General features: G+C 58.2%; 47 protein-coding genes and 1 tRNA gene. 10 read left to right on the forward strand and 38 right to left on the reverse strand.

All coding sequences use genetic code 11. From position 1 onward, the window contains the following. Window positions 1-464 precede the first annotated feature (464 nt). The 13 genes from VGC62_RS10565 to VGC62_RS10625 form a co-directional block, all read right to left on the reverse strand. Window positions 465-1,787: a tyrosine-type recombinase/integrase gene (locus tag VGC62_RS10565; protein ID WP_020302255.1), complete on the reverse strand. Its 1,323-nt coding sequence runs from the start codon at window positions 1,785-1,787 to the stop codon at window positions 465-467. Between the two features lie 161 nt (window positions 1,788-1,948). After that, window positions 1,949-2,024, reverse strand: a tRNA-Asn gene (locus tag VGC62_RS10570). 103 nt (window positions 2,025-2,127) lie between these two features. Continuing rightward, entirely contained in the window at window positions 2,128-2,811 is a 684-nt protein-coding gene (locus VGC62_RS10575) for a GNAT family N-acetyltransferase (RefSeq protein WP_331187025.1), read from the reverse strand. A gap of 233 nt (window positions 2,812-3,044) precedes the next feature. Further along, window positions 3,045-4,112 carry an alpha/beta hydrolase gene (locus VGC62_RS10580; protein ID WP_331187026.1) on the reverse strand — a complete coding sequence of 356 codons (1,068 nt, stop codon included), beginning with the start codon at window positions 4,110-4,112 and terminating at the stop codon, window positions 3,045-3,047. 196 nt (window positions 4,113-4,308) lie between these two features. After that, window positions 4,309-5,076: a DNA-binding domain-containing protein gene (locus VGC62_RS10585; protein WP_331187027.1), complete on the reverse strand. Its 768-nt coding sequence runs from the start codon at window positions 5,074-5,076 to the stop codon at window positions 4,309-4,311. Beyond that, window positions 5,073-5,924, reverse strand: a complete 852-nt coding sequence (locus VGC62_RS10590; protein ID WP_331187028.1) for a DUF692 domain-containing protein — start codon at window positions 5,922-5,924, stop codon at window positions 5,073-5,075. The genes VGC62_RS10585 and VGC62_RS10590 overlap by 4 nt, the downstream gene beginning before the upstream one ends. A gap of 104 nt (window positions 5,925-6,028) precedes the next feature. Further along, on the reverse strand, window positions 6,029-6,298 hold the full coding sequence (locus tag VGC62_RS10595) for a hypothetical protein (RefSeq protein ID WP_331187029.1): 270 nt from the start codon (window positions 6,296-6,298) through the stop codon (window positions 6,029-6,031). Between the two features lie 96 nt (window positions 6,299-6,394). Then, complete coding sequence (locus VGC62_RS10600) at window positions 6,395-6,865, reverse strand: DoxX family protein (RefSeq protein WP_331187030.1); 471 nt, start codon at window positions 6,863-6,865, stop codon at window positions 6,395-6,397. After that, window positions 6,865-7,140, reverse strand: a complete 276-nt coding sequence (locus tag VGC62_RS10605; RefSeq protein ID WP_331187031.1) for a DUF2282 domain-containing protein — start codon at window positions 7,138-7,140, stop codon at window positions 6,865-6,867. The genes VGC62_RS10600 and VGC62_RS10605 overlap by 1 nt, the downstream gene beginning before the upstream one ends. A gap of 687 nt (window positions 7,141-7,827) precedes the next feature. After that, window positions 7,828-8,517 (reverse strand): RibD family protein, encoded by a 690-nt coding sequence (locus tag VGC62_RS10610; RefSeq protein ID WP_331187032.1) that lies wholly within the window; start codon window positions 8,515-8,517, stop codon window positions 7,828-7,830. A 266-nt stretch (window positions 8,518-8,783) separates the two neighbouring features. After that, window positions 8,784-9,179, reverse strand: coding sequence for a hypothetical protein (locus VGC62_RS10615; protein WP_331187033.1), 396 nt, complete (start codon window positions 9,177-9,179; stop codon window positions 8,784-8,786). A gap of 373 nt (window positions 9,180-9,552) precedes the next feature. Continuing rightward, window positions 9,553-10,317 (reverse strand): trans-aconitate 2-methyltransferase, encoded by a 765-nt coding sequence (tam, locus tag VGC62_RS10620; RefSeq protein ID WP_331187034.1) that lies wholly within the window; start codon window positions 10,315-10,317, stop codon window positions 9,553-9,555. Between the two features lie 46 nt (window positions 10,318-10,363). Next, entirely contained in the window at window positions 10,364-11,068 is a 705-nt protein-coding gene (locus VGC62_RS10625; RefSeq protein WP_331187035.1) for a GntR family transcriptional regulator, read from the reverse strand. A 202-nt stretch (window positions 11,069-11,270) separates the two neighbouring features. Here VGC62_RS10625 and VGC62_RS10630 point away from each other — a divergent pair, with 202 nt between their 5' ends. The 3 genes from VGC62_RS10630 to VGC62_RS10640 all read left to right on the forward strand — a co-directional run bounded on the left by VGC62_RS10630 (window position 11,271) and on the right by VGC62_RS10640 (window position 15,322). Continuing rightward, window positions 11,271-13,016, forward strand: coding sequence for an IlvD/Edd family dehydratase (locus VGC62_RS10630; protein ID WP_331187036.1), 1,746 nt, complete (start codon window positions 11,271-11,273; stop codon window positions 13,014-13,016). Between the two features lie 110 nt (window positions 13,017-13,126). Continuing rightward, the gene (locus tag VGC62_RS10635; protein WP_331187037.1) at window positions 13,127-14,038 is read left to right on the forward strand and encodes an amidohydrolase family protein; all 912 of its coding nucleotides are present in this window, start codon (window positions 13,127-13,129) and stop codon (window positions 14,036-14,038) included. A 54-nt stretch (window positions 14,039-14,092) separates the two neighbouring features. Next, complete coding sequence (locus tag VGC62_RS10640; protein ID WP_331187038.1) at window positions 14,093-15,322, forward strand: MFS transporter; 1,230 nt, start codon at window positions 14,093-14,095, stop codon at window positions 15,320-15,322. 20 nt (window positions 15,323-15,342) lie between these two features. Here the strand turns inward: VGC62_RS10640 and VGC62_RS10645 are convergent, their stop codons facing one another. From VGC62_RS10645 to VGC62_RS10695, 11 genes are all read right to left on the reverse strand, one after another. After that, window positions 15,343-16,224: an NAD(P)-dependent oxidoreductase gene (locus tag VGC62_RS10645; RefSeq protein WP_331187039.1), complete on the reverse strand. Its 882-nt coding sequence runs from the start codon at window positions 16,222-16,224 to the stop codon at window positions 15,343-15,345. Between the two features lie 35 nt (window positions 16,225-16,259). Beyond that, window positions 16,260-17,603: an MmgE/PrpD family protein gene (locus VGC62_RS10650; protein ID WP_331187040.1), complete on the reverse strand. Its 1,344-nt coding sequence runs from the start codon at window positions 17,601-17,603 to the stop codon at window positions 16,260-16,262. Between the two features lie 198 nt (window positions 17,604-17,801). Further along, window positions 17,802-18,569 carry an SDR family NAD(P)-dependent oxidoreductase gene (locus VGC62_RS10655; protein ID WP_331187041.1) on the reverse strand — a complete coding sequence of 256 codons (768 nt, stop codon included), beginning with the start codon at window positions 18,567-18,569 and terminating at the stop codon, window positions 17,802-17,804. Then, entirely contained in the window at window positions 18,566-19,414 is an 849-nt protein-coding gene (locus VGC62_RS10660) for an N-acyl homoserine lactonase family protein (protein ID WP_331187042.1), read from the reverse strand. Before VGC62_RS10660 ends, VGC62_RS10655 begins: the two co-directional genes overlap by 4 nt. A 15-nt stretch (window positions 19,415-19,429) precedes the next feature. Then, a complete protein-coding gene (locus VGC62_RS10665; RefSeq protein WP_331187043.1) occupies window positions 19,430-20,206 on the reverse strand; it encodes a carboxymuconolactone decarboxylase family protein in 777 nt (258 codons plus the stop codon). Between the two features lie 293 nt (window positions 20,207-20,499). Further along, entirely contained in the window at window positions 20,500-20,889 is a 390-nt protein-coding gene (locus VGC62_RS10670; RefSeq protein ID WP_331187044.1) for a cupin domain-containing protein, read from the reverse strand. A gap of 12 nt (window positions 20,890-20,901) precedes the next feature. Then, entirely contained in the window at window positions 20,902-21,798 is an 897-nt protein-coding gene (locus tag VGC62_RS10675; RefSeq protein ID WP_331187045.1) for an NAD(P)-dependent oxidoreductase, read from the reverse strand. A gap of 34 nt (window positions 21,799-21,832) precedes the next feature. Further along, window positions 21,833-23,173, reverse strand: coding sequence for an MFS transporter (locus tag VGC62_RS10680; protein WP_331187046.1), 1,341 nt, complete (start codon window positions 23,171-23,173; stop codon window positions 21,833-21,835). A 51-nt stretch (window positions 23,174-23,224) separates the two neighbouring features. Further along, complete coding sequence (locus VGC62_RS10685) at window positions 23,225-23,620, reverse strand: carboxymuconolactone decarboxylase family protein (protein ID WP_331187047.1); 396 nt, start codon at window positions 23,618-23,620, stop codon at window positions 23,225-23,227. Between the two features lie 91 nt (window positions 23,621-23,711). Next, window positions 23,712-25,139, reverse strand: coding sequence for an aldehyde dehydrogenase family protein (locus VGC62_RS10690; RefSeq protein WP_331187048.1), 1,428 nt, complete (start codon window positions 25,137-25,139; stop codon window positions 23,712-23,714). Between the two features lie 54 nt (window positions 25,140-25,193). Beyond that, a complete protein-coding gene (locus VGC62_RS10695; protein ID WP_331187049.1) occupies window positions 25,194-26,084 on the reverse strand; it encodes an NAD(P)-dependent oxidoreductase in 891 nt (296 codons plus the stop codon). A gap of 163 nt (window positions 26,085-26,247) precedes the next feature. Between VGC62_RS10695 and VGC62_RS10700 the strand changes: the two genes are divergently transcribed. Next, entirely contained in the window at window positions 26,248-26,574 is a 327-nt protein-coding gene (locus VGC62_RS10700; RefSeq protein WP_331187050.1) for an NIPSNAP family protein, read from the forward strand. A gap of 261 nt (window positions 26,575-26,835) precedes the next feature. On the opposite strand, the gene VGC62_RS10705 is transcribed toward VGC62_RS10700, so the two are convergent. The 7 genes from VGC62_RS10705 to VGC62_RS10735 all read right to left on the reverse strand — a co-directional run bounded on the left by VGC62_RS10705 (window position 26,836) and on the right by VGC62_RS10735 (window position 33,604). Then, window positions 26,836-27,516 carry a GntR family transcriptional regulator gene (locus VGC62_RS10705; protein ID WP_331187051.1) on the reverse strand — a complete coding sequence of 227 codons (681 nt, stop codon included), beginning with the start codon at window positions 27,514-27,516 and terminating at the stop codon, window positions 26,836-26,838. A 245-nt stretch (window positions 27,517-27,761) separates the two neighbouring features. After that, the gene (locus tag VGC62_RS10710) at window positions 27,762-28,169 is read right to left on the reverse strand and encodes an SRPBCC family protein (RefSeq protein ID WP_331187052.1); all 408 of its coding nucleotides are present in this window, start codon (window positions 28,167-28,169) and stop codon (window positions 27,762-27,764) included. A 410-nt stretch (window positions 28,170-28,579) separates the two neighbouring features. Continuing rightward, a complete protein-coding gene (ycaC, locus tag VGC62_RS10715) occupies window positions 28,580-29,209 on the reverse strand; it encodes an isochorismate family cysteine hydrolase YcaC (RefSeq protein ID WP_331187053.1) in 630 nt (209 codons plus the stop codon). A 113-nt stretch (window positions 29,210-29,322) separates the two neighbouring features. After that, window positions 29,323-31,161: an amidohydrolase gene (locus VGC62_RS10720; protein WP_331187067.1), complete on the reverse strand. Its 1,839-nt coding sequence runs from the start codon at window positions 31,159-31,161 to the stop codon at window positions 29,323-29,325. Between the two features lie 139 nt (window positions 31,162-31,300). Beyond that, window positions 31,301-31,939 (reverse strand): antibiotic biosynthesis monooxygenase, encoded by a 639-nt coding sequence (locus VGC62_RS10725; RefSeq protein ID WP_331187054.1) that lies wholly within the window; start codon window positions 31,937-31,939, stop codon window positions 31,301-31,303. After that, window positions 31,932-32,348: a DoxX family protein gene (locus VGC62_RS10730; RefSeq protein WP_331187055.1), complete on the reverse strand. Its 417-nt coding sequence runs from the start codon at window positions 32,346-32,348 to the stop codon at window positions 31,932-31,934. Before VGC62_RS10730 ends, VGC62_RS10725 begins: the two co-directional genes overlap by 8 nt. Before the next feature lie 335 nt (window positions 32,349-32,683). Continuing rightward, entirely contained in the window at window positions 32,684-33,604 is a 921-nt protein-coding gene (locus VGC62_RS10735) for a LysR family transcriptional regulator (protein WP_331187056.1), read from the reverse strand. Between the two features lie 243 nt (window positions 33,605-33,847). Here VGC62_RS10735 and VGC62_RS10740 point away from each other — a divergent pair, with 243 nt between their 5' ends. Beyond that, complete coding sequence (locus tag VGC62_RS10740; RefSeq protein ID WP_331187057.1) at window positions 33,848-35,167, forward strand: OprD family porin; 1,320 nt, start codon at window positions 33,848-33,850, stop codon at window positions 35,165-35,167. A gap of 24 nt (window positions 35,168-35,191) precedes the next feature. Here the strand turns inward: VGC62_RS10740 and VGC62_RS10745 are convergent, their stop codons facing one another. Then, window positions 35,192-35,917 carry an AraC family transcriptional regulator gene (locus tag VGC62_RS10745; protein ID WP_331187058.1) on the reverse strand — a complete coding sequence of 242 codons (726 nt, stop codon included), beginning with the start codon at window positions 35,915-35,917 and terminating at the stop codon, window positions 35,192-35,194. Between the two features lie 241 nt (window positions 35,918-36,158). Between VGC62_RS10745 and VGC62_RS10750 the strand changes: the two genes are divergently transcribed. Beyond that, on the forward strand, window positions 36,159-36,809 hold the full coding sequence (locus VGC62_RS10750) for a phosphohydrolase (protein ID WP_331187068.1): 651 nt from the start codon (window positions 36,159-36,161) through the stop codon (window positions 36,807-36,809). 158 nt (window positions 36,810-36,967) lie between these two features. Here the strand turns inward: VGC62_RS10750 and VGC62_RS10755 are convergent, their stop codons facing one another. From VGC62_RS10755 to VGC62_RS10765, 3 genes are all read right to left on the reverse strand, one after another. Then, window positions 36,968-39,280, reverse strand: coding sequence for an ATP-binding protein (locus VGC62_RS10755; protein ID WP_331187059.1), 2,313 nt, complete (start codon window positions 39,278-39,280; stop codon window positions 36,968-36,970). A gap of 204 nt (window positions 39,281-39,484) precedes the next feature. Next, a complete protein-coding gene (locus VGC62_RS10760; RefSeq protein WP_331187060.1) occupies window positions 39,485-40,126 on the reverse strand; it encodes a response regulator transcription factor in 642 nt (213 codons plus the stop codon). Window positions 40,127-40,147: 21 nt separating this feature from the next. Beyond that, the gene (locus VGC62_RS10765; RefSeq protein ID WP_331187069.1) at window positions 40,148-41,692 is read right to left on the reverse strand and encodes an ATP-binding protein; all 1,545 of its coding nucleotides are present in this window, start codon (window positions 41,690-41,692) and stop codon (window positions 40,148-40,150) included. 463 nt (window positions 41,693-42,155) lie between these two features. Between VGC62_RS10765 and VGC62_RS10770 the strand changes: the two genes are divergently transcribed. Beyond that, on the forward strand, window positions 42,156-43,364 hold the full coding sequence (locus VGC62_RS10770; RefSeq protein WP_331187061.1) for an MFS transporter: 1,209 nt from the start codon (window positions 42,156-42,158) through the stop codon (window positions 43,362-43,364). A gap of 51 nt (window positions 43,365-43,415) precedes the next feature. Here the strand turns inward: VGC62_RS10770 and VGC62_RS10775 are convergent, their stop codons facing one another. From VGC62_RS10775 to VGC62_RS10785, 3 genes are all read right to left on the reverse strand, one after another. Continuing rightward, a complete protein-coding gene (locus VGC62_RS10775) occupies window positions 43,416-44,273 on the reverse strand; it encodes an AraC family transcriptional regulator (RefSeq protein WP_331187062.1) in 858 nt (285 codons plus the stop codon). 219 nt (window positions 44,274-44,492) lie between these two features. Further along, the gene (locus VGC62_RS10780; RefSeq protein ID WP_331187070.1) at window positions 44,493-45,560 is read right to left on the reverse strand and encodes a DUF1615 domain-containing protein; all 1,068 of its coding nucleotides are present in this window, start codon (window positions 45,558-45,560) and stop codon (window positions 44,493-44,495) included. A gap of 158 nt (window positions 45,561-45,718) precedes the next feature. Further along, window positions 45,719-46,714 carry a GlxA family transcriptional regulator gene (locus tag VGC62_RS10785; protein ID WP_331187063.1) on the reverse strand — a complete coding sequence of 332 codons (996 nt, stop codon included), beginning with the start codon at window positions 46,712-46,714 and terminating at the stop codon, window positions 45,719-45,721. Window positions 46,715-46,831: 117 nt separating this feature from the next. On the opposite strand from VGC62_RS10785, the gene VGC62_RS10790 reads away from it, so the two are divergent. From VGC62_RS10790 to VGC62_RS10800, 3 genes are all read left to right on the forward strand, one after another. Then, window positions 46,832-47,386 (forward strand): cysteine hydrolase family protein, encoded by a 555-nt coding sequence (locus tag VGC62_RS10790; protein WP_331187064.1) that lies wholly within the window; start codon window positions 46,832-46,834, stop codon window positions 47,384-47,386. 361 nt (window positions 47,387-47,747) lie between these two features. Next, a complete protein-coding gene (locus VGC62_RS10795; RefSeq protein ID WP_331187065.1) occupies window positions 47,748-48,392 on the forward strand; it encodes an HAD-IA family hydrolase in 645 nt (214 codons plus the stop codon). A gap of 169 nt (window positions 48,393-48,561) precedes the next feature. Further along, window positions 48,562-49,531 (forward strand): putative DNA modification/repair radical SAM protein (locus VGC62_RS10800; RefSeq protein WP_331187066.1); only part of this gene is annotated, 970 nt, incomplete at its 3' end.

Consider the following 49,531-nt stretch of genomic DNA (forward strand, 5'->3'; position numbering starts at 1 on the left):
AGAAAGAGACGGGCGCAGGTTGGCGCAATGAAATGGCCAAGCGAATAGGTTGCTGCAGGGCAGCTTTAAAAGGGTATGAGTTGCCGCAGTCGGCACACTGGTAAGAGTAGGCATCCATCACTCGGTGAGTGACCGTGCGAGCCGCTGGACGCTAATCGCACTTTGGGAGAACCACCAGGGTGTGGCGTAGCCTTAAAGGTTCTGGCTAGCTGGGTTGCTGTCAGCGACAGCGCTTTGCCCGACCTTTTCTACGCCTGTGGAGAATTAGGGTCAAGGCTCGAATTTTCGGGAGTTCTGCGGCTGTGGATGAAATTATCCACTAATGGAAATCAGTGGTTTTCCACAGACAATTGCGTGGGCTTTAGATTTTTTAAGTGAGGTCCATCCAAACAGGGCGGCTTTGCAGCCCTGTTTGGATGGACCCGCGTGGACAAACGGATCACTGAGATATGAGGACCGAGCGCTTACTCAGTTGCGCCACGTTTTGCTTTTAGGCGAGTGACATTGGCACCCGTCTGATTGGCGAATTCGCGTGGGCTGACATGCTTCTGCTGATTAGCCTCAAGGTAGCGACTCCACCAGTTCATGATCAGCCTGCGCTCCTCGATGAACTCGGCCTTGTGGATGTAAGCGGCGCGGACGTTGTTGCGTTCCTTGTGGCTCATCTGCCGCTCGATGGCTGTGTCCGTCCACAAGCCTGACTCGATCAGTGCGCTGCAGGCCATCGAACGAAACCCATGCCCACAGATCTCGGATTTGGTGTCGTACCCCATCTTCCGAAGCGCGCTGTTCACCGTGTTTTCGGACATTGGTTTCCAAGACTTGGTATCGCCTGCGAACACCAAGTCAAATTTGCCTGTGATTGCGTGGATCTGCTCGAGCAGGGCGATCGCTTGCGGCGATAAGGGTACAAGATGGATATCGCCTGCCATCTTCGTACCCCTTGTGGAAAAGGGTACGCCTTCCAACGCTGGTCGCGTGTCGGGTATTTCCCAGACGCCACGTTTGAGGTCGAACTCGCTCCAGCGGGCGAAGCGCAGCTCGCTGGAGCGTACAAACACGTGCAGCGACAGCAAGACCGTCAGCCGGGTAAGTGCGCGGCCTTTATAGGTGTCGATCCGTTCCTGCAATTCAGGCAAGCGCGATAAGGATAAGGCGGGGCGGTGGACGACCCGCGAGGCTTTGATCGAGCCTACGAGGTCGTAAGCAGGGTTTACGGTGATAAGCCGGAGGCGCTTTGCCTCGCGCATGATGCTCTGCAGGTAGTTTTGTACCCTTAAAGCAATATCTATCGTTCCGCGCTTCTTAATCGCGTCCAGGGGCCGCATAAGGTCGTGGGTATCAAGGTCGACAATGGCGCGGGCGCCGATCAGCGGGAAGAGATGAGTTTTGAGGCGACTCATCACTGTCTTGGAATAGTCCGGTGCCCACTTGGCTGACATTTCCGTGTGCCAGCCGAGGGCAACGCTTTCAAAGGTGCGGCCTTTGATTAGGGCTTGCGTCTTGGCTTGGTGCTTGGCTCCTATAGGGTCAATGCCATCCGCCAGCATTCGCTTGACCTCCAAGCGCTTGCGGCGCGCATCCGAGAGGCCAACGATGGGGTAGTTGCCGAATGAGGTCAGTCCTTCCCGGCCATCAGGTTTGACGTATCTGAGACGCCAGCCTTTGCGGCCATTGGGTTGGACTAGAAGGTAAAGGCCGTCGCCGTCGAAAAGCTTGTAGGCGCGGTCTGTGGGCTTGGCCGAACGGCAAGCGGCGTCGGAGAGTGGAGCAGTAGTGCGCGACATAAGGGTACTCCCTTTTATCGAACTGACCTTTATCCCAAACTCTACCCTTAAAATGGCTGGTATCCACCGGAATCCGACAGAACGCCAAAACGAAAAAACCCGCCAGAAGGCGGGTTTTCGGGGGTTTCAGAGATTTTGAAAGCCTTCTCTGGAACCTTGTCTGGCTCCACGACCTGGACTCGAACCAGGGACCCAGTGATTAACAGTCACTTGCTCTACCAACTGAGCTATCGCGGAATGCGCGCTATCTTACTGATTAAAAAAGGGAAGTCAAGCAAGCCTGGCAAAAAAACCAGGCTGATGATCGACGGTGCATCGCTTGCCTACATTTGCTACAGCGTCAAGCGCCCAGCCGGTCCTGCACGAATGCCTTGGCGTGACGAGTCATCTGATCGAGGTGGCGGTCCCGCTGTTTCTCGGCGTCGAGCATGGCTTTTTTACCGTGCTGTCCAAGCAGGTAGGTATGGATCTGCCTCACCTCCAACGAGTTGTAGATCGGCGTCACATCGAGCACGGCCAACAGGCCATTTGTGCTGTGATCACGGGTACTCATCAAGACTTGCGGCCCGCGCACGCCAATCACCTGAAAACCCATGGCCTCAAAATACGGCACCTTGGCGACGAAACACGCAAGCTCCGCATGCGGGTATCGCGCAACCATCGCGTCAAGCATCCCGCGCGCGACACCGCGACGTCGATGGCTGGCGAGCACGCCCATATAAGCAACCGCGCAAGCCTCAGGCTGCTCTTTTACCGGCAGATACAGCACGAAGCCGATGACCTGCAGAGGGTCGTGTTCATCCAGCGCTACGATCAATTCAACGGGCATGCCTTTCGCGCCGTTCATGGCCTCCAGATACAAGTGAATCTCGTAGCCCATGCCGTATTGATACAGCTTGTACAACGGATTGCTCGGCGCGATGGCGACCATGCTGATGTCGGTCACATAATCCACCACCATCTGCATAACCTGGCTGTTGATCGACTCGGGCGGTGAAGTTTCAAAATGGGTGATGCTGAACATCGGCTATCGGGCTCCAGGACTGAGACTGGCCCGAGCCTGACCGTCAGGCATCGAGCGGCGTCATCATAACGCCTCGCTGGAGTGATAGGCAGAACCACGTCTCTGTCGGCCGGATCGGCATCGGGCTTTCAGGACCGCCGGGGTGGCGATGTCACCCGCGTTGGCAAACTTTAATGGGAGTGCTCCCCGGCCGCGAACAGGCCGTTGCTGGCCGTTCCATGGGCGATCACTCGTCACGCGCCGCCACTGGCATAGCTGTCCGCGTCGACCACCGCGTCGACAAAAGCCTGCGGCGCTTCCTGCGGCAGATTACGGCCTGCGCCAGCGATAATCCGGTGGACGCGCTTGCCAGTGAACATCCCGGCGTAAGCGCTACCGTCCGAAGCCGGTGCCACCCCGTCCGAATCGCCGTCCAGGGTAATCGTCGGCACTGCAATGACCGGACTCTCTGCCAGCTGCCTTTCGATGTCATCGTATTGCGGCTCACCTGGTGCCAGGCTCAAGCGCCAGCGATAGTTGTGGATAACGATCGCCACATAATCCGGGTTCTCGAAGGAGTCAGCAGTGCGATCAAACGTGGCTTTACCGAAATTCCATTTGGGTGAGTTGAACTTCCACACGACGTTGGCCAGGTCTCGGCGATTAGCCTCCAGCCCGGCCCGACCACGCTCTGTCGCAAAATAAAACTGGTACCACCCCCCGTGTTCGGCCATCGGCGGCAGCGGCAGTTTGTTGCGTTCCAGGTTGTTGATCAGGTAGCCGTTCACTGACACCATCGCTTTGCAGCGTTCTGGCCATAGCGCGGCAATGATGTTGGCGGTACGCGCACCCCAGTCGTAACCGGCGAGAATCGCGTTATCGATTTTCAGCGCGTCCATCAACGCAATGATGTCCTGCGCCACCGCCGCTTGCTGGCCGCTGCGCACCGTACTGTCTGACAGGAAGCGCGTCGAACCATGACCACGAAGATGCGGCACGATCACGCGATAACCTTTCGCGGCCAACATCGGCGCGACATCGACGTAACTGTGAATGTCATATGGCCAGCCATGCAACAACAAGACCGCGGAACCATCAGCAGGCCCCAGTTCGGCGTAGCCGACATTAAGCAATCCCGCATCGATTTGCTTGAGCGGACCGAATGTGGTGTTAGTGCCGGGCTTGACTGCGGGAGCGTCGGGAGATGATGTGCTGGCGGATTTTGCATTTGCCAAACCGGTCACGCCCAATTCCACAGCGGCAACGGCAATCGTTGCGGTGACTAGAAAGCGGCGGCGATGCTGGTTGATGTGTTCGGACATGTGCCCACTCCAAGGGTCGGATGATCAGCGATATAAGGAACGTCAGATGCTCTGCCGCGAAACAACCCTTATAACCGCTATTTGACCGACACATAGAAGTCATCGGCTACACATGGACCGATGATCGCCCGGGGAGTTTATCGGTTGCGACCGATGTTCAACTGACAGCGGCATTGAACGCCGCTTTAGTGGCGGGCTACCTGGCTTCGCCTCGGCTGTCATCGACACCGACGATCAGCTCGCTACACAACCATGACGCCAACAGCGCCCCGGCTTTTTCGACACCTTCAGCTTCGCCCAGGCGCTCAACGAGCAGCTCACACAGCGCATTAAAACTGCCGTCGTGTTGCACCTGAAGCAGCGCTTGGTATTCCAGCGCATCCAGTTGTCGAAGCCGGGAGGTGAACTGTCGACGCCAGACCATCAATCCACCGGGCGTTTCGAGCATCTCGCTCTCCGGTGTGGGGGTTTTTTCCCACAGCGCCGACCAGATCGCCTCGGCGTTGGTGGTCAGCGGATGAGTCATCAGCGAAGGCGTCAACCGCAAGCAGGCGTTGTCCCAATCGACGTCAGCTAAAGCCTGAGCCGTAATGGGTTCAACATCGGCAGCCACAAATACCTGGGAAACCGCCAGCTCGATCCAGGCCAGCTCATGAATATCCGGATTATTCGCAAACATCACCTTTAGCGTCTCGCCGAACAGCGCAGGATAGGCATCCAGGGTCCAGGCATGAGGCGGATACTTGTCGATATGTGTGACGACCGCTTTTAGAAAAGCCTCATCGCCCAACCAAGCACGGACATGGGGGAAAGCCTCTTCGAGGCAACCCACCAGTTGCGCGCGGTAGTTGTTCTGGTACACAGGCAGGCCAATACTGGCGACGGCCCCCAAGCGCTGCGCTGCCTCATTGGAGGCATTGACCAACCAACTGCGGAAATCTCGCTGCATGTCCGCCAGGCTCATGCGACCTCCTGCGCACGCTTACGTGCATCGACGGCGCCGAGAATTCTGGCAGTCTCCAGTTCCTTGAGTAAGTCGACCAAGGGCGGGATGTCATCGTCGCGTTCAATCATCGTCGCCACCGGGCCGAGCAATGAAATCGCTTTGGCGTATAGGGTCCAGACATCCGCACAGACGGGCTTGTCATGGGTGTCGATCAACAGGTTTTCTCCTTGGCTGTGCCCGGCCAGATGAATCTGCCGTATACGATCAGCCGGGATACCGTCGAGAAAGGCCAACCCGTCGAAGCCGTGGTTCTGCGCGCTGACAAAGACATTATTGACGTCGAGTAGCAGGTGACAGCCTGTGCGCCTGGACATGGCGGCGATGAACTGCCACTCGGTCATGTCGGCCCCCTCAAACGTCAGGTAGCTGGAAGGGTTTTCGAACAGCATTGCCCGACCCAGCACGTCCTGAGCCATCGAAATATTGGCGCAGACGATGTCCAGTGCTTCATTGGTATACGGCACAGGCAACAGATCATGAGAGTTGAAGTCGTCAATCCGTGACCAGCTAAGGTGATCGGAAACGAACAGCGGGTCGATTTCATCAACCAGCGCTTTGAGACGGAGAAGGTAATCAGGATCGAGCCCATCAGCGGAACCGATGGACATCGACACGCCATGAAGTGCAACGGGGTGGCGTTCACGAATCTGTCGCAGGATATGCCGAGGCTGGCCACCTGCAACCATGAAATTTTCGGAGATGACTTCGACGAAATCAACCGGCACGTCGGTCTCAAGGAAGTCCTGATAGTGGTCCTTTCTCAAGCCAAGGCCGTAGCCCGAGAAGGCTGGAATGGAAAGGGTCATCGCGATCACTCAGCTAAAAGAAGTCAATGAAGGATTGAGGGAAGCTACGGGCATTTAACCTGAACAAAGTGGCCCGACCCTTTCGGGCCGGAGCCGCTACACAGTTACTTGATTTCGGTCAGGGATCCACCCTCTTTTAGGCACTCAGCTTCAGTCTTTTGTACGAACCCGATACCTTTACAACTGTTATGGCCTTTACACTCGTTCTTTGCGGTGGCACAAGCACTTGTACCCTTGCAGCTATTGATGCCGTAGCAGTGGACAGGCTGCTCCTTGTCAGCAGCGGTTGCTGTCACGGAAAACGAAGCCGATGCCATCGCGATGACAGCCGCAGCGCCAGCAATGCTCAAACGGGATTTAATAGGGGTCGTCATGGTGTTTCTCCAGAGTCAATTAACGTGAGTCTTCAAGGTTTCGGAATGGTCGGATGACCACTCCGCTGTCAGTAAGGATCGTGGAAATAATTCCATTTATGGCTGGGCGCCCTTAAGAGAGGGCGAACATTTACGCTTTATCAGGCGATCAAGTGACCATGTGCCACCGCCATAGGCAATTAACACCAGCAACAGTGCAGTCCAACTTAAGTGCGTTGACCAAGCCGCTGGATATACAAATATTTGTATGACCGCCGTCATGATGAGTAACCCAACGGCAGCTGGGCGAGTCAGTAAACCCATCACCAATAGAATCGGCAATACATGCTCCGCATAAGTTGCCAGCCGGGCTGCCAACTCAGGGGAGATCAGTGGCAAGGCATATTCATATCGAAATAACGCATAGGTTGATGGTTTGAGGGTCAGTAACTCGGTCACCTTGGTGCGCCCCGACATATAAAACACCGAGGCGATGCCAACGCGTGCAACCAGCAATACCAGCGCTGGCGGTAAAAACCGCCGGCTTATCCGGGCGCACAGTTGGTCGAGGCGAGAAACCGTCGACATTACGGCTGTTCCATCAACGTACCAAAGCCCTTAGGGGTCTTGATCTGGGTACAGCTGCCCTTTTCGACCAGCACCCAGGCATTTCCTTGATAGTCGGTTTTCGACGTGCCAGCGCAGGAGGTTCCGGCACCAGCGGCACAATCATTTTTACCAGCAAGGGAAACGCCGAAGCACTTTTCCATGGGTTTGCTCTCATCAGCCGCCTGGCTCACTCCAGCAACGGCAGTAAGTGAGAGCGCAAGTGTTGCAGCAAGCGTTACATATTTTTTATTCATATCCTTTCCTTGGTTGGATCCGCAGCAAAACAAGTATGAGTCGTCATTAAATAACGTTAATACCACTTCACAACTAGGCGAAAAACCTTAATACCCAAATAGCAGTACCAATCGCCAAGCAATGCTAGCCGCCGAACGCAATAAACTCCAGAGCCCATTCACATCCATAAGTAACGAAATATATTAAAAAAGATCACTAGCACAACCAGCCAAACACCGAACTGAAAATATATGTCACCAAGTAACCTGATCGGCGTTATGACGACATATCATTTAAAGAGCGCAACAATGCGCTCGCGTACCCCTTATTTTTACGATCCAAAAAAAACCTCTGCTCAGTTGATCCAGAGGGGTTGGTGTTGTAACGCGAATCCTATCAGCGACGATCAGTCCAGACGCGCTGCGCACTGCGGGGCTCTCAAATACCCAGGTGTGACAATTCACGACTAACACCACTCATCCTGGAGTGGCGCCGAGTCCCCTGCGTTGAATACAGGCAAACATCTGCTGCAAATCATTCAGATCATGGCTCAGGTTTGAGTTGAGCATTCTTCGCCTGTGTTTAACGTTTAACGCAGCATTGGCTGAGTAACGCCGAACGCGCCGCATCCTGTAGTAGTTTTCACACAACCTGTACAGGGGCGCGCTTAATTTCAAGGTGCATTGCACGGGACAAGAAACGCTGAGTTACTTGGCCGTCCGATAACGCAACCAGACCCCGCCGCCCACCTGGACCTCTGCCGAGTCAAGAGTCAGATAAGCCGGCTGTTTCCATACAGCGGGGGCGATTTCGAACGAGGCAGGATGCGCCCCCCGCCCGTCGATCAGCGGCAGGAGCAGCACACTGACCTCATCAACCAATCCTGCCTCCACGAACGACCCGCTAACGTGCGGACCTCCCTCGACGATCAGGCGCTTGGTGCCCAACTCACGGGCAAGGATATCAACTACAACATGCAGGTCGATCTCACTTTTGCCACCGAACAGGTAGGACACGCCGACCGATTGCAAGTACGCCAGATAATCATCCGATACTGCCTCTGTGACCACTTCAACCACATGGGAGTCCAGCGCTTGATTGCTCTTCCATCCCACTTTGCCATGTGGGTCGATGGAGATTGCGTACCTGTCGGCCTTTCGGTTGACGAAGTGGTGAGTGCGCGGTATCGGTGATGTAGCCAGACCGGCGGGGTAACCGTCGTCGTGGGCGACTTCCTGCATGGTGACGCGGCCACAAATCCAGGCATCGAAAGCGAATGTCTGAGCGAGCTTTTCGTACAGGTCGCCAGCCGCTTTCTTGAAGGGCCGGTCCCATCCGTCAGTAAGTGCATGACCGTCCATGGATGACAGCATGTGGCAGATCACATAAGGCTTCATTGATAACTCCGGGCAGTTTCCGTCAATAGGGTTCAGAGCCGACCCAAAACCCACGTCAATAGTTCACCCTGGATGCATGTCACATCCTGATTGATCACTCGTTCAGTAACTGCTCGACAAATTGCATAACGTCAGCGAACGCGGCGCACAGCCATGCGGGCACGGCCCAATATCTACTATCTTAGTGGGCAGCCTACTGTCGGACGAATGAAGAGAAAAAAGCTGGGTCATGCCGAGCGTCGTCGGCATGACTCAACGGGGGGCATCTACTTAGTGAGGCATTCGTAGCAAAGCTCACCGGCAAGCTCGCGAGCTTTCATGCGATCCCACTTATCGGCGGCGACACGGGAGGCACCCACTTTGTCAGAGCCATCGGATGCCAGACCACGCTCAACCCCGACTGCCGCCACCGCATTAGCGCCAACGTGATCTGCACCGTCAGAAGCCACGCGGTTTGCGCCTACATGGTCTGCGCCGTCTGTTGCAACCTTGTTGGCACCGACACGGTCCGCACCGTCAGAGGCAGTTCTGTTAGCCCCAACGTGGTCAGATCCAGATTCAGCCACAGGTTTGTTCTGGCTGACATCACTGTCCGCATTCGCAGCCGATATTCCTAGCGCCAGCAAGGAAAGCGCCAAGCCCCAAATCAATTGTCTCTTCATAACCGATTGCTCCAAGTCTCAATTTCGGTTGATGTGAGCGTAATGCCCAGATTGATGCCGTTTAGGCATATAAAAACCGGTCCTTGGAACAATTATTACCTTCCCGATGAGTCAATCAACTCAGTGGATGCTTAAAGCTTAATCGACATCAGCACTATAGACCCCGTCTGTCTGTTAAAGGTGCTGCGGCTGGCGCGTTATCATGTCCTTGAGTGCGCCAGCCATTGTACCGACGATGCAAGTGACCAGCAGGTTTTTTTAGTCTATATCCATCTGGTCTGATGCAACGATTTCAGGCTGAACGGCGCAATTTCCTTAAAGGAAAAAAGTCATATCCGTCCTGGCAGATCTCTGATCCTCGTTGAAGCCGATGTCAGCGACGGGCGATGACGAACAAGCGCGGAAATGGCAGCAGCACTGTACCGTTGTCGAGCGCCGGATATGCCTGGCTGATGACCTGCAGATAGCGCTCAAGAAACGCTTGTTTTTCAGCGTCATCGAGCGGTGCCAGATACGGCCGTAACGCTGAACCCTTGAACCATTCCACAACCGCCTGATGCCCACCCACCAATGGATGATGATAAGTGGTGCGCCAGACGTCCACCGAACTGCACAACGGTTGCACAAGCTCGTAATAAAATGTCGCGCTGTGGCGCGGCGGATGCCTGACCGAGCCGATTTTGCTGGCCCAAGGCCCTTGCGCGGCTACCTCGCGGGCCAAGCGGTGGGAGGGCTCTTCCATGTTGTCCGGGGTTTGTACAGCGAGGCTGCCACCGGCGTTGAGCTTGCTCAACAAACGCGGGTACAACCCGGCGTGGTCTGGCACCCATTGCAGCGAAGCGTTGGCCAGAACCACGTCGAATGTCGTATCAGGATTCCACGACTCAATGTCCGCTTGCTCAAAGTTCAGCGACGGCAACCGCTCACGTGCGCTTGCCAACATATCATCCGAGCTGTCCATTCCCGTGACGTTCGCGTCCGGGAAGCGTTCAGCCAACACCTGTGTGGAGTTACCGGGGCCACAACCGAGGTCGATGGCGGTCTGGACATTTTGCGTGGCGATGGCCGCTATCAAGTCACGTACCGGGCGCGTCCTTTCTTGTTCAAATGTCGAATACTGCTTGGCAGACCAAGTCATAGTTGCTCCTTGCGATTGTTGTCAGTGTGATTGTGTGGGGCAATGCTCACGCCACTATGTTTCTCTCGCTCAACGACTCAGCGCCCCCTGCCCTGCGGTGATACGCCGCGACATAGGCTTCAAGTGATGGCCGCAGATGGGCACTGCACAGATCGACCAGTTGTTTCGAATCCCCGGCCTTCAATGCGTCAATGATCTGCCAGTGTTCACGCCGAGCGCGCTCAAGCTGTTCGGGCAACACCAGTGAGGAGGATCGAACCGAGTGCGCGCGTTGAGCGTGGTCTTGTATGGCGGCGACCAACACCTGGTTGTCGGACAGCGCGAACAGCTGCTGATGAAAACGCATGTTGGAACGAAATACCTGTCGCAAATTGCCCAGGGAAATCATCGCGTCATGTTCGATCTGTGTCGCTTCCAGCGCCAGAAGACGTTCTTGTGGCACTGGAAAACGGATCAATTGCACACACTGGCATTCCAGCAGTTCGCGCACCGCGTACAGATCTTCGACTTCCTTGACCGTATACGCCCGCACCAAAGCCCCGATATTGCGCTTGCGCTCAACCAGCCCCATCCGCTCGAGTTCGGCCAGTACCTGGCGGACCACATGACGTTTGAGTTTGAAACGAGCGAGCAACTCATCCTCCACCAAACGCTCACGCGGATGAAGAAAGCCCAGCACGATTTCCTCTTCCAGGGTTTGCACCGCCCCTTCAAGGTTGGTGTGTGAATCATCGAATTCAATGGATGGCATAACCGGATACAGCGCTCACGTAGTAAATATTGACCGTGCCAGACTGCCACAAACGCTCACGGACCGCAGCCTCGATTAGCGGACAGTACAAATTGACGGAGTACTTGCCGGGATGAGCGATTTCGTGATTTCATCGCACCTTAATTTATTATCAATAATATCAACGATAATAATTCAAGCCGCGATTTAACCGAGGTGTTGTATGCCGGATCACGACCCTGTCATCAAACCCCAGGGCATCCGCAAGGGCCTGACCAATTACGGAGACACTGGCTTCGCACTGTTTCTGCGCAAGGCTTTCATCAAAGGTGCTGGCTATACCGATGATGCGCTCAACCGTACTATCGTCGGTATCGCCAATACCGGCAGCGGCTACAATCCCTGTCACGGCAACGCGCCACAGTTAATCGAAGCCGTCAAACGCGGCGTAATGATGGCTGGTGGCTTGCCGATCGACTTCCCCACCATCTCGATTGCCGAAAGCTTTTCCCAACCCACCAGCATGTACCTGCGCAACCTGATGTCGATGGACACCGAAGAAATGATTCGCGCCCAGCCCATGGACGCCGTGGTGTTGATCGGCGGTTGCGACAAAACCGTCCCCGCGCAATTGATGGGCGCCGCATCGGCCAATGTGCCGATGGTGCAACTGGTGACGGGCGCCATGCTCACCGGCGGACATCGCGGCGAACGGGTCGGCGCCTGCACCGACTGCCGACGCTTTTGGGGCCAGTACCGTGGCGATCAAATCGATGAGCAGGAAATCACCGAGGTCAACGACAAACTGGTGGCCAGCGTCGGCACCTGCTCGGTGATGGGCACCGCCAGCACCATGGCCTGCATCGGTGAAGCGCTGGGCATTGTCATGCCGGGTGGTGCGTCGCCTCCGGCCGTCACGTCCGACCGCATCCGCATCGCCGAATTGAGCGGTCGACACGCCGTGATCATGGCCGAAACCGGTTTAACGCCTGACAAGATCCTCACCGAAAAAGCCTTCGAAAACGCCCTGCGGGTGCTATTGGCCATCGGTGGCTCAACCAACGGCATCATCCACCTGACCGCCATCGCCGGGCGTATGGGCTTTGAGATTGACCTTGAAGCCTTCGACCGCATGAGCCGGGAAACCCCAGTGCTGGTCGATTTGAAGCCGTCGGGCCAGCACTATATGGAAGACCTGCACCGCGCCGGCGGCCTACAAACCGTGCTGCGTGAACTGCGTTCGCAATTGCATCTGGACGCACTGACGGTGACCGGCCGCACGCTAGGTGAAGAACTGGACGACGTTCCGGCCTTCAAACAGGACGTGGTGCGCAGTTTTAGCAATCCGATCTACCCCGCAGGCGGCATTGCACTCCTCAAGGGCAACCTGGCCCCAGACGGCGCGATCATCAAGCAATCAGCCGCCGACCCGGTGTTGATGGAGCACGAAGGCCGTGCGGTGGTGTTCGAAAATTCCGAGGACATGGCTGCACGCATCGACACCCCGGAGCTGGACGTCAACGCCGACGACATCCTGGTGCTGAAGAACATTGGCCCCATTGGCGCACCGGGCATGCCGGAAGCTGGTTACCTGCCGATCCCGAAAAAGCTCGCCCGCGCAGGCGTCAAAGACATGGTGCGCATCTCCGATGGCCGCATGAGCGGCACCGCCGCCGGAACCATCGTTTTGCACGTCACCCCGGAAGCGGCACTCGGTGGCCCCTTGGCTTTGGTGCGCAACGGTGATCGCATTCGCCTGAGTGTCACCGAGCGCAGCATCGAGCTACGCATCGGCGACGAAGAACTCGCGCGCCGCCGTGCCGAACTGGTATTGCCGGTGCCGCAAGACGCCGAACGCGGTTACCGTAAGCTGTTCTACGAACAGGTAACGCAGGCCGATAAGGGTTGTGATTTCGAATTCCTGCGTGCGCCAAAAATGATCGCCAGGGTTCCTGCTAGCGACAGCTGATCGTTGCTCATTGGCCTTGCATGGTTTGTTGATTTCCCGGCAGCCATCATGGCTAAATACATCGCTTTATTATCAATAATAAAATCAATAAACAGATCGAGGTAACGCCGATGTCTGTTCCACACGATTCAGTCGTACGTTCTATCGCGCTTTGCCTGCCGCCCCTCGACAGTGTCGAGCCCTCCCGTTTCAGCGTACCTCCGGGCGCCTGCGACACGCATGCCCATGTCGTCAGCGCTTCTGGGGATTATCCGTTTAGCCCGGATCGCAGTTACACGCCGCCGCCCGCACCGGAAGAAAAGTACCTGTCGATGCTCAACGCAATGGGCATGGGTCGCGGTGTACTGGTGCAGATCAGCGTCTATGGTACTGACAACCGCTACATGCTCGACGTGCTGTCTCGGCACCCCGACCGGTTGCGCGGTGTCGCGGTGGTCGACGCCAACATCGACGACGTTGAGTTGCAGCGCCTGCACGATGCCGGGGTGCGGGGTGTGCGCCTCAATGTGTTGTTCGGCGGCGGTGTCGGTTTTGACATCATGGACAAACTCGCGGCGCGCATCGCACCACTGGGCTGGCACATGCAGTTCCTGATGGACATACGCCAGTTACCCGAACTCATGCCAAGAATGAGTCAATTGCCCTGCCCGGTGGTCATCGACCACATGGGCCATATGCCGGTGGCCGAAGGCATGTCGCACCCAGGTTTCCAGGCGCTACTGCTGCAGGTTCGCGACCACGATTGGTGGGTCAAATTGTCGGGGGCGTATCGCATCAGCGATCAACCGGACGACTACCCTGACGTCACGCCCTGGGCACAGGCACTGGTAAATGCCGCCCCGGACCGCATGCTCTGGGGCAGCGACTGGCCCCATGTGGCGATCCCGAAAATGGTCGACACCGGGCGTATGCTCAACCTGCTGGCCGACTGGGTTCCAGACGCTGCCCAACGGCAAAAAATACTGGTGGACAATCCGGCACGCCTCTATGACTTCCCGCCGCTGCGCAGCCGCGACGCCTAATCACGCTGCACCCTTGCGGCCCAAGTGCCGCGCCACTTCAGGATAAAAACAAAAATGAAATGGTATCGAGAACTGGATAAAAGCGGACGCCGTACTTTCATTGCTGCGTTCGGGGGCTGGAGCCTTGACGCCCTGGACTTCATGGTCTTCACCTTCGTCATCTCGACGTTGATGACGCTGTGGCACATCGACAAAGGGCAAGCAGGCATGCTCGGCACGGTGACATTGTTGTCATCGGCCATCGGCGGATGGGCCGCCGGGATTCTCGCCGACCGCTATGGCCGTGTGCGCATTCTGCAGTTGACGATTCTGTGGTTTTCCCTGTGTACGGTGGCAATCGGTTTCAGTCAGAACTTTGAGCAGCTATTTGTGCTGCGCGCCTTGCAAGGGCTGGGTTTTGGCGGTGAGTGGGCGGTCGGCTCGGTACTGATCGGTGAGATCGTCCGTTCGGAAAACCGCGCCAAAGCAGTCGGCACAGTACAAAGCGGATGGGCCGTGGGTTGGGGCGTTGCAGCCTTGGCTTACACCTTGGCGTTCTCGGTGCTGCCCGAAGAATGGGCATGGCGCAGTCTGTTCTGGGTCGGCGTGCTGCCCGCGCTGCTGGTGCTGTTCATTCGTAAAAATGTGCCGGAACCGGCCGTTTACCTACGCACCCAACAGCGCTATGCAGACGGCGAAGTTCGCCGCTCGTTCTGGGAGATCTTCTCTCCTGAGCTTCTGAAAACCACGGTGCTGGCAGCGCTGCTGTGTACCGGGATTCAGGGCGGTTACTACGCGATCACCACTTGGTTGCCAACGTTCCTCAAGGTCGAGCGTGGTTTGTCGGTGATCGGCACTGGCGGTTACCTGCTGGTGATCATCACCGGCTCGTTCTGCGGTTACCTGTGCGGTGCCTATTTGGGCGATCGCCTGGGGCGGCGTGGCAACCTAATTCTGTTCTCCATCCTGTCGGGCGTGGCTATTTATGCCTATACCCAGATGCAATTGACCAATAACCAGATTTTGGTATTGGGCTTTCCGCTGGGGTTCGCCGCTTCCGGTATTTTTGGTGGATTGGGGGCCTTCCTTACCGAGCTTTTCCCGTCGGCCTTACGGGCCAACGGGCAAGGGTTTGCCTACAACTTCGGGCGCGGCGTCGGCGCGTTGTTTCCGACGCTGGTCGGCTATCTCAGCGCGAAAAGCACCCTGGGGCTGGCGATTGGCATGTTCGCTGGCGGCGCCTATTGCGTGGTGCTGATCGCCGCCTTGCTGCTCCCCGAAACCAAAGGCCGAACGCTGGATTAGCGACCCCGCGAATCAAAGGATCATCGATTGGACCAGCCCTCGACCGTGCGCACCAGTTCGGTCAGGTCTCTGTCCCCTCCATCCTGCTGCGCGGTGACGTTCCATAGTTGCCGCGCCGCATTACCCAACCACATAGGCACGCCCAACGCCTGACACTCGTCAATCGCCAGGCCAATGTCCTTGCACACACTGGACACCGGGAAGCCAAAATCGAAGGTGCCCGGCAGAACGTGCTTGGGAAACTTGTCCAGCGTCGCGCCATTCTTGCCGCTGCCAGCATTGATCACGTCCATCATCACGTGCGGATCGAGCCCGCCTTTCACGCCGGCAACGAAGGCTTCTGAAGTGATGGCAAATGCGGTTGTGGAGAGCATGTTGTTCAGCAGTTTCAGCAACTGCCCCTGCCCGGCCCGTTCACCGACGATGAACACTTTGCCGAACACCTTGAACAACTCTCGCACCTGGGCGACGGCTTCGGGTTTACCCGCGACCATCATCGCCAGCGTGCCTTTGCTGGCACCGGCCGCACCGCCACTGACCGGGGCGTCGACGGTTTCAATTCCACGCTTGAGCAAACCGGCAGCGACCTCCTGTTCCGCACGCGATCCTACTGTCGAGAGGTCCACAAGAATGCGCACCGCCTCGCCCTCGACGATGCCGTCCGCCCCCAACGCCACGGCCTTGAAAATCGCTGGGCTCGGTAGGCTGGTGAAGATGATCTGCGCACTGTTGGCCACATCCCGCACGCTGTCGGCAACCCGGGCACCCAGGCTGGAGAGCTCGGCCAGGGCGGCTGGGTCCTTGTCGAAGATCACCAGCGCATGGCCTTGCTCCAGCAGCCGTCGCGCCATCGGCCGGCCCATCACCCCGACGCCAATGAAACCCAGTTGTTTGTCGGTCATGACGCCGCTCCAGAATGAATAATGAATAAAAGTTTTTAAGCCCGTGCAAGGCGCATCACCGAGCTGACGTCGTCGCTCTGTTGCAGAGCCCACAGCGCATCGATCAGCGGCTGTGGCGTGCTGGCAGATCCGCCGTATTCGGCAAGTTCGCGCAGTTTGTTTTCCAGAAACCGATCACTCAGTGGCGCACCAAGGCTGCCCAGCGACATGTCAATGGTTCGGCTGAGGGTTTCGCTGGACCTGAAAAAAAGCCTGACCTGCGCCGACTCCACGGCGTAATCGGCGTCGTCGATAAAGTGCAGCAACGGGTATAGCGCGCGTAAGCGACTGTCGGCGACGGCCGCATCGCTGAATTCGGCCAGACCTGCCTTGCCGGTTGCCAGACTCACGGCGACGGCATGCTGCGCGCTCACTTGCGATTCGCGCCCGGCTTGGATATTCGGGCGATCGGTTCGCTGTCGCAGCAACGGATGGCCCGTCAGCTCGACTCGGGTGATGTCTTCAAGTAGCCAACTGCGATCCCGGGACAGCTGCAAGCACGCCTCGATCACCGGGTTCAGCACCACGCCACAGGGATAGGGTTTGTAGGTGTTGGCGCTCAACGCCCAGCGCTCGCCAAAACCGTCGATGATCTGCGCATAATCAGGCTTATCGCCCATCACATTAAGAAAGCCCCGCTCGCCTTCGAGTGGATATTGCGGCCCTTTGAAACCGTCCTGCGCCAGCAACGCCGAGAGCAAGCCATTGCGTGCGGCGTTGCCGACGCCAATACTTTTCGCGGCACTGCCCAGGGTTTCCACCAGGCCAGATGATTGCGCGCTGGCATTGCCCAGTGCCCACGCTAGGTGTTGAGCGTCCAGTTGCAGGATTTTCCCGACGGCGGCAGCTGCGCCAAACACGCCGCACGTTGAAGTAATGTGCCAGCCACGTCGGTAATGCTCGGGCGAAATCGCCATGCCCAGGCGGCATTCGACCTCGACCCCCAGCACGAACGCCAATAGAAATTGCTCGCCTGAGACGGGCTGGGTTTCAGCCAGGGCAAACAACGCTGCGGCCACCGGTGCGGTCGGGTGAATGATGGTTGGGATGTGGGTGTCGTCGAAGTCGAACACATTGGCGCTCATGGCGTTCAGCGACGCGGCATTGAGCATGTCCATCGTTTCTGCCCGACCGATGACGTGGGCCTGGTCGCCGGCGCTGAAGCGCTGGAACAGCGTGACAGCCTTACTGACATCCAGATCGTTGCAACCGGCCAGCGCGACGGCGAAGTAGTTGACCAGAGAACGTTTGGCTTCATGACTGATGGCGGCAGGTATCTGGGCCCAGGTGGTGCGCTCGATAAATTCGCTGAGCAGGTGTGTGACAGCAGGAGCCTTCATGGTGTCTCCGTTGTTGTTATTTTGTTTAGCCTTGAGTTCGACATGAACCTCTCGGAGTCGGCTGTAGGAGCGAATTTATTCGCGATGAAATTTTCCAGGCGATGAACGTGCATCGACTGTACCGACCCCTCGCGAATGAATTCGCTCCTACAGAATGCGTGGTATACCGCAGGTTTCTAATGACCTGAAACACCCGGCCTACCCCGCCAACCACCCATCGTCCACCGGCAAGGTCGCGCCGGTGATCGACGCGCCAGATTCGCTGCACAGAAACACGATCAGATCCGCCACATGCGCAGCGTCAACAAAGCGGCCAGTGCCCTGCTTGCCGACCAGAAACTCCCGCGTTGCAGTCTCGCGATCCAGTTGCTTGCGGGTCATCAATTCGGTCAGCCGGCCCTCGATGTTCGGTGTCAATACGGACCCCGGACACACCGCGTTGCAAGTAATCCCCTGCCCTTGGGTTTCGATGGCGACCGCTCGGGTAAAACCCAGCAACGCGGTCTTGGTGGTCACGTAATCGATGCGGTTGGCAATCGCACGCGCGCCGTACGCCGAGGACATGTTGAAGATCCGCCCCCAGCCCCGAGCGCGCATGCCGGGCAGACTCAGTTGAACGGCACGAAACGCTGCCGTGAGATTCACCGCCAGCGCCTGATCCCAACGCTCAGCGGGAAAATCCTCAATAGGCGAAAAGTGCCGCACCACCGCGTTGTTGATCAACACATCGACCGCACCAGCGGCTTCGATCATTGCATCGACACCCGAAGACTGCGACAGGTCAGCCTGCACGTAGCTGACCGCGACGCCACACTGGCGCGCCAGGTCCTCACACGTTGCGCGCATATCGGCCGATGACTCGAGCCCATGCAGCACCACATCACAGCCCGCCACCGCCAATCCTCGCGCCACCGCCAGCCCGAGGCCGTTCGATGACCCCGTGACCAATGCCCGCTTACCCTTCATACGCCGGCTCCCGTTACATCGATATGCACAGCGAATGAAGGGTCGGCAGGATCGACGGGCGCAAAGCGGTTCATCACATCCGGGTCATGCCCCGGGATCATCAGCGCACCGGGACGCAGCAGCCACTCGCGAATCTGCTCATAGCCCTGATACATGTCCGCCAGGCTGTCGAGCACCGCGAAGGGGCGGTCCAGCTCCAGCTCTTCGTAATAGTGGACTGCGTCGGAGGCGAGGATCACCGGGCCTTTTGGCATTTCCACCACCACCGCCAGTTGCCCTGGCGTGTGTCCACCGATTTCATACAACTCAATACCGGGAATCAGCGTATTACGTGGGGCGTCCAGCAACGTAATGCGACCGGCTTCGACCAGCGCCTGAATATGCTGGATGTCCAGCGGATCGATATGGTGCGCGTACTGCGGGCGCTTGCCCATGTCAGTGCCCCAAAATTCGAACTCCCGGCGTGACATGACGATTTTTGCGTTCGGGTACAGGCCCAGATTACCGGCATGGTCGTAGTGCGCATGGGTCAACACCAGCAGCTTCACCTGCGCCGGGTCAATGCCCAACCGCGCCAGCGCATCGGCAGGTTTTACCACCGGCTGACGCTTGCGGGCCACCGCCGCTTGCGGGCTGAAACCGGTGTCGATGACAATGGTTTGCTCGTCGTTGCGAAAGATCCAGAAGAAGTAATCCATGGTGATTTCCGCATCCGGTTCTCGGTACGCGCGAAAGTTGTAATAGCACTCGCTTTTGCTGGTTTGCCGAGTGCCGTAACGCACGACGATCACCTCGGGGTTGTTCCAGTTCGGCTTTGCCGCGGTCGTCGGATTGTTGTTGTTCATGTCGACTCCGGTTCTTTAAAGGTTCGCACTTGCAGGCATCCGGGATTCGCCCAATGCATGCTCCAGCATCGGCGCCGCCACCAACGCCCCGTGAATACCAATCACGCTGACGATTTCCAGCATTTCCATGATCTGCTCTTTGCTCGCGCCGTAACGCAGTGCGTTGCGCATATGCAGCTTCAGGCCCGGCACATAGAGGTGGGTCGCGGCGGCATCGAAGGCGCAATACATCAACTCCTTGACCATCGGCGGCAACACACCTGTACGCCAGGGCACCGACGAGAATTCGACGTAGGCGTCGAATAGCTCTGGGTCCAGTTCAAGCAAGCCTTCCCATGACGAATGCCAATAACCGCGATTGTCGATGAAGCTGGCTTTGAGTGCTTCGCGCCGGGCGTCCAACGGCTCAGGCCCATCGCGCATGCCCTCCTCTTCCAGCACCTCCAATAACACCGGCACCCCGACGTTCGACGCGTGGATGCCGACGGTACTGATCAGCTCCAGCACTTCCATTAACTCTTCGCGGGTCGCGCCGTGGGTTATTGCCACCCGCAAGTGCTCTTGAATACCAGGACGAAACAAATGAGTCGCCGCGGCGCTGGCAGCGATGCCAATGAACGCCTTGACCTTGTTTTCCAGGTGATTGTTCTGCCAAGGGACTGCGGCAAAGCCGGCATAGGCCTGGAGAAAGCCCGGATCCAGACGCAGGATGCTGTCCCACGCCGCATTCCAGGTGCCGCCACAGCCGTTGAATGCATCTTTGGCCTGTTGTTGTTCTTGTGTGAGGCTCATGCTGAATTTCCCTCATACCCGTTCACTTCAAACGTTAAATTGCGCTGTAGATACTTTGTTCCCGGTCAAGCGTTCAGCAGGTGTTCTTTGCCGAAAAGCGTGGCCGTATCAAAAGGGCCAAAACGCACTTGCAGGAGCGCGGCTTGTCCCGCGATCTGGCGCGCAGCGGCAGTAAACCCGGGTGTACGCGGTGTGTCTGTCACCCCTCGTGCTCAGGTTTTACGACGGGTTCCCCGCCGGTCGTGGGACAAGCCCGGCTCCTTCAGAATCACAAGCCCTTAGGCGGCGTGGGATCAACGCACCGAGCGCAGGTAGTCGTTTTCTTCGACCGCTTCTTGCCACACCGTTTTGCCAATGGAGGTGGCGGTATGCACCATGAAGTTCTCGGTGTTGGCGCCATGCCAATGCCGCTCGTTGGGACCGATCCACACCGTGTCGCCCTGGCGGATGGCCTGCGGCTCATTGCCTTCCAGGCAGATCCAGCCGCTGCCTGCCGTCACGTAGAGCACTTGGCCAAACTCGTGAAAATGCCAGAACGTGCGAGCGCCAGGGTTGAAGGAAACGTTGTTGATGGTCACGCCGTCAGTGGTCGACATCACCGGATCGGCCCATACCACGCCAGTAAATGTGGCGCTGCGCTGCTCGGAAATTGCACCTTCAACGCTGCCGTGAATAACCTTCATGCCTTGTCTCCTTTATAGGGGTTGGTGAAGTCGAACACCGCCGGACACATCGCCAATGGCGTCCACGACTTTGTTGCTGATCAGATCGCCATAACCCAGCGCCACTTGCAGGCCGAAGCTTGCCAATGGCCCGGACGCGTTGAGCGAAGCGACGCCCAGTTCGCGCACACGATCGATGTACAGCACCACGTCTTTGTTCATCAATTTGCCGGTCAGACCGCCTTCCAGATAATCGCCATCGACGATGTACGGGAAGCGCTTCTGCGTGGCGAAATTGACCCCGCTGCTGCTATTGAGCACATCGAGTAACTGGTGCAGGTCAAGACCGGCCTTCTTACCCGCAACCATCACCTCGGCAGTGGCGCAAAGGCTCACCGCATTGAGAAAGTTATTGAGGGTTTTGGTGGTGTGCCCGGCGCCGCTGGCGCCCATGTGGAATACCTTGCTGGCGATGGGCGCAAACACCCAGTCCAGGGTAGCGACGGTGGCTTCGTCGCCACCGATCATCAGTGTCAGCGCGCCCTTCTCGGCTGCGGCTGCGCCCCCGGAAATACCGGCGTCGATGTACTGCACGCCGCGTTCGGCAAACAAGCCGTGCAAGCGGATTGTCGAACTGGCAGCGGCGGTACTCAAATCCACCACCACCTGACCTTCCCGGCAATGGCGCAGCAACCCTTCAGCGCCCTCAACGACCGTCTCGACCACCTTGCTGTCTGGCAGCGAAAGCAACACCACGCCTGACTCTGCTGCCACCTGGGCGATAGAGTCGGCCACCTGTGCGCCAGCGGTTTTGACCCGCTGCGTATCGGTGTCGTAACCCAATACGGTGAGCCCGGCGTCCACCAGACAGCGGGTCATGCGGCCACCCATGTTGCCCAGGCCGATGAAGCCTATGGTTTTGTTGTTCACAGCCGTTCTCCTGTTCGAAACTGAAGCTGATGCATCAGAAATCAACGTCTTTGGTTTCCGGCCCCATGTAGGCGCCGATGGTCGCGATGACGCCGCCCACCGCCAGCAACACTGCCGGGGTCATGGTGAAGGGGATGATCTGGCCCAGCCAGGCCATGTAGAAGGCGTAAAACGAAGGGATAATCACCGACAAACTGAAGCCGACACCGAAACCGGTTGCGCGCACGTCGGTAACAAAACGCTCGTTGATGTAGGTCACGATCACCCCCCAGGGCGCGGTCACCAACACCGACAGCAGGCACACCAGAGCCATGACCACGGGCAGCGAAAGCCCCGGCACATTGGCCAGCACGTACATGATTGCGGCACCGACGGTGGCGATGATCGGACCAAGGGTGAGGAAAAACCGCCTGCGTCCGATTTTCTGTCCGATCAGTCCCGAACCGATGTAGCTAAAGAACAACACCGAGTAGGAAATCAACAATGTGCCGGTTACTTGAAGCCCTGACAGGTGCAGGGTATTGACCAGTAATCCGGTGGGCAGAAAGATGGTGATGATGTTTTGGGTCAGCCAGAAGCCGGTCATCATCAGCAACACTTGCAACAGGTTGCGTCCGCTTTTGCCTTTGAGCAGGTCGGATAACGGCAGTTTTTCTCGGGGTTTGTTACCGGTTTCGGTTTCCCAGATTTCTGATTCGGATACCGCGTATACGTAATACAAGGCCAGTACACCGGCCAACACCGCGCCGATCACGAACGGAATCCGCCAGCCCCACTGCACATAAGGCGAACCGGGGCCGTCCAGCGGGAACAGCATGAACATCAGCATTGCCACCAGATTGATACTGACGTAAGCCAAGGGGAACCCGGCGATGATCAGACCGCCGACAAAACCGCGTTGGTGCTTTTTCGAATACTCAATGGCCAGAGGCATCGCGCCGGTGTATCCACCACCGAGGAAAATACCGTCGACAAACCGCAAGATCACCAACAGCCAATACGAGGCAATGCCAATGGTCTCGTAGCCCGGCAGCAAGGCGATCAGCAGCGTGACCACGCCAAACCCGGAGACCGAGTAAATCGACGCCATGCGCCGCCCGGTCTTGTCGGCAATCATGCCGAACAACAATGCACCGATGGGCCGCCCAAGCAGCGTGGTGATGAACACCAGTGACGCGAGAATCGCCGCCATGCCCGGTGACAACTGGGCCGGCTGGAAGAAGAACAACACCGGAGACAGCACGACGACCGGCAGGTAAATGTCGAACATATCGATGTATTCGGAGAAGAACGCACCTTTGATTGCGTTTCTTCTTTTCTTCTCGATCGATTGATCGGTCTCGGCCAGCGGTCTGGCCTGGGCGTATGTGCTCATGACGTTTCCTTATAATTATTGTTGAACGGCAAGTTGGTGTTGAACAACAGGTCAGGTCCCGGCGATTTCCGCTTCGTAGGCCCTGATCGCCTCCGACGCGACCCGAAATGCCGCCAGACCCAACGGCACACCGCAATAGACGGCGGCCTGCATCAGCACCGCGCGAATTTCGTCCTTGCTCACCCCATTGCGTAAGGCGCCACGCACATGCACGCCCAGTTCATGGTGCTGGCTCAGCGCCGTGAGCATCGCCAGATTGATCATGCTGCGGGTCTTGAATGGCAACGTGGCGTCGCCCCAGACCTCACCCCAACACACTTCGGTGACGAGTTTTTGCATCGGCCGATTGAAGTCATCCGCCGCCGCCCAGGACTTCTCCACATGAAGGTCGCCGAGGACTTCTTTACGGTTGTTGAAGCCTTGGTTGAAGCGTTTGTTGTCTTCCATCGTCATCTCCACTTTTCGTAATATCGACCGATTGTCATACAGTCAAAACAAGCAAATTTTTTTGCTAAACCCCGGTTGCTATACCCAGCTTTCAGTCACCGTAGCCAACCATGGATTTCACCTCCAAGTACTCACGCAGCCCGAACTCGCCCCACTCCCGACCATTGCCGGAACGTTTGTAGCCACCAAAGGGCGCAGCAAAATCGGCGGGCGGGTAATTCAAATGCACGCTACCGGCTTGCAGAGCGCGGCCCACGTTGCGAGCGCGATCCTGATCGGCTGACTGCACATAAGCCGCCAATCCATAGTGAGTACCGTTGGCAATCTCAATGGCTTGGGCTTCGCTGTCATAGGCGATCATCGACAGCACCGGTCCGAAGATTTCTTCCTGGGCGATGATCATGTCTGGCGTGACGTTAGCGAACACGGTGGGTTTGACGAAATAGCCTTTATTCAAGCCTTCAGGCATGCCGACGCCCCCCGTCACCAGCTCAGCACCCTCGTCGATGCCGTTCTGAATCAACGCCTGAACGCGGCGCCACTGCGCACGATTGACCAACGGGCCGAGCTGCGTCGACTCCTCAGTGGTCGGGCCAACCTTGAAGGCCTCTGCCGCGCGTTTGGCAATCGGCGCCGCGTCGCTCATCAGGCTGCGCGGAATCAGCATCCGGGTCGGGATCGAGCACGATTGACCGCTGTTGGTGAAGCACGCTGCCACGCCACGGGTCACGGCGTCCTGCAGATTCACATCGTCGAGCAGGATATTGGCCGACTTGCCGCCCAACTCTTGCGCCACGCGCTTGACCGTGTCAGCAGCGGACTTCGCCACCTGCACGCCAGCCCGCGTCGAACCGGTAAACGACAGCATGTCGATGTCCGGGTGGGCCGACAACGCCGCACCGACACCAGGGCCATCACCGTTGACCAGGTTGAACACACCTGGCGGTACCCCGGCCTCGTCCAACACCTCGGCAAACAACAAGCTGCTCAAGGGCGAGTATTCACTGGGCTTGAGCACCATGGTGCAACCGGCCGCCAGCGCCGGCGCGACTTTCACCACAATCTGGTTGATCGGCCAGTTCCACGGCGTGATCAGGCCACACACACCCACCGGCTCGTAGCGCAACAACGTACTGCCTTGGCGTTGCTCAAACTCAAAGCGCTCAAGCACCTCAATCATCTGATTGAGGTGCAACCAGCCGCGCGGTACCTGAAAGTTACGCGATGCGGTAATGGGCGAACCCATCTCGACGCGCATGGCCTGAGCAAACTCTTCCTGACGACGCTGGTAGATCGCGACGATCCGGCGCAGCAAGGCGATGCGTTCAGTCACGCTGGTTTGCGCGTAAACCAGCAGGGCCTTGCGCGCGGCGGCAACAGCACGATCAACGTCAGTGGCATCGCCCAAGGCAAGACGCTCGACCACGCTTTCGGTGGCGGGATCAATCACCTCAAACCAGGTCGGCGCGTTTGGCTCGACCCATTGTCCATCGATGTAAAAACTGGCTGCACGAGACATTCGGTGTACTCCGTTGAAGATCAGGGCTGGGCTGACAACACCAGACAAATGCGCTCACTCACCTTCTTTGGCCAGCATGCGGTACATCTCGGTGTGGTCGGTGGTGGGCGTCGAGTCTTGCGCCACCTCGTCCCAGACCTTGATCGCCCGCTGGCCAAACGTCAGCGGGTAATCCAGCGCATCGGCCAGGCCCTTGGCGATCTTCAAGTCCTTATTCATCAGTTGCATTGAAAATCCGGAACCAAAGCTGCCGCTGAGCATAAATTGCTTGGCTTTATTGAGCGACGTGTTGCTGCTGCCGCTGGAGGCATTGAGCACATCGACCATCACGCCGGGTTCGATGCCAAAACGCCTGGCCACATGCAGGGCTTCAACAGTGGCCATCAGGCCCGCAGCAGAGACGAAATTATTCAGGGCTTTGGCCGCGTGGCCCGACCCGGCGTCACCGATGTGCAAGATATTTTTGCCCATGGCGTCGAGCAGTGCCCGGCAACGCTGCATTACCCCCAGATCGCCACCAACGAGAATCGCCAGGCTGCCGTCCACGGCGCGCTTGACTCCGCCTGACACTGGAGCGTCCAGGTAAGCCAGGCCGAGATCATTGAGCTTGTGGCCCAACTCGCGAGAGCGCGCTGGCTCCGACGAGCTCATGTCGATCACCACCGTGTTGACCGCCAGTGAAACAGCCCAGCCTGATTTGCCGTCGGCACCCAGCAGCACATTTTCGACAATGGTCGAGTTGGGCAGCATAGTGATCAGCACATCGAGGGATTTGGCGTTTTCGGCATCCAACGCTGTTGCGCCGAGGGTGGCCTGAACGTCACGCAGACGCCCGGTATCGGCGTCCGAAACAAACAGCTGGAAACCGGCTTTGCTCAGACAGGTAGTCATCGGTAGCCCCATCATGCCCAGGCCGATGAAGCCAATCCGTTGCGGTTGAGTCATTTTTCGTACCCTGTTGTTTTTGTAAACGGGTTCACTGCGCCAGCGGGCTATTTTTATGCTCGATACGCGTCAGCAGTTGCAATAAAACTATATGACTGTCATACAATCGGTCAATAGGCTACTTCGCCTATTTCGTGATCGGTACTCACCTTAGGAGTTGGAAATGATCGTTGAGTTACGTACCTACCATTGCGCACCGGGCCGCCTGCCTGCCCTGCATGAGCGCTTTAGCAACGTCACGCTGGGATTCTTTGAAAAGTACGGCATCGAGCAAATCGGCTTCTGGACCTCGCTCACCGGCAAGAGCAATCAAACGCTGACCTATTTGCTGAAGTGGGACAGTCTGGCCGACCGCGAAATCAAGTGGAACGCGTTCCAGAGCGATGCCGAGTGGATCGCCAAACGCGCGCAAAGCGAGGCGCAGGCGATCATTGTCCAGCGCATTGAAAACCAGTTCCTGACGCCGACGGCTTATTCAGCGTTGCGCTGAAATAACTTAGGCATGGATCGGCATGGTCCCAGGGAGCTGACGAGCGCGTTCTGGCCCTGCCCCTCCCATGTTGGAGCCGGGCTTGTCCCGCGACCGGCGGGGAACCCGTCGTAAAACCTGCGCACGCGGTGTGACAGACACACCGCGCGCACCGGTGAAGCATTGATACGGCCACGCCTTTCAGCAAAAAACACCGGCTGAAAGCTTGACCGGGAACAGAGTATCTACAAAAACGCGTCGTTTCAGAGAGTGGGGATGCGGTTATTGCACCGCGTGAATATCGTTAAGCGCCAACAGCTCCAGCACGTTCTTCGAGGCGTTCTCGACGTGCAACAGCGCGGCGGCACAGGCGCCGGTTTCATCGCGCAGCTCAATCATGCGCACGATCTCTTTGAGCTCAGCCAAGGTATGCACCATCCGGCCTTCACGCCCCAGAGACAGGGCACGCAACAGGCTGACGCGGTTGTTCAACTGCTCCAGCATGCCGCCAACCACCCGGCTTTGCTCGATGTCCAACAGCACATGATAAAAACGCCGCTTGATGTCCAGTAACGTAGTTCCGTCGACGCTAGAGGTGCGCGACTGCTCGACGAACTCCTCAAAAACCTCGGCCAGCTCGGCAACATCTTCGTCACTGGCGTAGCGCACGAAATTACGCACCGCGAGCACTTCCAGCGCACCGCGCACGTCGTAAATCTGAATCGCATCCTTGGCATCCACCGACGCCACGTAAGCCCCGCGATGCGGCACCTGCTCCACTAACCCTTCGGCCTCAAGCTGGCGCAGTGCTTCGCGCAACGACGTGCGGCTGACATCCAGTGCGGTATAGAGCTGCTGCTCCACCAGTCGATCGCCCGGTTTGAAACGACCGGAGATGATTTCGTTGCGCAGCGCATCCTGCACCTGATGCCGCAAAGAAGACGCCTGGCGCTGTACTTTCATGTTGTATTCCCTAAGAGCTGTACATTTCATTGCTGCAACGCCCGGCGGGCCGTCGCCTGGATCGAACGCCGCCGATCCTCATGATCGGAGGCGTTATGCGCAATCGTATTGTATTACAGGCCATTTCGGAAAATTAAATACAGGGCGGGGACAGCAGCTGCAAAGCGAATACATGATGCTCGCGCGGGCTGAAACTGTTCACCGGCGAAACTGAGCATCGATTGCGCAGCAAAAGCGCTGTCGACTCAGAAGTTCGCTTTCAGCGCTTGCAGTCCGCCTTCGTAAATGCCCTGAAAAAGCGCCACGGCGTCAGCCTCAGGAATGCCATTGGGGGTAAAACGACCCGACCAGGTCACCTGTGTTTCATTGCTGCCCGCCCCAGAGACTTGCAGCGTTGCAAGGTAGTCGGTGACCGGGAACGGCCCCTCGGTGATCGAGTAACGGTAGGTGCGGGTTTGATTGTCGAAGAACTCCAGGCGTTCGACGATCACTGCGCCGTCCTGCGTCGTCAATTTGCGCAGCCGACCGCCTTCAGCAGGCTCGCTGGTAGCGATCAACGGCAACCAATCGGGGAGTGAAAGAAAACCGCCGACCAATTGCCAGACGGTGTCGGCAGATACCGGCAGATGCAGGGTTGCAGAAGCTGTTGCCATGATGATTCTCCAAAAACGAGTGTTTGTTGGGGCTATCCGTTGCCCTGCTATCGATCACGCCACCGTTGCAGCGCAGCGGGTTGCAGATGACAAGGACAAGCAAGATACGCCACCAGTCCGGCGACATCATCTACTTATAGTGAACGCTCAATGCGGGGGATGAGTTAGGCAATGATAGGTTCAAGCAGGCGCACAGCAAACACTGGACATGTAGGAGCCGCCGAAGGCTGCGACAGAAAATCTATTTAATTCAGGTTGTTATAGTTTCTTCGATGAGAGAAACGCTTGCTCGCGATGCGATATTCCGGACACAGAATGCGTGTCGAATGTACCGGCTATTCGCGAGCAAGTGCCCCCCGGCAGGTACGCGCCGCAAACACGCGGGCCCTTTATGGCGCAGGCCGCCTCAGTTACTTGGCGGTCAACGACGAGTAGCTGTTCATCAGGTTGCGATAGTTCGGAATGCGCGGCGACAACAAGTTGGCCAGGCCTTCCATGTCGTTGCGCCAGTCCACTTGCAGCTCACAGGCCACCGAGAACCAGTTCACCAGTTGCGCACCGGCTGCGGTCATACGCGCCCAGGCCGCTTGTTGAACGGTTTCGTTGAAGGTCCCGGAAGCGTCTGTCACCACGAACACCTCAAAGCCTTCTTCCAACGCGCACAGGGTCGGGAACGCGACGCAAACGTCAGTCACGACACCGGCGATGATCAGTTGCTTGCGGCCGGTGTCCTTGATCGCCTTGACGAAATCCGGGTTGTCCCAGGCGTTGATCTGACCAGGGCGCTGAATGAACGGAGCGTCCGGAAACAGCTCCTTGAGTTCTGGCACGATCGGGCCGTTGGGGCCTTTGTCGAAGCTGGTGGTCAGGATGGTCGGCAAGTTGAAAAACTTGGCGACATCGGCCAGTGCCAACACGTTGTTTTTGAACTCGTTGGGCGAGAAGTCTTGTACCAGCGAAATCAGACCGGTCTGATGGTCAACCAACAGAACGACCGCATCATCTTTGTTCAAGCGCTTGTAGGTAAAGGGGGTGCTCATGGTGGACTCCTTGGAGGTAAGACAGAGGTCATTTAAAGAGCCGGCAATCATCACCGGCCAAGTGCCCCGCCGCTGCTCCGGCGAGGCGTATCGTGCTCTTGAAAACAGGGTGCCTAGAAGGCGAAACAGGAACAGCCAAACGCGCCCCAGAACCCCTGGAAGTCGCTGACCGGCACGTTGGAAAGACGCGCCCGCTCATGGCTGTGGGAGTGAACCGTGCAAGGGCCTGCGCATTGATGGACGCTCGCCGCCAGTGGCGCGCTCGGACGCCAGTGGCCAGGGACCAGCGCCACAGGCGACCAGTCCGGCAGTACCGGCAAGGTCGGCGGCGACAGGCTGTCGAATTCTCCGGTGCCATAGACCACCTTGCCATCCACCACTGTCAGCACCGACTCAATCCACTTGATGGCCTCTTCTTCGACGCTGAAGAAGTCCGCAGACAGGGCCACCACGTCAGCCAGTTGGCCGACTTTGATCTGGCCTTTTTTGCCTTGCTCGGACGAGAACCAGGCGCTGCCACGGGTGTACAACTCAAGCGCGGTGTCGCGAGACAGACCTTCCGGGTACAACTCAAGCCCGCCGACGGTACGACCACTGACCATCCAGTACAGCGAGGTCCACGGGTTATAACTCGAGACCCGCGTGGCGTCGGTGCCCGCACCCACCGGCACGCCTTCGGCCAGCATGCGTTTGATCGGCGGCGTGTGTTCGCCAGCCTTGGCGCCGTAGCGCTCGACGAAGTACTCACCCTGGAACGCCATGCGGTCCTGAATCGCTATGCCGCCGCCCAATGCCTTCACCCGCTCGATGTTTTTCGGGGTGATGGTTTCGCAGTGGTCGAAGAACCACGGGATGCCGTTGAACGCAATCTCACGGTTGACCTTCTCGAACACGTCGAGCATGCGCGAGATGGATTCGTCATACGTGGCGTGCAAACGAAACGGCCAGCGGTGCTCGACCAGGTGACGCACTACCGGCTCCAGGTCTTGCTCCATGCCAGGCGGCAGGTCAGGACGTGGCTCCAGGAAATCTTCAAAGTCGGCCGCCGAGAACGTCAGCATCTCACCTGCGCCGTTGTGCCGAAGGAAGTCGTCGCCCTGGTGCAGGGTCACGGTGTTGGTCCAATTCTTGAAATCGGTGAGTTCTTCCTTGGGCTTTTGGGTGAACAGGTTGTAGGCGATGCGCACGCTCAGCTGTTTGGCCTTGGCCAGTTGCTCGATCACCGCGTAATCATCGGGATAGTTCTGGAAACCGCCGCCTGCATCAATAGCGCTGGTGACGCCCAGACGGTTCAGCTCACGCATGAATTGACGGGTGGAGTTGACCTGATACTCCAACGCCAGCTTCGGGCCTTTGGCCAGCGTCGCATACAGAATCATCGCATTGGGTTTGGCCACCAGCATGCCAGTCGGGTCGCCGTTACTGTCACGAACGATCTCGCCACCTGGCGGGTTCGGGGTGTCGCGGGTGTAGCCGGCAACGCGTAGCGCGGCACGGTTGAGCAGCGCGCGGTCGTATAAGTGCAGCACGAACACCGGCGTATCTGGCGCTGCCTGGTTGAGTTCTTCGAGGGTCGGCATGCGTTTTTCAGCGAACTGGAATTCATTCCAGCCGCCCACCACCCGCACCCACTGCGGGGTTGGCGTGCGGTCTGCCTGGGCCTTGAGCATGCGCAGCGCGTCAGCCAAGGACGGCACGCCTTCCCAGCGCAGTTCGAGGTTGTAGTTCAAACCGCCACGAATCAGGTGCAGGTGCGAGTCGTTGAGGCCCGGAATCACCGTGCGTTTGTGCATATCAATCACTTGCGTGGCACTTCCGCGCATGCCCATGACTTCGGCGTCGCTGCCCACCGCGACGAATTTGCCGCCGTTGATGGCAACCGCACTGGCAGTAGGCTTTTCACGATCAACCGTATGAAAATTTCCGTTGAAGAGAATCAGATCGACGTTCATCGCAGTTCCTTGGACAGAGGATTGAGCAGCTTGCGAAGCTGCGGCGTAACCGGAGAAAGGCAAGGATGAAAAGACCGCCGCAACGGCACTCAGCAACGAGCCCTTGGCCACGAACTGGCGGCGTGCCTGATCGGTGGGATCATCCTTCATGGTCTCCTCCTGGCGCGAGGGGGGCGGGTTTGGCGTTCAACCATGGCGCCGCGAGTCGGGTGGCGAATGGCATCAGCAGGTACACCACCAACAGCACGATGGTCACGGTGACCAACCCGGTGCTGACCACGTAATTGGCGAGCACCGGATGCAGGCCGAACACGGGGCGCCAGAGCAACGGGATCAACAACGTCAGCGGGCAGATGACCATGAAGGTCACGACAGCCTGCTTCCAACGTGGCGGCGGTGGCGTATCGGTGGCTGGGACGAACCAGAACTCGTTGTGGCGGTTGACCTCGGTGACATCACCGTCGGCCAGCATCGGGGCGGCTTGTTCTACCAACTGACGACGCTGATCGGAATCCAGCCAGCTTTGCATGGCGTCGGTGGAGCAAAACCTCAATACGCAGGTGAACATGTGCAGGCCCGCCGACTTGCTGCGGATGACGTCCACCCCCAAATGGCCCGGATAGCTGGCGGCAATCGCAACGATGCGCCGCAACCAGGCTTCGTATTGCGACTCCAGCCCCTCCCTGACCCGGTGCTTGACCACCAGGGTGACGATTTCGTCGGCAGACAGTCGCGAGGTGGGCATGGCGTCCGCTTCTCGGATGAGGGAATCAGGCATAACGGAGCGCTCCAGGGAGACGTGCATTGAGTGCCAGGCGACCGGGCCCGGCGATCAGCACGCTGGTAAAGATGATCAGCAATAACCAGCCGAACTGGCCTTCTTGCACCGTCCATTGGCCATGCACGACCAGCAGGGCCACCAGCAACAGGAAGAGAATAGGCAGGCACGCCAAACGCGCCAGTACGCCGCACAGGATGAGTAGCGGACACAGCACTTCGGCAAAAATCGACAGGCACAACGTGAGCTGCGCCCCGAGATGAAAAGGGTCTTCAATACTCGCCAACTGAGCCTGGAAATCGAGCAGTTTGGGCAGGCCGTGAACACCCAGCAGAAACAGCGCGCCGCTGGCCCTCAGAAACAGCAGCCCGATGTCCTGCGCATTGTGATCGAACGTCGAGTCAGTCATCGCACACCACACATTCAAGAATCGCCCGCCAGGTATCGCGACCTGGGCGAGCACTGGATTCGATAGTGACCGTGATGGTTATCCAGTTATTGAACGGGTGTGCTGTGAATGGCTTATTCGTGCGGACGACGTAACAGCTTCTGCCGCAGGCGTGGGAGCGTGGTTTGTCCCGTGATCTGGCGCGCAGCGGCAGTAAGGCTGGAAAATGCGATATTCCAGAAAGACCACGGCGTCTGGATTTGGGGCAGGTTCCCACCCATCGTGGGACAAGCCGCGCGCCTACAACCTGCGGCCAGAATCAAAAGCCAGGTCTGGCCACCCAAGCGTGCGCTGCCTCACGGCATCGGCCGGGTTTCCTGAGACATGTATTCGGTGATGCGCGAACGCAGCCAGCGTTCGGCGGGGTCGTTGTCATGCACGCCGCTCCAGACCATCGACAACTCGGCGGGCTCAATCGGGAATGGCGGATCTTCAGCCCGCAAGGCGCAACCTTCGACCAGGGCGCAGGCGGCATAGTCCGGCACAGTGGCGATCAGTTCGGTGCCCGCCAATAGCTGGCGCAGCCCGCTGAACTGCGGTACGGCCACCACCACCCTCCTCGCACGCCCGACCTTGGCCAGATCGATGTCGATGTTGCCACTCAGGTCCCCTGAAAACGACACCATCGTGTGCGGCCGCGCGCAATAGTCATCCAGCGTCAGCACGCCGGGACGCTTGTCACCGCGCAGCACCTTGACGCCAATGTCTCTCAACTTCTTGCGTTTGGCGTTGGCCGGTAATTCGGTGGTGTAGCTGATGCCGACCGAAATTTCCCCGGACGCCAGCAGTGACGGCATCAACAGAAAGTTCGCCCGCCGTACCACCACGATAATCCCCGGTGCTTCCTCACGCAGCTTTGTCAGCAACGGTGGAAACAGGCCGAATTCAGCATCATCGGACAAGCCAATCCGGAACACGTCGCAACTGGTGGCCGGATCAAACTCTTTGGCCCGGCTGACCGCGCCGGAAATAGTATCCAGTGCCGGTTGCAGCTCTTTGAGAATGTCCAGCGCACGGGCGGTCGGCTCCATCGCCCGGCCATTGCGCAACAGTAACGGGTCATCGAACAGGTCACGTAACCGGGCCAGCGCCGCACTGATTGCTGGCTGGCCCATGAACAATTTCTCGGCGACGCGGGTCAGATTTCTCTCGAACATCAGGGCTTCGAAAATTACCAGCAGGTTCATGTCGACGCGGCGCAGGTCATTTCGGTTCATGGCGCATTTCCGGAATCAGCGATGAGAAAGCCTGGGAGGCCATTGGCGTCCCAGATAAACACAGATGGCCATCCTGCAACTTGAATAAATGTGCTGTCCACTGCAAGTTTGAGCACCCAGAGGCGATGCACGTCTCAGCGCAGGAGCAGCACCTAACAACAACTTCGCGCACGCCCCGGCAATCCCTACGCCTGTACACCTGTCAGATTGGCCGCTGCGTTTATCTCAGCATAAGGTCGCTTCATGGCATACCGACTGACCCTGCTCGCCACCGCCCTGCTCGTTGCCTCGCCGAATCTATTGGCGGCAGGCGATGATGAGCATGGCTTTATCGCCGACTCCACACTGAACCTTCTGGCCCGAAACTTCTTTCTGCAAAACGATTACCGCACAGCTCACCCCGAGAAAAGCTACAAGCAAGAGTGGGCGCAAGGCTTCATCGCCAATCTGCAATCGGGTTTCACTCAAGGCACGCTAGGGCTGGGCATCGACGCCCATAGTTTTTACGGGGTAAAGCTCGATGGCGGACGCGGCCACTCGGGGACCGGGCTTTTGCCGCTGGATAGCCAGGGCCGGGCCGCTGACGAATACTCCAGCGCGGGAGGCGCGGTAAAGCTCAAGCTGTCCAAGACCATCGTGAAGTTCGGCGAGATGGAAGTGCAAACCCCAGTGTTCGATACCGGTGACAAGCGCCTGCAGCCCGAGTACGCCACCGGTGTGTGGATCGACAGCGGCGAGTTGGATGAACTCAAACTGGTCGCCGGGCGCTTCACAGCGTTCAAAAACCAGGACGCCTCGACCCGAGACGGCGATTTTGGCGGCTATGGTGCCGACACACGCGGCAGCACAATGAGCCTGGTCGGTATCGAAAGCACCGGCAGCGAAGCGCTCGGCGGCGCGCTTTACGCCTCGCAACTGAGCGAAACCTGGCGCCAGTACTACAGCAATCTGCATTATCTGAAGGCCCTGTCGGACAACAGCGCATTGCTGCTCGATGGCAATCTCTATCGCACGCTCGATCAAGGCCGCGCCAAGGCAGGCGCCATCGACAACACTGCCTACAGCCTGTCGGCCAGGTACAGTCAGGGCAGCCAAGCGTTTACCCTGGCCTGGCAGAAAGTCGACGGCGACACGCCGTTCGACTTTGTTGGCGGCGACTCGATCTACCTCGCAAACTCAATCAAATACGCGGACTTCAACGGCGCTCACGAGCAGTCCTGGCAAGCGCGTTACGACCTGGACTTCGGCGCCTTTGGCGTGCCGGGTCTGAAATTCATGACCCGCTACGTTCGTGGCACACAGATCGACGGCACGCGCGCGCCGAAGGGCGAGGTCTATCAGCCATTCGACAGCGACACCGGGGTTTATCAAGCGATTCAGGGCAAGGGCGGACGTCATTGGGAACGCGATGTCGATCTTAAATACGTGGTCCAGTCAGGCCCAGCCAAGGACCTTTCGTTGAACGTGTCGCATGTGTCTCATCGCGGCAACACCGCTCAGGGCGGCGATGACATTGATCGACTCTATATCGTTGTGCAGTACCCGCTGGACCTGCTCAAGTAACTCAATGGCCCGCTCAGCCGAGCATCAACCAACACGACGCACAGAGGCCGCCGGCATCGATCGGCGCCACGTGAACGGCGTGACCCCGACCGTGCGGGTGAATACCCGAGTGAAATGTGATTGATCGGCAAAACCACAGTCCAGACTGATTTGCGAGATGGTCAGGGCGGAGTCCGTCAGCAGGCCCTTGGCCTTGTCCAGCCGAACCTGAAGGAACCAGTCACGCGGCGAGACGCCTGTGTTTTTCTTGAAGGCGCGGGAAAAGTGGCTGCGCGACAACGAACATTCACTGGCGATCCGAGCAATCGACAACCCCTGATCCATGTGGCTGTTCATCAGCTCCTTGGCGCGACGCTCTTGCCACGGCGACAACGCTACCCGCTCGGCAGGACGCGAAGGTTGGTTTGGTTCGAAGCGTTGCGACAGGTGAGCGCACAGCGCCAGCATTGCCTGCTCGACAGAGTCCTGATGAGTTCCCTGTCGAGACCTCAGCGCTGGAAGCAACGAGCGAATCAGTTGATACATCAAGGGATCAACGAGGGCTGCGCCGAAACCACCCTCGCCTTCGCTGGCGCTGACCAGGTTTTCGACATCACTGTTCAGATCAATGCCCTGGTCAGGTCGGGCCTGCATCAGCGCATCGAGTGCAGACGAAAGCAGCGCCAATTGCTGTGCATTGGGCAAATGCGCAGCATGTGCCGCGTCGAACGGATCAGCGCCGTGCGCCATTGATGAGTTGCTTGCATTCATTCCTGACTCTCCTGCTTGGACGGGGTGGTCACAGGGCAAGTCTGGGAGGGCGTTACCTTAAAGTCCTTTTCGTCACATTAAACGTTCTGAATCCTGCTCTTTCCCCCTAAACAGCACCACAACGGTGTGCGCAGGCAGCAAAAACCAGCGCTTGATTCAGAACATTTCAGGGTGCGACCAAGGACGATAAACAACCGCGAGCCTATGTTGTTCTTGAATGACTGCCCGTTCGCTGCGAGGGATGCATGTGAACACCCGATACGTCGCTGGCGTTTCGATTCCTGATAGCGCGATGGCCCGCGCGGCGACCGAGTTGATGCGCGATAGCCAATCACAGCTGCTGCTCGATGCCTCATCGCGGGCGTTTTTGTTCGCCGCGCTGATCGGCGAAAGCCGCGCGATGCGCTTCGATTCAGATTTGCTGTACATCAGCGCGCTTTTTTTACGGGTGGGTGTCACACCGCTGTATCGCCGCTCGCAGCAGCGCTTCGAAGTCGACAGCGCCGATGCCGCCGCGCAGTTTCTCAAAGGCTATGGCCGGTCCCGCGACGACATTGCGCAGGTCTGGGATGCGATTGCCCTGCACACCACACCGGGCATCCCCGAGCATAAACCGGGGCTCACTGCGTTGCTGGCCGCAGGTGTCGAGACCGACCTACTGGGCACCCATTGCCAAGCCCTGGGGCCTCAGGCGTTGGGGTTGATCCTTGACGCGTTTCCACGGGTGGCTGGATTCAAGAGCAAATTTCTCGACACTCTCGCCCGTGGACAAGCCCACCGGCCGCAAAGCACCTACGGCACGATCAACGCCGATGTGCTGGGGTTTTGTGATCCGCGCTTCAGGGGCGCCAACTACTGCAAACGATTGATGGCGTCGAAATGGCCGTATTGATCAGCCGCCACGTTGGAGGCATACACCAACGGTACGCCGCGACGAGCAATTGGGGCACAGTTCAGCTCGTAGGAGCCGGGCTTGTCCCGCGACCGGCGGGGAACCCGTCGTAAACCTGCGCATGCGGTGTGACTGGCAGACCCTGCACGTGAGCTTAATCAGGCGGGCTTATCCACCGGCAGTACAAACACAAACGTGGTGCCGCCATAGCGTGCGGGCATGACATACAAATGCCCGGCATGGGCCTCGATGATCGAGCGGCAAATCGCCAGGCCCATGCCCATGCCTTTGTCCTTGGTGCTGAAAAACGCATTGAACACCTTGTCCATATCTGCAAGTGCGATGCCCACGCCGCTGTCCTCGACGCTGACCACCAGGTAATCCTCGGCCACCACCTCGCTGGTGATAGAGAGCCGACGCAGCACATGGTCGCCACCGCTCATGGCGTCCAGAGCATTCAGAATCAGGTTCAACACCACTTGTTGCAACTGCACGCAGGACGCATACACCCACAGCGGCGAACGTGTCAGATGCGTGGCCAGCAATACTCGATGCTGCTCGACCTCACTGGTAGTCAGCGCCACCACGTGGCGGATGACGTCATTGATCTGCAAGCGCTGACGGTTTTGCGGGGTCTGCCTGGCCAATGACTGCAATGCATTGACGATTTCACCGGCGCGCCTGCCGTTGTTGAGAATATCGCTCAATCCGCACATCGCTTCGTCGACCACCGGCACCTCGCGATTGAGCCAGCGAAGGCTGGCAGCCGCGTTGGAAATGATCGACGCCAACGGTTGATTGATCTCGTGGGCAATCGAGGCGGCCAGTTCGCCCATGACCGTCACCTTGGAGACTCTCTCCAGCTCGGCGCGGGCGTTGCGCAGCGCGGTTTCTGTGTCTTTGCGGCGGACGTTTTCCTCCACCAGCTCGGCATACAGACGTGCCCTCTCCAACGAAATCGCCGCTTGCCCCGCGAGCAGCTCCAGCACGGTGGTGTGGCGGGCCGTGAATACCCCAGGCGCCAGGTTATTTTCCAGGTACAACACGCCGATCACCTGCCCCTGTTTGATCAGCGGCAGGCACAACACCGAGCGCAAGTCGTGTCGCAGCAGATAGCGGTCGGCAGAGAAGTACGGGGCGTTGCGCACGTCATCGAACACCAACCGCTGGCGGGTGCGTATCACGCGGTCAAGAATCGACAGCGGCAGGTCATTTTTGCCCGGTGTATCGCTGGACAACTTGATGTCGATGCCGCCTTCGAGCGTCTGCCCAGTGGCGCAAATGATCGGCGCCTGGTCTTTGACCAACAGCAACAACGCGCGCTGTGCGCCGGCATGCATGATGGTGTTGGTGAGCAGAACCTCGATCAGCCGGTCCAGCAGGATTTCTTCGCTGAGTGCCTGGGTGGCCTTCATCACCGACACCAAATCGAGCGTGTCCTGCCCCCCAGCGATGTTGATCGACGCTCGCGACGCACTGATTGATTGATGCGGCCAGGCCGCTTGCAGGCTCAACTGTTCAATGCAGTCACGCTTTTGCAGCGCAGCGCAGCCATTGAAGGCGGATTCGCATTGCCTGGGTTCAAAATCGGGAATGTCCTGAAACTGTCGCCACTGCGCCAGGCATTCGCGCAGATCAGCCTCAAGCCCGGTCGCGCGTTGGTAGCGCTCAGCCGGGTTCTTGGCGACCAGTTTCAATACCAGTGTGGCCAAAGGCGTGGGGATGTCCCCGCGAAACTGGCTGAGCGGCGGCGGTTGTCGGGCGACATGGCTATACACCCACTCCACCGCATCGGTGGCGTCGAACGGCAACTGGCCGGTCAGCCATTCGTAGAAAGTCATGCCCAGTGAATACAAGTCGCTGCGCTGGTCGGCTTGTCGCTCGACCCGCCGAGCCTGCTCGGGTGACATGTACGCCAAGGTCCCGCAGATCGAATCTGACACGGCTGCGTGTTCACCGTGACCGAGTTCAAGACTCAAACCAAATCCGGTCAGGCGCACAATACCGTCTGCACCCTCCACCAGATTGCAGGGCTTGATGTCGCGGTGCAGCAGGCCGTTGCCATGCGCCTGACCAAGCGCGGCGGCCGCACCAATGGCCAACTCCAGGAAACGCTGGACGCCCAGCCCCTCTTGCGCAGGATCGTGAAGCGGTACACCGCCAGGGTCGCTCAGCACCAGCAGCAACCCGTCGGATGTCTGCAATAGCGCCAACGGGTGCAGTGACCACTCGGGTAGCAGTTTGTCGGCCAGCGAAAACTCATGTTCGACACGCCCAAGTGCGCTGCCTGCAGAGGGCGAGACAGGCCGCACCGTGCGCCAGGTCTCATCACTGCCAGGCAAACTCACCCGGTAGTGGTCCAGATCCCCATCGCGGTACAAAAAAGTCCAGACGACGCACTCCAGCCACTGATTATCAAAGCGTGCAGCGGCGTGCCCGGAAACAGGAGGTACGTTGACGATGCTGCTCATGAAGGCCCTTGATTACTTTGCACGGCGCCTGTCTCAAGGCGAGGCCGACTGCATGATGGCGCTAAAACCGAGAGAAGAAGGGTTTATGAAGCTCATACATAGCGCTGTCATCGACAGCAACGATGACGATCATAGGCTGAACTTTGCGAGACTGATAGTTAGGGAACAGGAAATGCCACACGCCATTTTAATAACCAAGAAAGTTCATGGACAATTGTGCTCCCGATCATGTTGACACCCCCCCCCCAAACGCTCTCGCATCTTCAGAAGTTCGATAACAGTGCGCGCGTTCATTTTTGTCATTACGTGCCGCTTATGGACTTTGGCAGTGACTTCACTCGTACCCAGTTCAAGGGCTATTTGTTTATTCATTTTGCCAGTAATTAATAAAGCCATGACTTCACGCTCACGCGGCGTCAGGCTATTAAAGCGTTGTCGAACGCTTCCGGTCATTGCCCTTTCCACGCAATTGCTTTGGTCTTGGAGCAAGGCCTGGCGGACCAGATCAAGCAAATGGTCGGGTTCGAACGGCTTGGTCAGGAACTCATGGGCCCCTGCCTTGATCGCCCGCACAGACATGGGAATGGTGCCAAACCCGGTCATGAAGATGATGGGAAAACCATGGCCCCGACGCAGGAGTTCATGCTGCAGATCAAATCCGTTGCTCGTTGAAAGATTGACATCCAAGAGCAGGCAACTGGGCCGCTCAGTGAAATCAATGCCCAAAAACTCGTCCGCGCTCGCATAGGCCTCAGAGTTGATGTCCGCCGAACTCAGCAACCGCTGCAGCGAGACACGAATGGCCGCGTCGTCATCCACCACGTAAACAATCGGTGTCACACCCATAAAGAATTCCGTCGCTGCATGCTACTGGCTGGCCGCCAGCATTCTCTGATGACTCGCATGATAGCTGCTGGGGCCTGGCGGTCCAGAATCGCTCGAAGCACACACAGCCATGCTTAGCAGCTCGGGCCCTGATGCAGCACGCTCGCCAACAGACAACGTGGTCTCGCAGGGCAGATCGTCTGATCGCTCCTGCAGGGTTCGTTTGAGGCAGGCACGCGTCGACTCTGGCACACAATAAAAACGAAACGGCCCTTTGGCGGTCACCGTCAGCAAGGATTTCAGCGCCAGGCCGACAATACAATCAAGCACCCGTGAGTGCCCGATTTCACGGTCCTGGACAGCATCACAAGCAAGGCTCAGGGTAAATTGCCCTTGAAGCTGGCTGAGGCGCTCAAGCACCGCCAACTCGTCATCATCCAGCAGGCGCAGGCTCCAACTCAGCGACGCTTGAAGGGTCTGATGCCGAGGGGGCGCATTGCGCAACGCCGATGTCAGCAAATGCATGCTTTGGCCAAGACTTGCGACCATTTCGTACAGGCCAAGACCCACCGCTCGCGCCGCTGCCATTTGCAAAGCCAACGGCAAGCCTTCCAGGCGTCGGCAGACTTCGCCGATCAAGTCGACGCTTTGGTTGTCCAGTTCGTCCTCGCCGACCTGCGCGAAACAGCCGTCGAGCGCGCGCAAATGCCTTAACACCAGTTGAACCGAGGCGCAGTCCAGTGTTGCTTGGCGGTCGGCGCCGACATCAGGCACCCGTAACGGCGGTACCCGGACATTGCGCTCATGGGCAATGCGCAACGGTTCGCGACTTGTGGCCAACACCCGGATCGACGGGCAGCTGCACATCAGCAGTTCTACCAGACTGGCAACCGTTTCGATGAGGTGCTCGCAGTTATCAAGAATGATCAGGCATGGCTGCCCCATAAGACGATTGATCAGGGTTTGTGGCATCGGATCGGCACTTGAGCAGTCGATGCCCAGCGCACTTGCCATCGCGTCCATCAGCAACTCGGGGCCCTTCAACGCTGCCAGCGATACAAAGTAGGCCTGGCTTGACTGCGTGGCAACGAAACACTGCGCGACCTCAGTTGCCAGCGCAGTTTTACCAATACCGCCCGGCCCCGTCAGCGTGATTAATGCACAGACACTGAGCGCCTGACAGACCTCGTTGAATAAGGCGTCGCAGCCAATCAGTGCCATGCAGCCGGGCATGGGTGGCTCAACTCGCGGGCGTTCGGGGACGACGTTGTCAGTCGGCAAGGGCTTTACCTCCCCGCCTTCGCCGCCCAACAACACGTAACCGCGCCCCGGAATGGTCCGAATCAAATCACGATCACTGCCGAGCGCCTTGCGCAACGCCGAGATATGCACCTGCAGGTTGTTTTCTTCCACCACGGTCTGTGGCCAGACACGCTGCAAGATCTCGTCCTTGGTGACCAGACGCCCATGACTGCGAATCAATAATTCAAGAATATCGAACGCGCGGGTTCCAACGCGCAACGCCGTGCCGTGCTTGAAGACTTCCCTTAGTTCAAGAGAAACGGTGGTCTGACCGAGAGTTATCATTTTATTCACGCTGTCCTTAGGGTGGTTTCGTGTTTCCTGCCGTCACCGACAGAGCCCATGGATCGTTCGCTCACAAATGGCATTCATCATTGGGAAAATTCGCCGATTACGACTGAGCATCTAACCATCTAAATAACCGCGTCGATATTATCTGTTGGGGTAGTTTTTCAAACCGAACGACTTAAAAACGAATTCCTTAAAACTGAATGCGCAGATTAAGCCCGTGCTATTTCGATACCCGCCGATTCCCCATCAATAGGCGTGACGACGTTAACTGAAGGCATATCGATTATTTCAGCGAGAAATTTGCGAACCCGTTCACCTTTCATGTTGCGTGCGACGCAACGGGGTTTTGCGTGTCAGCAGGATTATCGCCACCCAATGGGTCATTTAAGGTATTACTCAACTGCCATGCACCGACTCGCGCGTGGCCCCTTGTACACGCCGACTTGAGCGTATCGTCATGAATGATTCCATCGCTTCTTCCCTGCAGGCACCGCCGCGCACCCTCACCCGTGGGTTGGTGCTGTTGTTTGCGGTCTGCTGCGGCGCCATTGTCGCCAATATTTATTACGCACAACCCATCGTCGAACTGATCGCTCCCGATATCGGTCTGTCGACGCACAGCGCCAGCCTGATTGTCTCGCTGACCCAAATCGGCTACGCCCTGGGCTTATTGTTTCTGGTGCCGTTGGCCGACCTTGTCGAAAACCGCAAGCTGATGATCGGCACCGCTGTCGTCGCCACGATCAGCCTGCTGGGCGCTGGCACGATGCAACATGCCACAGGTTTTCTGGCGATCTCGCTGTTGATCGGTTTGAGTTCGGTATCGGTACAGATGTTGATCCCGCTGGCCGCGCACTTGGCGCCCGAGCAGTCCAGGGGCCAGGTGGTGGGTAACATCATGGGTGGCCTGTTGCTGGGGATTCTGTTGGCGCGGCCGTTGTCGAGCCTGGTGGCCGATCATTTCGGCTGGCGCACGGTATTCATGTGCGCGGCAATGCTGATGCTGGCAATCATTGTGGTGCTGGCACTGACCATTCCCAAGCGCGTACCCGATCACAAAGCCACATACGGCCAACTGTTGAAGTCGCTGCTGACCCTGCTGCGGCGTCACGCTGTGCTGCGTCAACGCGCGCTTTATCAAGGGTTACTGTTTGCAGCGTTCAGCCTGTTCTGGACCGCAGCCCCCATCGAGCTTTCGCGGCAGTTCGGCTTGTCTCAGAGTCAGATCGCCGTATTCGCGCTGGTCGGCGCTATCGGAGCCATCGCCGCCCCCATTGCCGGGCGTTTGGCCGATGCCGGGCATACCCATCGTGCATCGTTGGTCGCAATGATTCTGGCGCCACTGGCCTTCTTGCTGGGCTTGAGCCAGCCAGGTTGCAGCGTGATCGGACTGGCCGTCACCGGCGTGCTGCTCGACTTCGCGGTGCAGATGAACATGGTGCTCGGCCAACGCGCGGTCTATGCCCTTGATCCGACCAGCCGCGGCCGTTTGAATGCGCTGTACATGACCAGCATTTTCGTTGGCGGTGCCGTGGGCTCGGCGCTGGCCAGCGTGCTCTACGAGCAGGCAGGATGGAATGCGGTGATCATGCTCGGCGCAGGCTTGCCACTGCTGGCGCTGCTGGTGTTTTTGGCCGTAAGTCGTAGAGGGCTGAGCGATGCGTAACGAGTTGACACTATTGGGCTGGATGGGAGGTCTGTGCTCCATGACAGCGAGTCAACTCGGCAACAACGTCGGTGGTTGATGGCGATTGCGCCAGGCGCTGGGGGGTTCGCCGGTAAGACGGGTGAAAACCCGGGTCAGGTGCGGCTGGTCGGCAAAACCGCAATCCTGAGCGATTTGCACCATTGGGATCGCCGGCCGTTGCAGCAACAATACCCTGGCGCGCTCTACGCGCATCTGCAACAGCCAGGTGTGCGGCGCAACGCCGGTGGCCTGTTTGAACGCGCGGGAGAAGTGGCTTCTGGACAACGAGCACTCCTGAGCGATGCGCTGCACCGACAGGTCATTGCCCAACTGACTGGCGATCAGCTCCTTGGCAAGGCGAAGCTGAATCGGAGTGAGGCTAGCGGGGAGTTTTCCCGAGGCGGGCCGCAGCCGTCCATAGCGCTGCAATGCGTGGCTGCACATTGCCAATAGGAGGTGATCAATGAATAGCTGGCTGACCCTGTCTGGACGCTGCAACGCTGGCAACATCGCCTGCGCCAGATGATAGAGCACCGGGTCTTGGTTGCCGCCCTGCTCGTAGTGAAACATGTCGATCTTCTTGCTACCGAGCTCAACCTGCAATTGGTCCAGTGTCTGCCGGGGAATATTCAGACGCAGGTTGTCGTAAGCCGACCGGTGCTGGCAGCGCAACTCGTCGCCCATGAACGGCAGCGACACGTTGCCTTGCTGATATCCCCCCGAATAGCTCAACCGGCGACCGCGCCAGAGCCGATGGGCCGCAAAGTCCTCCAGTTGCACGATGATCGAAAACGCATCAGCGCAGGGAATATCGATGATCTGCTCGGGATCAGGCGACACCTGCGTTGCCCGGGTCGCGGTAAAGCCTTCGCGACTCAGTTGCGTCATCAACGGTGCGTTCAAAAGAAATCCCACATACGGTCGGTTGGCAATAGAGACAGCGGTATGCCCCACTCAAATGTCATACCGCCGGTGATTCTAGCCGATCGTCCAGCGCTGGCACGCGCCAAGGCCGTCAATCGATCAAAGGCACGTGTACGGCGCATTGATAACGGCCGTATTCCACGGGCACCCACTGAAAATGCTTACCTGTGGCGGTGATGGGCGTTACCTCAACGCACCAGATGCCCGCGCCATGCATTTTGCGCGTCGATCCTCCACGCGTTGGGCAAACCAGGCTGTGGTCAGCTTGCGGGTGATTTTCGGGCTTTCGAGAACGATGCCTGGCAGTATCGCTCGGGGTAACGGTTTGCCCGCAGCTTGGTCTGCCAGGGTGAAGACGTCCTTGTAGAGGTCGGTCTCTTCAAACTCCAGCGTGTCACCCTTCTCCAATTGGCTGCGAATGGTGGTGTTGCGCATCCCCAACTGTCGATGCAACGAGCGCACCGCCAACTCGGTCGCGCCCACCGACGGACTAAAACCATAACTGATCAAATCCCCATCAAGCGCCAGACGGGTGCCGGATAACCGACTGACGGCGCTCTGAAACGCTGCATTGCGGCTGGCGTACCACCCCGCGTTGAAATCGGCGAAGCGGTAAATCGGCTGGCTGTAACTGACCGGATACCCCAGCAAATGAGCGATGCCGAAATACATCCCGCCACGTCGGCTGAACACCTCATGACGAATCGAGCCTTCAACCGGATAGGGATAGCCCGGCGCCTGCCGTTCAGCGAATTCGATGCTGACCTGCATGGGCCCGGCGGTATGCACCGGATTGAAATTGCCGAACAGGGTTTTGCCCATCGGCACCATGCCGATGAAGTCATCGAAGATCGCGCTCAGGTCTTTTTCCGTGCGCGCCGCGTTCAACCGTTCGGCGTAGGTTTTGCCGGTGGGTGAGCGAATGTCCAACGCCGAATGCACCAGCAGGCTGGGCACATGCACCTTGCTGGCACGACGGTCGATCTCATCGCGCGCGATCTTGCCCATCCCAGGCACCGGCGGATCAACTTGAAAGTTTGATTCCTGCTCGGCCACGGCCAGCACCGAACACAGATTTTCGACGCTGGGATCAAGCCCCTGAGCATTGAACGCCGCGTAAATGTCAGTTGCCCAGCCCTGCCGATCCGGCACACTGGCAGGCATCAGCCGCGCGATTTCCGTACGCACAACATCCGGGGCAGGAGGTGGTGGCCGCTTGGGTTGTGAGCTGCACGCCGCCAGCAGCGCCATCACCAGCAATGCGCTTACAGCACAAACATGCCGGGAGAATCCGTTCAGTGGAACTGGATGCGTGTGTCCTCGATAGTTCATCACGCCGATTGGCGCATGAGCGCTCGTCGTCCGAACCACTGATTCAGTGTGCAGCCAAGCGCTACGAGACTCAGCCATCAACGCACCGCCACAACAGGTGGGCTGACACCAAATTGTCTGCGGTAGTCGCTGGGCGTCAGGCCGGTGATTTTCTTGAAAAGCACACGAAAGGCTGCCGGGTCCTGGTAGCCCACCGTCCAGGCAATGTGATCGACCGTGCCGTGGGTGTATTCGAGCATTTCACGCGCTTTGCCAACACGCAGATGCTGACAATATTCAGTGGGTTTGAGGCCGGTCGCGGCGCGAAACCTGCGCAAAAAAGTTCGCTCTTCAAGCCCGGCCGTCTTCGCCATCTCAGGCAGCGAAACATCAACCGCGCCGCTGGCCTGTAGCCAATGCTGGACTTTCAATACCGCCGCATCGCCATGCCCGAGTATTGGCGAAAAATTGCTGCCGCACTGTTGAGCACTGTCGTTGTGCTCGACCACCAGAAAACGCGCGGTGCCAGTGGCAACGCTCGGACCGAGCAGGCGCTCGACCAACCGTAAACCCAAAGCTGACCACGCCATCAGCCCAGCGGTGGTAATGATGTCGCCATCATCGATGATCGGCTGATCAGCCTGCACGTTGATGTGCGGATAACGCTCGGCCAGCGCCTTGCTCTGGGTCCAGTGGGTGGTAGCGGCTCGACCATCCAGCAACCCGGTTTCTGCCAACATGAATGCGCCCACGCAGACCGCGCCCAGCGTCGCCCCGCTGGCATGCTGCCTAAGGAGCCAGCGCTTGATGTCCTGCAACTGCGCAGCAGTCGGTTCCCCACCCAGTGACGGGGGAATCAGCACCGCAACCAAATGCCCAGCGTGCCCCTCATGGCTGTCGAACACCCGCTGCGGCTCACCTCCCGCTTCAGCCTGCCAATGGCTGACACGCAAAATCGGCCGCTCATTGGCCTGATACTCATCTGCAATCCGGTTAGCCACGCTAAAGAGATCAGTCAGCCCATGGACTGCCGCGGTCTGTGCGCCGGGATAGATCAGCACGCCAATGTCGGCCACTGCCCGCTCAACGGTCATTGTCAGTTTTCCCTCGTTTAATGTCGGTGCAGCCAATCCCCGTGGGCGCCCAAGCGGTCAATACTTCATCCCACAACACGCCCGGCACAACACACCTACTTATCCGAGGAAGCAGACATGTCCAAACAAGCGCTCATCGTAGTCGATATCCAGAACGACTACTTCCCCACCGGCAAATGGCCTCTGGTCGGCATCGACGCCGCCGCCGACAACGCCGCGCGAATCATTCAAGCGACACGCGATGCAGGCGACCTGGTGGTACACATTCGCCATGAGTTTACCCGTAACGACGCGCCGTTTTTTCTACCCAACTCCGAGGGCGCGAAACTGCACCCGAAAGTGATCAACCGCACAGACGAACCCGTGGTATTGAAACATTTCATCAACTCGTTCCGTGAGACCGAGCTCAAAGCCATTCTGGATCAGCATGACATCGACGAACTGCTGATCGTCGGCGCCATGAGCCACATGTGCATCGATGGCATCACTCGCGCCGCCGTGGATTTTGGCTATAAAGCCACGGTCATTCATGACGCCTGCGCATCGCGCGATCTGGAATTCAATGGCATCACCGTTCCGGCTGCTCAGGTGCATGCAGCGTTCATGGCGGCACTGGGGTTTGGTTACGCGACCGTGGTGTCGACGGCCGCGTATTTGCAGAGCGCTGCATGATCTGACGGCAGTCACAGTGAATCGCCCACTAAACGCAATCCTTCGCCCCAGTCACCGACGGGACGGTGATGAATAGCGTCGTACGGACTAACTGGCCGCTACCCGATAAGTACGTGGACTGTGATCGTTCGGTGACATGGGGGTTGGTGGGATGACGTGCCGCCGTCTGACGGTTGTATTGCCGTGCGCAGCGATGGTGGGATGTGGCCTGATAGGGATCCGCTGACACACGGGCAAGGTGTGCCTTCAGGCCCCTGCCCGCTCGACCGCCGATCATCCATCAGGCGCGGCGTTCAACTTTTCCGGATAATGCCGGTCCAAAAGCGCCTGAACCTGATCATGCGACACGGGAGAATCCTGTTTGAATATTGCTGGCGTCATTTTCGATTGCGACGGAACCCTGGTAGACAGCGAACGTCTGGCGGCCGGGTTGCTGCGGGACATTCTTGGCGAACATCAGGTGTCATTGAGCGTCGAGGAGGTCCTGACGCGCTTTCGCGGCGTGCAGTTCGCCCTGTGTATGGACGGCCTGTGCGCTGATTACCCCGCACTGCCCGGCGACGATATCGGGCTGTCGTTCAGGCAACGCACGCTGCCGCTGCTGCGCGAAAAGCTCGAAGAAATGCCCGGCGCCGTTGAGTTCGTTCGCGGTCTGCACCTGCCTAAATGTGTGGCCTCCAACGGGCCGCGTAGCAAAATCGAAACCTGCCTGAGCACCGTTGGATTATTGGATGTCTTTCACGGCCTGATTGTCAGTGCGTACGAAGTCCAAGCCTGGAAGCCATCGCCGATCCTGATTGAAAGCGCGGCTCAATTGTTAGGTCTGTCTGCGCAGCAATGTCTGCTGGTAGACGATAGCGTTCCCGGCGTACTCGCAGGGCTAGGCGCTGGCGCCCATGTGGCAGGCTATGGCGATACCGATTTTTCCGAATTCGCCGACCACGCAAATTTCCACCGGGTGAAAGATTTTGCCGAGCTGAAGACGTTGATTCAGCGGATCCGTTGATCGGCGCGACACTGCAACGTTGGCGGCGATGATTTCGGTGCCGCGACAGAAGGAGCTGGATCGCGCTTCATTCGCTTGTAAAAACCGCCTAGCAAATCCCCTCAAACGACGCTTGTGGGCGACAGGGCAACCCTATACTGTATATAAAACCAGTATCAAGGTATGTCCCATGCAGTTGATCGATAAGCTGAGCATTCTCGCCGACGCCGCCAAGTATGACGCCTCCTGCGCCAGCAGCGCCGCGCCGAAACGCAGCTCCGAGGGCAAGTCCGGCCTGGGATCGACCAATGGCATGGGCATCTGCCACAGCTACACCCCAGACGGGCGCTGCGTGTCGCTGCTGAAAATCCTCCTCACCAATTTTTGCCTGTATGACTGCCAGTATTGCGTCAACCGCCGCTCCAGCGATGTACCACGTGCGCGTTTCAGTCCCGAAGAAGTGGTCACGCTGACCCTGGATTTCTATCGCCGAAATTGCGTCAGCGGGCTGTTTCTCAGTTCCGGCATCATTCGGTCCGCCGACTACACCATGGAACAACTGATCCGTGTGGCGAAGCTTTTGCGCGAGGAGCACGAGTTTCGTGGCTATATTCACCTCAAGACCATTCCCGAAGCCGACCCGCAACTGATCGAACAAGCCGGTCGTTACGCTGATCGCCTGAGCGTCAACATCGAGCTGCCGACCCATCTCAGTTTGCAAACACTGGCGCCGGAAAAGGAAATGGGCTCAATCAAGCAGGCCATGCAGACCATCTATACCGGTCAGCAAGCGGTACTCAACGAACCCAATGCACCACGCTTTACGCCCGCCGGACAAAGCACGCAAATGATCGTCGGCGCCGATGACAGCGACGACAGCACCCTGTTGCACAGCGCCGAGTCGCTGTATGGCGACTACCGCCTCAAACGGGTCTATTACTCAGCCTTCAGCCCGATCCCCAACAGCCCGAAAAGCGTACCGCTGGCTGCGCCGCCGTTGATGCGCGAACACCGGTTGTACCAGGCCGACTTTCTGCTGCGCAGCTACGGTTACCGCGCCGATGAATTGCTTAAAGGCCCCGGCAACCTGGCGCTGGACATTGATCCAAAACTCGCCTGGGCGCTGAACAATCGCGAGGTCTTTCCGCTGGATTTGAACC

This window comes from Pseudomonas sp., assembly GCF_036404235.1.
Lineage (GTDB): Bacteria > Pseudomonadota > Gammaproteobacteria > Pseudomonadales > Pseudomonadaceae > Aquipseudomonas.

Excerpts from the sequence above, each read along its gene's own strand:
- VGC62_RS10565 (WP_020302255.1), bottom strand. The coding sequence starts at position 1,787 with ATGTCGCGCACTACTGCTCCACTCTCCGACGCCGCTTGCCGTTCGGCC.
- VGC62_RS10575 (WP_331187025.1), bottom strand. The coding sequence starts at position 2,811 with ATGTTCAGCATCACCCATTTTGAAACTTCACCGCCCGAGTCGATCAAC.
- VGC62_RS10580 (WP_331187026.1), bottom strand. The coding sequence starts at position 4,112 with ATGTCCGAACACATCAACCAGCATCGCCGCCGCTTTCTAGTCACCGCA.
- VGC62_RS10585 (WP_331187027.1), bottom strand. The coding sequence starts at position 5,076 with ATGAGCCTGGCGGACATGCAGCGAGATTTCCGCAGTTGGTTGGTCAAT.
- VGC62_RS10590 (WP_331187028.1), bottom strand. The coding sequence starts at position 5,924 with ATGACCCTTTCCATTCCAGCCTTCTCGGGCTACGGCCTTGGCTTGAGA.
- VGC62_RS10595 (WP_331187029.1), bottom strand. The coding sequence starts at position 6,298 with ATGACGACCCCTATTAAATCCCGTTTGAGCATTGCTGGCGCTGCGGCT.
- VGC62_RS10600 (WP_331187030.1), bottom strand. The coding sequence starts at position 6,865 with ATGTCGACGGTTTCTCGCCTCGACCAACTGTGCGCCCGGATAAGCCGG.
- VGC62_RS10605 (WP_331187031.1), bottom strand. The coding sequence starts at position 7,140 with ATGAATAAAAAATATGTAACGCTTGCTGCAACACTTGCGCTCTCACTT.
- VGC62_RS10610 (WP_331187032.1), bottom strand. The coding sequence starts at position 8,517 with ATGAAGCCTTATGTGATCTGCCACATGCTGTCATCCATGGACGGTCAT.
- VGC62_RS10615 (WP_331187033.1), bottom strand. The coding sequence starts at position 9,179 with ATGAAGAGACAATTGATTTGGGGCTTGGCGCTTTCCTTGCTGGCGCTA.
- tam (WP_331187034.1), bottom strand. The coding sequence starts at position 10,317 with ATGACTTGGTCTGCCAAGCAGTATTCGACATTTGAACAAGAAAGGACG.
- VGC62_RS10625 (WP_331187035.1), bottom strand. The coding sequence starts at position 11,068 with ATGCCATCCATTGAATTCGATGATTCACACACCAACCTTGAAGGGGCG.
- VGC62_RS10630 (WP_331187036.1), top strand. The coding sequence starts at position 11,271 with ATGCCGGATCACGACCCTGTCATCAAACCCCAGGGCATCCGCAAGGGC.
- VGC62_RS10635 (WP_331187037.1), top strand. The coding sequence starts at position 13,127 with ATGTCTGTTCCACACGATTCAGTCGTACGTTCTATCGCGCTTTGCCTG.
- VGC62_RS10640 (WP_331187038.1), top strand. The coding sequence starts at position 14,093 with ATGAAATGGTATCGAGAACTGGATAAAAGCGGACGCCGTACTTTCATT.
- VGC62_RS10645 (WP_331187039.1), bottom strand. The coding sequence starts at position 16,224 with ATGACCGACAAACAACTGGGTTTCATTGGCGTCGGGGTGATGGGCCGG.
- VGC62_RS10650 (WP_331187040.1), bottom strand. The coding sequence starts at position 17,603 with ATGAAGGCTCCTGCTGTCACACACCTGCTCAGCGAATTTATCGAGCGC.
- VGC62_RS10655 (WP_331187041.1), bottom strand. The coding sequence starts at position 18,569 with ATGAAGGGTAAGCGGGCATTGGTCACGGGGTCATCGAACGGCCTCGGG.
- VGC62_RS10660 (WP_331187042.1), bottom strand. The coding sequence starts at position 19,414 with ATGAACAACAACAATCCGACGACCGCGGCAAAGCCGAACTGGAACAAC.
- VGC62_RS10665 (WP_331187043.1), bottom strand. The coding sequence starts at position 20,206 with ATGAGCCTCACACAAGAACAACAACAGGCCAAAGATGCATTCAACGGC.
- VGC62_RS10670 (WP_331187044.1), bottom strand. The coding sequence starts at position 20,889 with ATGAAGGTTATTCACGGCAGCGTTGAAGGTGCAATTTCCGAGCAGCGC.
- VGC62_RS10680 (WP_331187046.1), bottom strand. The coding sequence starts at position 23,173 with ATGAGCACATACGCCCAGGCCAGACCGCTGGCCGAGACCGATCAATCG.
- VGC62_RS10685 (WP_331187047.1), bottom strand. The coding sequence starts at position 23,620 with ATGGAAGACAACAAACGCTTCAACCAAGGCTTCAACAACCGTAAAGAA.
- VGC62_RS10690 (WP_331187048.1), bottom strand. The coding sequence starts at position 25,139 with ATGTCTCGTGCAGCCAGTTTTTACATCGATGGACAATGGGTCGAGCCA.
- VGC62_RS10695 (WP_331187049.1), bottom strand. The coding sequence starts at position 26,084 with ATGACTCAACCGCAACGGATTGGCTTCATCGGCCTGGGCATGATGGGG.
- VGC62_RS10700 (WP_331187050.1), top strand. The coding sequence starts at position 26,248 with ATGATCGTTGAGTTACGTACCTACCATTGCGCACCGGGCCGCCTGCCT.
- VGC62_RS10705 (WP_331187051.1), bottom strand. The coding sequence starts at position 27,516 with ATGAAAGTACAGCGCCAGGCGTCTTCTTTGCGGCATCAGGTGCAGGAT.
- VGC62_RS10710 (WP_331187052.1), bottom strand. The coding sequence starts at position 28,169 with ATGGCAACAGCTTCTGCAACCCTGCATCTGCCGGTATCTGCCGACACC.
- ycaC (WP_331187053.1), bottom strand. The coding sequence starts at position 29,209 with ATGAGCACCCCCTTTACCTACAAGCGCTTGAACAAAGATGATGCGGTC.
- VGC62_RS10720 (WP_331187067.1), bottom strand. The coding sequence starts at position 31,161 with ATGAACGTCGATCTGATTCTCTTCAACGGAAATTTTCATACGGTTGAT.
- VGC62_RS10725 (WP_331187054.1), bottom strand. The coding sequence starts at position 31,939 with ATGCCTGATTCCCTCATCCGAGAAGCGGACGCCATGCCCACCTCGCGA.
- VGC62_RS10730 (WP_331187055.1), bottom strand. The coding sequence starts at position 32,348 with ATGACTGACTCGACGTTCGATCACAATGCGCAGGACATCGGGCTGCTG.
- VGC62_RS10735 (WP_331187056.1), bottom strand. The coding sequence starts at position 33,604 with ATGAACCGAAATGACCTGCGCCGCGTCGACATGAACCTGCTGGTAATT.
- VGC62_RS10740 (WP_331187057.1), top strand. The coding sequence starts at position 33,848 with ATGGCATACCGACTGACCCTGCTCGCCACCGCCCTGCTCGTTGCCTCG.
- VGC62_RS10745 (WP_331187058.1), bottom strand. The coding sequence starts at position 35,917 with ATGAATGCAAGCAACTCATCAATGGCGCACGGCGCTGATCCGTTCGAC.
- VGC62_RS10750 (WP_331187068.1), top strand. The coding sequence starts at position 36,159 with ATGCATGTGAACACCCGATACGTCGCTGGCGTTTCGATTCCTGATAGC.
- VGC62_RS10755 (WP_331187059.1), bottom strand. The coding sequence starts at position 39,280 with ATGAGCAGCATCGTCAACGTACCTCCTGTTTCCGGGCACGCCGCTGCA.
- VGC62_RS10760 (WP_331187060.1), bottom strand. The coding sequence starts at position 40,126 with ATGGGTGTGACACCGATTGTTTACGTGGTGGATGACGACGCGGCCATT.
- VGC62_RS10765 (WP_331187069.1), bottom strand. The coding sequence starts at position 41,692 with ATGATAACTCTCGGTCAGACCACCGTTTCTCTTGAACTAAGGGAAGTC.
- VGC62_RS10770 (WP_331187061.1), top strand. The coding sequence starts at position 42,156 with ATGAATGATTCCATCGCTTCTTCCCTGCAGGCACCGCCGCGCACCCTC.
- VGC62_RS10775 (WP_331187062.1), bottom strand. The coding sequence starts at position 44,273 with ATGACGCAACTGAGTCGCGAAGGCTTTACCGCGACCCGGGCAACGCAG.
- VGC62_RS10780 (WP_331187070.1), bottom strand. The coding sequence starts at position 45,560 with ATGGCGCTGCTGGCGGCGTGCAGCTCACAACCCAAGCGGCCACCACCT.
- VGC62_RS10785 (WP_331187063.1), bottom strand. The coding sequence starts at position 46,714 with ATGACCGTTGAGCGGGCAGTGGCCGACATTGGCGTGCTGATCTATCCC.
- VGC62_RS10790 (WP_331187064.1), top strand. The coding sequence starts at position 46,832 with ATGTCCAAACAAGCGCTCATCGTAGTCGATATCCAGAACGACTACTTC.